The 41,444-nt window shown below is 55.8% G+C and carries 39 protein-coding genes and 2 tRNA genes; 30 read left to right on the top strand and 11 right to left on the bottom strand.

Annotation, left to right across the window (positions count from 1 at the left end; all coding sequences use genetic code 11):
* From ABNS66_RS11690 to katG, 3 genes are all read left to right on the top strand, one after another.
* The coding region (locus tag ABNS66_RS11690) for a UvrB/UvrC motif-containing protein (protein ID WP_348655330.1) at positions 1 to 403 on the top strand (403 nt) is incomplete at its 5' end.
* Positions 404 to 462: 59 nt separating this feature from the next.
* Positions 463 to 539, top strand: a tRNA-Val gene (locus tag ABNS66_RS11685).
* A gap of 310 nt (positions 540 to 849) precedes the next feature.
* Positions 850 to 3,030, top strand: a complete 2,181-nt coding sequence (katG, locus tag ABNS66_RS11680) for a catalase/peroxidase HPI (RefSeq protein WP_286836900.1) — start codon at positions 850 to 852, stop codon at positions 3,028 to 3,030.
* 357 nt (positions 3,031 to 3,387) lie between these two features.
* Here the strand turns inward: katG and mobA are convergent, their stop codons facing one another.
* Positions 3,388 to 3,969: a molybdenum cofactor guanylyltransferase MobA gene (gene mobA, locus ABNS66_RS11675; RefSeq protein WP_286836902.1), complete on the bottom strand. Its 582-nt coding sequence runs from the start codon at positions 3,967 to 3,969 to the stop codon at positions 3,388 to 3,390.
* A 107-nt stretch (positions 3,970 to 4,076) separates the two neighbouring features.
* On the opposite strand from mobA, the gene tsaB reads away from it, so the two are divergent.
* From tsaB to ABNS66_RS11655, 4 genes are all read left to right on the top strand, one after another.
* Positions 4,077 to 4,751 (top strand): tRNA (adenosine(37)-N6)-threonylcarbamoyltransferase complex dimerization subunit type 1 TsaB, encoded by a 675-nt coding sequence (gene tsaB / locus ABNS66_RS11670; protein WP_286694904.1) that lies wholly within the window; start codon positions 4,077 to 4,079, stop codon positions 4,749 to 4,751.
* A 121-nt stretch (positions 4,752 to 4,872) separates the two neighbouring features.
* The gene (locus ABNS66_RS11665; protein WP_027872785.1) at positions 4,873 to 5,673 is read left to right on the top strand and encodes an undecaprenyl-diphosphate phosphatase; all 801 of its coding nucleotides are present in this window, start codon (positions 4,873 to 4,875) and stop codon (positions 5,671 to 5,673) included.
* Positions 5,674 to 5,716: 43 nt separating this feature from the next.
* Complete coding sequence (locus ABNS66_RS11660; protein WP_286694905.1) at positions 5,717 to 6,616, top strand: NAD(P)-dependent oxidoreductase; 900 nt, start codon at positions 5,717 to 5,719, stop codon at positions 6,614 to 6,616.
* 18 nt (positions 6,617 to 6,634) lie between these two features.
* On the top strand, positions 6,635 to 7,915 hold the full coding sequence (locus tag ABNS66_RS11655; RefSeq protein WP_286694906.1) for a M18 family aminopeptidase: 1,281 nt from the start codon (positions 6,635 to 6,637) through the stop codon (positions 7,913 to 7,915).
* 34 nt (positions 7,916 to 7,949) lie between these two features.
* On the opposite strand, the gene ABNS66_RS11650 is transcribed toward ABNS66_RS11655, so the two are convergent.
* A complete protein-coding gene (locus ABNS66_RS11650) occupies positions 7,950 to 8,741 on the bottom strand; it encodes an enoyl-CoA hydratase-related protein (RefSeq protein WP_204995719.1) in 792 nt (263 codons plus the stop codon).
* A 128-nt stretch (positions 8,742 to 8,869) separates the two neighbouring features.
* Here ABNS66_RS11650 and ABNS66_RS11645 point away from each other — a divergent pair, with 128 nt between their 5' ends.
* Together ABNS66_RS11645 and ABNS66_RS11640 are read left to right on the top strand one after the other, a co-directional pair.
* Positions 8,870 to 9,973: a DUF3524 domain-containing protein gene (locus ABNS66_RS11645; protein WP_286694907.1), complete on the top strand. Its 1,104-nt coding sequence runs from the start codon at positions 8,870 to 8,872 to the stop codon at positions 9,971 to 9,973.
* Positions 9,974 to 10,046: 73 nt separating this feature from the next.
* Positions 10,047 to 11,054, top strand: a complete 1,008-nt coding sequence (locus ABNS66_RS11640) for a tryptophan--tRNA ligase (RefSeq protein ID WP_286694908.1) — start codon at positions 10,047 to 10,049, stop codon at positions 11,052 to 11,054.
* Between the two features lie 118 nt (positions 11,055 to 11,172).
* On the opposite strand, the gene ABNS66_RS11635 is transcribed toward ABNS66_RS11640, so the two are convergent.
* From ABNS66_RS11635 to ABNS66_RS11625, 3 genes are read right to left on the bottom strand one after another with little or no spacing between them, the layout of a single operon-like run.
* Positions 11,173 to 12,093, bottom strand: coding sequence for a DMT family transporter (locus ABNS66_RS11635; protein ID WP_286694909.1), 921 nt, complete (start codon positions 12,091 to 12,093; stop codon positions 11,173 to 11,175).
* Between the two features lies 1 nt (position 12,094).
* Complete coding sequence (locus ABNS66_RS11630) at positions 12,095 to 12,691, bottom strand: nitroreductase family protein (RefSeq protein ID WP_286694910.1); 597 nt, start codon at positions 12,689 to 12,691, stop codon at positions 12,095 to 12,097.
* Position 12,692: 1 nt separating this feature from the next.
* Positions 12,693 to 13,679 (bottom strand): cyclase family protein, encoded by a 987-nt coding sequence (locus ABNS66_RS11625; RefSeq protein WP_286694911.1) that lies wholly within the window; start codon positions 13,677 to 13,679, stop codon positions 12,693 to 12,695.
* Positions 13,680 to 13,790: 111 nt separating this feature from the next.
* Here ABNS66_RS11625 and ABNS66_RS11620 point away from each other — a divergent pair, with 111 nt between their 5' ends.
* Positions 13,791 to 14,711 carry a LysR family transcriptional regulator gene (locus ABNS66_RS11620; protein ID WP_286694912.1) on the top strand — a complete coding sequence of 307 codons (921 nt, stop codon included), beginning with the start codon at positions 13,791 to 13,793 and terminating at the stop codon, positions 14,709 to 14,711.
* Here the strand turns inward: ABNS66_RS11620 and ABNS66_RS11615 are convergent.
* The 3 genes from ABNS66_RS11615 to ABNS66_RS11605 form a co-directional block, all read right to left on the bottom strand.
* Positions 14,708 to 14,977, bottom strand: a complete 270-nt coding sequence (locus tag ABNS66_RS11615; protein ID WP_286694913.1) for a hypothetical protein — start codon at positions 14,975 to 14,977, stop codon at positions 14,708 to 14,710. The genes ABNS66_RS11620 and ABNS66_RS11615 overlap by 4 nt on opposite strands.
* A 173-nt stretch (positions 14,978 to 15,150) precedes the next feature.
* A complete protein-coding gene (locus ABNS66_RS11610) occupies positions 15,151 to 17,208 on the bottom strand; it encodes a TonB-dependent receptor (RefSeq protein WP_286837660.1) in 2,058 nt (685 codons plus the stop codon).
* A gap of 47 nt (positions 17,209 to 17,255) precedes the next feature.
* Positions 17,256 to 17,843, bottom strand: coding sequence for a PaaI family thioesterase (locus ABNS66_RS11605; RefSeq protein WP_204995710.1), 588 nt, complete (start codon positions 17,841 to 17,843; stop codon positions 17,256 to 17,258).
* A 295-nt stretch (positions 17,844 to 18,138) separates the two neighbouring features.
* Here ABNS66_RS11605 and ABNS66_RS11600 point away from each other — a divergent pair, with 295 nt between their 5' ends.
* A complete protein-coding gene (locus ABNS66_RS11600; RefSeq protein WP_286694915.1) occupies positions 18,139 to 20,523 on the top strand; it encodes a CHAT domain-containing protein in 2,385 nt (794 codons plus the stop codon).
* Complete coding sequence (locus tag ABNS66_RS11595) at positions 20,516 to 21,946, top strand: DUF4384 domain-containing protein (RefSeq protein WP_286694916.1); 1,431 nt, start codon at positions 20,516 to 20,518, stop codon at positions 21,944 to 21,946. The genes ABNS66_RS11600 and ABNS66_RS11595 overlap by 8 nt, the downstream gene beginning before the upstream one ends.
* 34 nt (positions 21,947 to 21,980) lie before the next feature.
* Here the strand turns inward: ABNS66_RS11595 and ABNS66_RS11590 are convergent.
* A tRNA-Leu gene (locus ABNS66_RS11590) sits at positions 21,981 to 22,067 on the bottom strand.
* Between the two features lie 146 nt (positions 22,068 to 22,213).
* Between ABNS66_RS11590 and queA the strand changes: the two genes are divergently transcribed.
* The 5 genes from queA to ABNS66_RS11565 are packed head-to-tail and all read left to right on the top strand — an operon-like array spanning position 22,214 to position 25,507.
* On the top strand, positions 22,214 to 23,275 hold the full coding sequence (gene queA / locus ABNS66_RS11585; RefSeq protein WP_286694917.1) for a tRNA preQ1(34) S-adenosylmethionine ribosyltransferase-isomerase QueA: 1,062 nt from the start codon (positions 22,214 to 22,216) through the stop codon (positions 23,273 to 23,275).
* Between the two features lie 46 nt (positions 23,276 to 23,321).
* The gene (gene tgt / locus ABNS66_RS11580) at positions 23,322 to 24,431 is read left to right on the top strand and encodes a tRNA guanosine(34) transglycosylase Tgt (protein WP_286695037.1); all 1,110 of its coding nucleotides are present in this window, start codon (positions 23,322 to 23,324) and stop codon (positions 24,429 to 24,431) included.
* Positions 24,424 to 24,738 carry an NGG1p interacting factor NIF3 gene (locus ABNS66_RS11575; protein ID WP_286694918.1) on the top strand — a complete coding sequence of 105 codons (315 nt, stop codon included), beginning with the start codon at positions 24,424 to 24,426 and terminating at the stop codon, positions 24,736 to 24,738. Before tgt ends, ABNS66_RS11575 begins: the two co-directional genes overlap by 8 nt.
* A gap of 18 nt (positions 24,739 to 24,756) precedes the next feature.
* Positions 24,757 to 25,326, top strand: coding sequence for a gamma carbonic anhydrase family protein (locus ABNS66_RS11570; RefSeq protein ID WP_286694919.1), 570 nt, complete (start codon positions 24,757 to 24,759; stop codon positions 25,324 to 25,326).
* On the top strand, positions 25,316 to 25,507 hold the full coding sequence (locus ABNS66_RS11565) for a DUF1289 domain-containing protein (protein WP_286694920.1): 192 nt from the start codon (positions 25,316 to 25,318) through the stop codon (positions 25,505 to 25,507). The genes ABNS66_RS11570 and ABNS66_RS11565 overlap by 11 nt, the downstream gene beginning before the upstream one ends.
* Before the next feature lie 9 nt (positions 25,508 to 25,516).
* On the opposite strand, the gene ABNS66_RS11560 is transcribed toward ABNS66_RS11565, so the two are convergent.
* Together ABNS66_RS11560 and ccsA are read right to left on the bottom strand one after the other, a co-directional pair.
* A complete protein-coding gene (locus tag ABNS66_RS11560) occupies positions 25,517 to 26,791 on the bottom strand; it encodes an HlyC/CorC family transporter (RefSeq protein ID WP_286694921.1) in 1,275 nt (424 codons plus the stop codon).
* Between the two features lie 81 nt (positions 26,792 to 26,872).
* Positions 26,873 to 27,670, bottom strand: coding sequence for a cytochrome c biogenesis protein CcsA (ccsA, locus tag ABNS66_RS11555; RefSeq protein WP_286694922.1), 798 nt, complete (start codon positions 27,668 to 27,670; stop codon positions 26,873 to 26,875).
* Between the two features lie 182 nt (positions 27,671 to 27,852).
* On the opposite strand from ccsA, the gene ffh reads away from it, so the two are divergent.
* The 13 genes from ffh to ABNS66_RS11490 all read left to right on the top strand — a co-directional run.
* Positions 27,853 to 29,229 (top strand): signal recognition particle protein, encoded by a 1,377-nt coding sequence (ffh, locus tag ABNS66_RS11550; RefSeq protein WP_286694923.1) that lies wholly within the window; start codon positions 27,853 to 27,855, stop codon positions 29,227 to 29,229.
* A gap of 235 nt (positions 29,230 to 29,464) precedes the next feature.
* Positions 29,465 to 29,713 carry a 30S ribosomal protein S16 gene (rpsP, locus tag ABNS66_RS11545; RefSeq protein ID WP_027872766.1) on the top strand — a complete coding sequence of 83 codons (249 nt, stop codon included), beginning with the start codon at positions 29,465 to 29,467 and terminating at the stop codon, positions 29,711 to 29,713.
* Positions 29,714 to 29,718: 5 nt separating this feature from the next.
* Positions 29,719 to 30,243 (top strand): ribosome maturation factor RimM, encoded by a 525-nt coding sequence (rimM, locus tag ABNS66_RS11540; RefSeq protein ID WP_286694924.1) that lies wholly within the window; start codon positions 29,719 to 29,721, stop codon positions 30,241 to 30,243.
* Positions 30,244 to 30,276: 33 nt separating this feature from the next.
* Positions 30,277 to 31,017 (top strand): tRNA (guanosine(37)-N1)-methyltransferase TrmD, encoded by a 741-nt coding sequence (gene trmD, locus ABNS66_RS11535; protein WP_204995700.1) that lies wholly within the window; start codon positions 30,277 to 30,279, stop codon positions 31,015 to 31,017.
* A 47-nt stretch (positions 31,018 to 31,064) separates the two neighbouring features.
* Positions 31,065 to 31,427 (top strand): 50S ribosomal protein L19, encoded by a 363-nt coding sequence (rplS, locus tag ABNS66_RS11530; protein WP_027872763.1) that lies wholly within the window; start codon positions 31,065 to 31,067, stop codon positions 31,425 to 31,427.
* 110 nt (positions 31,428 to 31,537) lie between these two features.
* Entirely contained in the window at positions 31,538 to 32,446 is a 909-nt protein-coding gene (gene xerD / locus ABNS66_RS11525) for a site-specific tyrosine recombinase XerD (RefSeq protein ID WP_286837656.1), read from the top strand.
* A 78-nt stretch (positions 32,447 to 32,524) separates the two neighbouring features.
* Positions 32,525 to 33,298, top strand: coding sequence for a DsbC family protein (locus ABNS66_RS11520; protein WP_286837655.1), 774 nt, complete (start codon positions 32,525 to 32,527; stop codon positions 33,296 to 33,298).
* A 151-nt stretch (positions 33,299 to 33,449) separates the two neighbouring features.
* A complete protein-coding gene (locus ABNS66_RS11515) occupies positions 33,450 to 34,757 on the top strand; it encodes a homoserine dehydrogenase (protein WP_286837653.1) in 1,308 nt (435 codons plus the stop codon).
* 60 nt (positions 34,758 to 34,817) lie between these two features.
* Positions 34,818 to 36,215, top strand: coding sequence for a threonine synthase (thrC, locus tag ABNS66_RS11510; protein WP_204995696.1), 1,398 nt, complete (start codon positions 34,818 to 34,820; stop codon positions 36,213 to 36,215).
* A 2-nt stretch (positions 36,216 to 36,217) separates the two neighbouring features.
* Complete coding sequence (gene recJ / locus ABNS66_RS11505; RefSeq protein ID WP_286837650.1) at positions 36,218 to 37,957, top strand: single-stranded-DNA-specific exonuclease RecJ; 1,740 nt, start codon at positions 36,218 to 36,220, stop codon at positions 37,955 to 37,957.
* Positions 37,958 to 38,029: 72 nt separating this feature from the next.
* A protein-coding gene (prfB, locus tag ABNS66_RS11500) for a peptide chain release factor 2 (protein ID WP_286694928.1) occupies positions 38,030 to 39,128 on the top strand; the annotation gives its coding sequence in 2 pieces (ribosomal slippage) (positions 38,030 to 38,104 and positions 38,106 to 39,128; 1,098 coding nt in all).
* 63 nt (positions 39,129 to 39,191) lie between these two features.
* Entirely contained in the window at positions 39,192 to 40,706 is a 1,515-nt protein-coding gene (gene lysS / locus ABNS66_RS11495) for a lysine--tRNA ligase (protein ID WP_286837649.1), read from the top strand.
* A 148-nt stretch (positions 40,707 to 40,854) separates the two neighbouring features.
* A partial coding sequence (locus ABNS66_RS11490; RefSeq protein WP_348655329.1) for a Crp/Fnr family transcriptional regulator occupies positions 40,855 to 41,444 on the top strand: 590 nt, incomplete at its 3' end.

Below are 41,444 nucleotides of genomic sequence, written 5' to 3'. Positions count from 1 at the left end.
CTTTCCCTACACGTCGCTCTTCCGATCTTACGGCGATAATATTACCGGATCCATGCGCCGCGCTATTGACGAGACCGAGCGCCGTCGCGAGAAGCAGCTTGCCCACAACGAGGCGCACGGCATTGTGCCCAAGGGCGTGCACAAATCCGTTGAGGATATTTTGGAAGCGGCGGCGGCGCCGGGGTCAAAAGCCAATCGTCGTGGACGTGACCAGCGCAAAGCAGCTGAGCCCGCCGGTGATTATCTGCTCGATGCAGAGAGCCTGGCGCCGAATGAACTAGCGAAAATGCTTAAAACGATGGAACAGCAGATGCAGGAACACGCTAAAAACCTCGAGTTTGAAGCGGCGGCCAAACTGCGCGACAAGCTTCACGAGATAAAGGAGCGTATGTTTATTAGCTAATCGGCGGCTGGGCTTGTCTTCCCCGAATTGCCTGCTTATAATGCGCGGCTCTCAACAATACGACCGTAGCTCAGTTGGTTAGAGCACCACCTTGACATGGTGGGGGTCGGTGGTTCGAATCCACTCGGTCGTACCAAATTTAAAGGCTCGCCTATGGCGGGCCTTTTTCATTTCTGGCTTTTCTTCGGGGCTAACTGGGCGCTCACTCTGAGTGGTCATTGCCAAAATCTATCATTTTAATATTAATAATCGATTTCATCTTTTTTCTGTCTGCAGGCTTACTAGTCGTGCCTGGACCGAAAAGCGCGTTGTCGCGTTTTGCGGAATAGGGAAAGAATGCTGCTGAACGCTGATTGACGACCTTGGTCAGAAAGCTGTGCTAGGTTCAAGGGCAGGTGGTGTTGCTAAAAAAATGAATACGCTGACTTAAATAATGGAGATCGACGATGACTGGTTCTTCTACCTCGGGCGGTAAATGCCCGGTAATGCACGGCGCGAATACACGCCAGGAAACGCAGGTTGCATCCTGGTGGCCCAATTCGCTGGATCTGGACTTGCTTCACCAGCACGACCGCAAGAGCAATCCAATGGCTGAGGATTTCAACTATGCAGAGGCGTTTAAGCAGCTGGATCTGGAGGCGGTTAAGAGTGACCTCAAGGCATTGATGACGGACTCGCAAGATTGGTGGCCTGCCGACTGGGGGCACTACGGTGGTCTGATGATTCGCATGGCCTGGCACGCTGCTGGCACCTACCGCATTGCCGATGGACGCGGCGGTGCGGCTACCGGTAACCAGCGCTTCGCCCCCCTAAATAGCTGGCCTGATAATGCCAATCTGGATAAAGCCCGGCGCCTGTTGTGGCCGATCAAGAAGAAGTACGGCAACAAGCTGTCTTGGGCAGACCTGATGATTTTGGCCGGTAATATGGCTTATGAGTCGATGGGGCTGAAGACCTATGGTTTCGCCGGCGGGCGCGAAGATATTTGGCACCCGGAAAAGGATATTAATTGGGGGTCTGAGAGCGAATGGCTTGGCAAGGGCCAAGACCGTATGAATAGTGATGAGCGCGGCGCGCTCGACAATCCCCTTGCGGCAGTGCAAATGGGCCTGATTTACGTGAACCCGGAGGGCGTTGATGGCAAGCCCGACCCGCTAAAAACCGCTGAAGACGTTCGCCTTACCTTTGCGCGCATGGCAATGAACGACGAGGAGACTGTAGCACTCACTGCTGGCGGTCACACGGTGGGTAAATGTCACGGCAATGGCGACGCGGAAGCCCTCGGCCCCGAGCCGGAAGGTGCCGATGTTGCTGAGCAAGGCCTGGGCTGGCGTAACCCCAATGGAAGCGGGGTAGGCCGTGACGCTGTGACCAGTGGTCTTGAGGGTGCCTGGACAACCAACCCCACCCAGTGGGACAGCGGCTATTTCTACCTGCTGTTTACCTACGACTGGGAGCTGAAAAAGAGCCCGGCTGGCGCCTGGCAGTGGGAACCGATAGACATCAAGGAAGAAGACAAGCCAGTCGATGCCAACGACCCGTCGCAGCGCCATAATCCGATTATGACTGATGCCGATATGGCGATGATTAAAGACCCCGCCTATCGCGTTATTGCCGAGCGGTTCTACAAAGACCCGGCGTACTTTTCCGAGGTGTTCGCCCGCGCTTGGTTTAAGTTAACGCACCGCGACCTTGGGCCAAAAAGCCGTTATCTGGGCGCTGACGTGCCTGCCGAGGACTTAATTTGGCAAGACCCAATTCCCGCGTCAGAAACCCGCTTGTCTGAAGGTGACGTGGAAGCCTTGAAGCGCGCGGTACTTGCCAGTGGCTTGACAGTATCTGAGTTGGTCTCCACTGCTTGGGACAGTGCGCGCACTTTCCGAAACTCGGATTGTCGCGGCGGGGCGAATGGTGGCCGTATTCGCTTGGCACCGCAGCGTGACTGGGTGGGCAACGAGCCCGAGCGTCTTAACAAAGTGTTAACAACCCTCGAGAAGGTGCGCGAAGCGCAGGGCGTGTCGGTAAGCATGGCAGACCTCATTGTACTGGCCGGTAGCGCGGCTGTTGAACAAGCCGCACAAAACGCCGGGGTGGCAGTCACTGTGCCGTTTTCACCCGGGCGCGGTGATGCCACCGCAGAGATGACAGACATTGAGTCTTTCGCGGTATTGGAGCCGCTGCACGACGCTTTCCGAAATTGGCTGAAAGCTGACTTCACGGTGTCCGCCGAAGAGTTGATGTTGGACCGCAGTCAGTTGCTGGGGCTCAGCGCGCCAGAAATGACAGTCTTGATCGGCGGGATGCGTGTATTGGGCGCAAACGCCGGTGGGAGCCAGCATGGCGTGTTTACCGACCGCGTGGGTAGTTTGACTAACGACTTCTTTGTCACGCTAACCGATATGCGTTACGCCTGGAAGCCGGTCAGCGACAACCTGTTCGAGCTGCGTGACCGCGTTAGTGGCGAGGTGAAGTGGACGGCGACACGCGTTGATCTGGTGTTTGGTTCGAATTCGATTCTGCGCTCCTATGCCGAGGTTTATGCCCAGGACGACGCCAAGGAAAAATTTGTCCGCGACTTTGTCGCTGCGTGGGTGAAGGTGATGAATGCGGATCGATTTGATCTGTAATAACCGCTGCTAGTCCCATGCTTTGGCCTGAAGACGCGCCCTGGCGCGTCTTTTTTGTTGCCCACACTATTGCGGCTTCTGTGGCCGAGGGCCTGTTAACACTAATTGAGATGCACCTGCTGGAGGTCATTTTTGCCTCCAGCTAGGCGGAGGAAGCGAAGTTTGGTGGGCCCAAACAAGCGACCTGCAACAACGCTGGGGGCAAAAATGGCGCCAGCCCTCTGGGTTGTAGCTAAAAATCCACCCCCCGTCGTCATTCGTCGCTCATTTGGGTTAACCAAACTTCTCTTCTCATTCCTGGTTTGGCGAATTTTTAGCCGCAACAGGCGTAACTCAATTAGTGTTAACAGGCCCTAGCTAGCTATTACTGCGTCCGGCATCGCTTGGCCGGTTCATATTCTTAAAGCGCTCGGCTTGATCGGAGAAATCCACTCTTTCAGCATGACATTGTTCGAACCAGCCTTTAACGCTGCGCTGGCCGCGTTGTAAGTAGTCATACAGGCTTGCGCGGAGGTTCGCAGGAATAAGTGCGTACAACACCTGGTCCTGCTCTCCGTCAAAGGCAAAACGAATCGCGTTGCTGCTTTGCTCGCTCAGTCGCTGATACAGGTCGGTGGGCGGGCAGGGGTTGTCGCAGGGCACCACCAAAACCTGCGTGTGGGATGCGCCCTCAAGCCCGGCCAGGATTCCTGCCAAGGGACCGGGGAAGTCGGGAAGCGTGTCGGGCAGGGGGCGTCCATAGTCCCGGTAGCGGTCGCTATTGCGGTTGCAGCTTACCAACACTTCATGGGCATTCTCGGCAAGCGCATCGACAATGTGGGCGATGAGCGGTCGGCCTTGCCAGTCCAGCAGGCCCTTGTCTTTGCCCTGCATTCGGCGCCCCTGTCCGCCAGCCAGAATTAACAGGCTATAGGGTTGGGCGGCATTGGTTTCAGGCATTGGGGAAAACCCTGTTTTATCCATGAGTTCGGCGTGTTCGCTGACTATGTTAGAGCTGTGCTGTGCTATCATGCCAGCGTTTTTTAGCGCTGTCGGATACTCTCCCTATGACAACCCTGCTTGCCATCGATGCTTCAACATCGGCGTGTTCTGTTGCGCTGATGCATGAAGGGCAGGTGTACGAAGATTTTCGTATGCTGCCTCGCGCCCACACGCGATTTTTACTGCCCATGGTGGATGAGATGTTAGCTGCGCATTCACTGCCGCTCGCGCAGATGGATGCACTGGTTTTTACGGCGGGCCCGGGTTCTTTTACGGGCTTGCGGGTGGCCATTGCCACGGTGCAGGGTTTGGCCTTTGCGGCGGAATTGCCAGTAGTGCCGATTTCAACCCTGGCGGCGATGGCGCAGTTCTACGCTGAGCGAGAGGGCGTGGCCGAAGGCACAATGATATTACCGGCGCTGGATGCGCGCATGGACGAGGTGTATTTCGGTCGCTATCAGTACCGCGATGGCGTGGTTGCACCGCTAAACGCCGATCAGTTGCTGCCACCTGAGCAAGTCGACAATACGGCTGCGGGCGCAGCGGGTATCGGCGATGGCTGGACCTATGCAGAGCGCTTTGGCGATGCCCCGCCAGCCACTGTTGACCAAACGATCCTACCGAGTGCCGCCGCCGCGCTGCAGCTGGCAAAGCCAGATGTGTTGGCAGGGAAGGTGTTGCCTGCCGAGCAGGCCCAGCCGGTTTATTTACGCGAAAGCGTGGCATGGAAGAAGCAATAATCAGTACCTTATAAACAATAGAAAATCAGTCACAGTGTGGGCCGGCCCGAGGCCCTGCTCACACTACAATTGCACTGGCATAAACAGCCTCAAGCAAATTCGATAGATAGGAAAGCGTGTAATGGATGCACTGCAAGCGGTGATATTAGCGGCAATTCAAGGCTTAACGGAGTTTTTGCCGATCTCCAGTTCCGGGCATTTAGTCCTGCCGCAAACCTTGCTGGGCTGGGAAGATCAGGGCCTTGCTTTTGATGTTGCCGTGCATGTGGGGTCGCTGTTGGCGGTGCTGGCGTACTTTCGTAAAGACGTTAGCACACTGCTTACCGCCTGGACGCAAAGTGTGGTGGCACGGCAACACAGCGCCGACAGCCGGCTTGCATGGATGGTGATTGTGGCAACACTGCCCGCCGTGGTTGCCGGGCTGATCTTTAACGATATTATCGAGCAACACCTGCGCGGCGGGGTGGTGCTGGCAACAACGACGTTAGTGTTTGGCGTGATTCTCGGTTTGGTTGATCGCTACTCGAGCCACAGCCGCAGTATTGCTGATATCGGCCTGCGCATTGCGTTGTTAGTTGGCTTCGCACAAGCGCTGGCGTTGGTGCCGGGCACGTCGCGATCGGGGATCACCATGACCGCGGCACTGTTATTAGGCTTGGGACGCAGCGATGCCGCGCGCTTCTCCTTCTTGTTGTCCATGCCCATTATTGCGGCGGCGGGTAGTTATAAATTACTGGAATTACTGCAGCATGGCAGTGATGTCGCCTGGCAGCTGCTGGCAATTGGCCTGGCCGTTTCGGCGGTAACAGCCTACGCCTGTATCAGCGTATTTATGAAGTGGGTGGAGCGAGTCGGCATGATGCCCTTTGCCATATACCGAGTGGTACTGGCGATAATTATCTACGCTGTCGTGCTAGCCTGATCGAGCAGCATAGCAACGCGGTGAAACAAGACGGGTGACGGTGATGAAGGCAGCATTTTTAGGTTTGGGGGTGATGGGCTTCCCGATGGCGGGGCATGCCGCGAAGGCCGGGGTAGATCTGCGCGTATACAACCGCAGTGTGGAAAAAGCCCAACGCTGGCAAGCGACTTATTCCGACTGCGTTGCCGCGAGCGTCGCGGACGCGGTGGCAGATCGGAACGTTGTCGCAGTCTGTCTGGGCGCCGACGCTGATGTGCGCGAGGTGCTGTGTGGCGAACAAGGCGTGTTTGCCCATATGCCGCGTGGCGGTGTTGTGGTCGACCATTCCACCACCTCTGCCGAGCTGGCAAGAGAGATGGCGCAGGCCGCTGCACATGCCGGCCTGCAGTTTGTTGATGCACCCGTATCGGGTGGCCAAGCGGGAGCGGAGTCCGGCAAGCTCACAATAATGGCGGGCGGTGAGCCGGCAGCTTTCGCCAAGGCTGAGCCGTTATTACAGTGCTATGCGGCGCGGTACCGTCTTCTTGGCGCGGTTGGCAGTGGTCAGTTGGCGAAAATGGTCAACCAGATCTGCATTGCCGGCCTGCTACAGGGGTTGGCGGAAGGAATGAACTTTGGTCAGCGCGCGGGCTTGGATATGTCGGCGGTTGTGGATGTGATCAGCGCCGGTGCCGCCCAGTCCTGGCAGATGGATAATCGAGCGGAGACCATGCTGACCGGGGAATTTGACTTTGGCTTTGCCGTGGACTGGATGCGCAAGGACCTGTCGTATGTACTCGACGAGGCGCGTCGGCAAGGCAGCAGCCTACCTGTGACGGCCTTGGTCGATCAATTTTACGCACAGGTGCAAAGCCTGGGCGGCGGTAGGAAAGACACATCAAGTTTGCTGTTAGCACTGCAGGCATCGCAGCAACATGCACGTTCTTCCAGCGACAAGGGTTAGCGAGTGATCGGATTGAATATGGATAAACAAACGTTTAACCAGCAGTTGATGGCATTTTTAGATGCCAGCCCGACGCCGTTTCACGCGGCGAGCAATATGGCTGCAGCGCTGGATGCTGCGGGTTTTATCGCGCTGGATGAGCGTGATGATTGGTCGCTTGAAGCGGGCAAGGGCTACTATACCCTGCGCAACGGCGCTTCAATTGTGGCGTTTCGAGTGGGTCTGGGTGATGTTGCCCAGCAGGGCTGGAAGATGGTCGGTGCCCACACTGACAGCCCCTGCTTGAAGGTGAAGCCCAACCCGGTACTGCACAAGAAGGGGTATTTTCAGCTCGGTGTGGATGTGTACGGCGGCGCGCTGCTCAACCCCTGGTTTGATCGCGACCTAGGCCTAGCAGGCCGCATTAGCTACCGCAGCCAGGATGGCGAGTTACGTAATCGCCTGATTAACACCGAGCGAGCGATTGGTTGTATTCCCAGCTTGGCGATTCATTTGGACCGAGAGGCCAACAGTAACCGTAGTATTAATGCCCAGACCGATCTGCCGGTATTGATCAGTCAGCCTGAGAAAGCCCCCGACTTCAACGCTCTGCTCAAACAGTTGCTGATTGAGCAGGGCGGTAGTGATGTCGACACGGTTTTAGACTACGAACTGAGCTTTTACGACGTGCAGGGCGCTGCCCTAATCGGGCTTGAGCAAGAGTTTATTGCCAGTGCGCGTTTGGACAATCTGCTGTCTTGTTTTATCGGCTTGCAAGCCTTGCTGTCGGCACCCTCCGATCAACACAGTGTGCTTGTCAGCAACGACCATGAAGAAGTTGGCAGTATGTCGAGCAGTGGTGCTCAGGGGCCCATGTTGGAGTCGGTGTTGCGCCGTATTGCCGGAGATGAAAGCCGCTGGCAGCGGGCCATTGCTCATTCTTTAATGATCTCGGCAGACAATGCGCACGGTGTTCACCCCAATTTCAGTGACCGCCACGACGCGAATCATGGGCCGCTGCTGAACCGCGGCGCCGTAATAAAAATTAACGTCAATCAGCGCTACGCCACCAACAGTGAAACCAGCGCGGCCTTCCGACATCTATGCCAGCAGTGTCAGCAGCCGGTGCAGAGTTTTGTGGTGCGCAGCGACATGGCTTGTGGGAGCACGATCGGGCCGATTACATCCTCTGCACTGGGTGTGGCAACGCTGGATATCGGTGTGCCGACCTTTGCTATGCACTCAATACGTGAGCTTGCCGGCGCCGATGATGCGGTTGGATTAAGTCAGGTACTGGCAGCGTTCTACGCGCGGCAATAGTGCTGCGCGCAGAACGCCCCATGGCGCAAATGTGTTACTCGCCCTTGAAGCTTGGCTTGCGGCGCTCTACAAATGCGGCCAAGCCCTCTTGACCATCCGCGCTGCCCACACAGTGTGAAATTCCGCGGCTCTCCTGTTCGAGCTGGCATTCCAGTCCGTTTTCGTAGCTGCTCAGCAGCAGTGCGCGTGCGCGCGCATAGGCTTCGGTAGGGCCCGCTGCGAGTTGCGCGGCAATCTTGTCAGTTTCCGTAGCGAGGTCCTCGTCGGCAACCACCTTGGTGAGCAGTCCCCAGTCCAGTGCCTCGGCAGCACTGAGAACGCGGTTGGTGTAAATCAATTCCTGCGCGCGGCGCAGGCCGACCAAGCGCGGCAGCCAAGTGGTCGAGCCGCCATCTGGGCTGACCGCGATGCCGGTGTAGGCCATAGTGAACTTCGCCTTTTCGGAAGCCAGCACAATATCGCCAGACATCGCCAAGCTAAAACCGGCGCCGGCGGCAGTGCCATTTACCGCGATAATCAGCGGCGCGCGCATACGGGCAAAACGCGAGTTGGCGGCGTGCAGGTTGGCGGTAATTTCTTTAATCAGTTGCGGTGCCTCATCGCCCGCTTGATGAAAGCTTTGTACATCGCCGCCGGCACAAAACATTTTGCCATCAGCAGTGAGCACGACCGCGCGCACATCGGAATTGCTGTCACATAAAATGGCCGCTTGCGCCAGCTCCTGAGCCATTTGTAGATTTAGGCTGTGTGCCGCGTCGGGGCGGTTTAGCGAAATGCGAGCGATGCCGTTTTCAAGTTCGAAGCGCAGGGTGTCAAATTGGCTCATGTCAGTGCTTGCCTATTGTTGTGAATGAACGTGGCGCGGGGCCAGATAGTGGGGAAAGAAGGGTAGTGCAGCACTGTAGTCGGGTCAACGAGTATACTTTCGACGATTTTGTAATGTGAGGGGAAACTGTGCGGATCTTGCTATTGTCGGCCTACCACGCGAATAGCCACAAAGCCTGGGCTGACGGCCTGGTGACGGCGATGCCAGCACATCAGTGGACGGTGCTGACGCTGCCGCCACGCCATTTTAGTTGGCGATTACGCGGTAATAGCCTGAGTTGGGCAATGCTGCAAAGTGAACTGCTAAATGCTGACTACGATCTGCTGGTCGCCACATCGATGACCGATTTATCTGCTCTGCGAGGCTTATGCCCGTCGCTTTGCCGCTTACCGACGCTGGTGTATTTCCACGAGAACCAGTTCGCCTACCCTGTGAGCGCGCAGCAGCGACAGGGCGTTGAACCTCAGATGCTAAATTTGTACACCGCCCTGGCGGCAGACAAGGTGCTGTTCAATAGCGACTATAACCGCCAAACGTTTATCGAGGGCGCCGATAGGCTGTTGGCTAAGTTGCCGGACTTCAGCCCGCGCAGTGAGGTGATGACCCGGCTTAGCGACAGCGAGGTGCTGCCAGTGGGTATTGCGCCGCCAGCACCAGCCGCGCCGCGCTTGCCGAGCGAGCGCTTGTCGGTGTTGTGGAATCACCGCTGGGAATACGATAAAGGCCCGGAGCAATTGCTCTTGGTATTGCAGGCTTGCGAGCGCGCCGCCTTGCCTATCGATATACACATTATTGGCCAACAGTTTCGCAAACGCCCCAAGGCTTTCAGTGACATTGAACGCTTGCTTACCCGCAGCCAGTCCCTGGCCTGCGAGCATTTTGGCTACGTGGAAAGCCGTGATCAGTACGAAAAACTTCTGGCCGCCAGTGATGTGGTGCTGTCGACGGCGCTGCACGATTTTCAGGGTTTGGCGGTGATGGAGGCTGTCGCGGCGGGTTGCCGACCATTGTTGCCAGCGCGCTTGTGTTACCCGCAGTGGTTTGATGCGCCGTATTTATACGACAGCGCCCTGGATGCGCCCGCTGCCGAAGCGGAGTCGGCCGGTCAGGCACTGGCTGCATTGCTGGCCGAGAAGCACAGTGGGGCGCTACAGACGCCCGATATTTCCGACTTATATTGGCCGTATATCGCCGCGGAGTATCAGCGTCATTTCGATGCGCTTTGCCGCTAAGCGGCGGTGACAGCGCATCTAGCAGTCAGTATCATAGGCGGCTTTTCGTTTTCCGTGAATACAGGACAGCATCATGGCCAAGCCCCGGGTTCTCACCGGTATTACCACCACTGGCACGCCGCATTTGGGCAACTATGTTGGGGCAATTCGCCCTGCAATTGCAGAGAGTCAGTCCACCGAGCAAGACAGTTTTTTCTTTCTGGCCGACTATCACGCGTTGATCAAATGCCAGGATCCGGCGGCGGTACATCAGTCTGCCCGTGAGATTGCGGCTACGTGGCTGGCGTTGGGCCTGGATACGGATCGCACTACCTTCTATCGCCAGTCTGATGTGCCGGAAATCACGGAGTTAATGTGGGTGCTCAACTGTGTGGCGAGCAAGGGGTTGATGAACCGCGCCCACGCCTATAAGGCGGCGGTGCAGGACAATCAGGAAAAAGGCGAGGACGCCGATTTCGGTGTCACCATGGGGCTGTTCTGTTACCCGGTGTTAATGGCGGCAGATATCCTGATGTTTAACGCGCAGCGTGTGCCGGTGGGGCGTGATCAAACCCAGCACTTGGAAATGGCGCGCGATATCGCTCAGCGTTTTAACCATATTTACGGTGAAACATTTGCCCTGCCAGAGGCCGTTGTCGATGAAGACGTGGCGGTGCTCAGTGGCTTGGATGGCAGAAAAATGAGTAAGAGCTACGGCAATACCATTCCGCTGTTTTTGCCTGAGAAAAAACTCAAAAAACACATCAATAAAATCAAAACCAATCTGCTGGAGCCGGGTGAGCCCAAAGACCCAGATGACTCAACGGTTTTTCAAATTTGGCAGGCCTTTGCCAATGCCGAGCAAACGGCGTACATGCGCCGCGAGTTTGAAAACGGTATTGCCTGGGGCGAGGCCAAAAAGCAGTTATTTGAATTGATCAACGATCAAATTTCTGCGGCGCGCGAGCGTTACGATGCCATGCTCAACGACGGCAGTTACCTCGATGCTGAGCTGGCCAAAGGCGCAGAGAAAGCCCGCGCCGAGGCGGCAATGATGCTCGATAAAGTGCGCGGTGCGGTGGGTTTGTCACGCTTCGGCTAATGATGCGTGGCGTTTAGCCGCTGCGCTGCTGATGACAATGCCCAGCGCGATTGCAGCGGCACCTGCCCACGCCGAGGCGGCAATGATGCTCGATAAAGTGCGCGGTGCGGTGGGTTTGTCACGCTTCGGCTAATGATGCGTGGCGTTTAGCCGCTGCGCTGCTGATGACAATGCCCAGCGCGATTGCAGCGGCACCTGCCCACGCCCCTGGCGGGTATTGCTCGCCAAGTAACGAGGCGGATATCAGCATGCTGACTGAGGCCGCCACGTAGCCCAGCTGGCTGAGCAGTACGGGGCCGCCGCGTTGCTGCAATCGGAATATCAGCGGCGCAGTTGCTGCAGCAATCAGTAACTGCGCGCTGCTTAGTGCCGGTGCCAAACCAAACTGAAAAAGGCTTTGTGGTCCACTGGTAGTGATAAGTAGAAGCAAGTAGCTGAGGCTGGCAAAACCGTGGCTCCACAGAGCGAGCTCGTCTGCCGCGGCGCCGGGTGGCCAGTCCCAGCTGCGGTAGATATTTCCCGCGGCAAGAAGCATCGGAATACACAATGCCAGCAGCATATATCCCAGCTCGGGCGCATCGACGGCGCTGCCGCGCGAGATGCTGACCACCGCGGCGCCCAACAAACCTAACACCACGCCCAATACGCCGAGACCGCTAGTGGTTTGCTGGCGCAATAGCGCGGCAAAAACGAGTGTGAACAGCGGTGACAGGGCAAACATCAATCCTGTATAGCCCGCCCCACTGTGCGGCACACTGATTACCAGCAATAGGTTCGGTGCAGCAAAACTGAGTGGCCCGGCGATAAGGCAGTAGCGCAGGTGCTGGCCGCGTGGGCGCTGTAAACGGCCCTGTAACCAGAGCGCAGGAAGCAGGGCTATGACGGCGCCAAGGGACGTGAGCATGGCCCAAAAAAGCGGGCTCAAGCCGTTAGCCGATGCCATCTTTGCCATCGGAAAGCTGAGGCCAATCAAGGATCCGGACATCAGGAGTAGCCGCGAGGCGTCCAATTTTTGCGGCGACTGTTGGGCCCCTTCCATTTCAGGACACCTCCGTAGCGCGGCGTCCGGCGTAGGCGATTGCTGACAGGGGTAAGCGCGGGCGCCGTGTCTCCTGGTTGCGCAGCGTCGCGGGTAAGTCGTTAGCTTGACCTAAATAGCCTACTGCTACCGCGACCTGCAGCTGCCAGTGATTGGGGAGCAACTGTGCAGAAACGGCCCGCTCGCGGTGGATACCTGCCATGGCATGCGTTTGCAGGCCAAGGTGCTCCGCTTGCAGTGCCAGCTGCATCCATGCCGCGCCACAGTCAAATTGGTGGTAGGGCAGAGCGCGAGTTTTCCCGCCACTTTGATGCTCAGGTGTTGATGCGATCAGGATCAGTGCGGAGGCCTGTTGCGCCCAGCTGCGATTGAATTCGTCGAGCACCGAAACAAAGCTTTGCCAGTATTCGTCGTTGCGCAGGCTGTAGACGAACCGCCAGGGCTGGCTGTTATAGGCCGACGGGGCCATGGCAGCCGCTGAAATCATCGACAGTATTTGCTTATGGTCCACGCCGCGGTCTGAAAACGCGCGCGGAGACCAGCGCCGTTCAATGGCGGGCAGCATATCCGCTGGGGTGTTGAGAGAGGGGGTGGACATATCAGTGCTCCTTGCTCTGGGGCAGTAGAGGGATCGCGATGGGGCGAAGAGGGGCCGCATCGGCGCCGCGCAGTCGCAGCCCGGCCGCGATGAATGCGAACTCGTACACCCGGTCCTTTGCCAACTCCTCAAGGTAGGCGAGTTCGATAATGGGAACCCCGCGTTGTGCAAGCAGGTAGGTGTGCACGGGGACATAGTCGCTGTCGAGCTCAGAGGGAAAGGCTTCCAGACTGAGGTTATCGGCGCCGACCACCATTACGCCGGCGTCTTCGGCGAGATACTTGGCCGCTTCCAGGCCGAGTCCGGGCGGAGAGTCCATGTAGGCCGCGGCGCGCTCGTAACGTTGCATGCGGCCGGTTCTTAGTAGCACAACGTCGCCTGGCTGCAGTTGCAGGCGTTGGCGAGCAAGGCTAGCGAGGATGTCGCCTTTCGTAATGCGGTAGCCGTCTGGCAGCACAGCCTGTTGGTGCAGAGCGGCGATATCCAGCATTACGCCGCGGGCGATGATGGGTGGGAATTTTTCAACGCCGCCACGTTGCCAGCCGCGATCGCCAAGGTATTTCGCCGCGGGGAAACCGTTCCATATTTTGCCATTGAGGCCAAAGTGACTCAGTGCGTCGATATGTGTGCCGGTGTGGCTGTACATGGAAATAGCCGAGCCGCTGTAGCTGACGTGGCGGTTTTTCTGCTTTCCTTGCTCAAGCGGGTCGTCAATGACGGTGCCGCCTGGGGTGTGGGTCATCCACAGTCGGTAGTGCGGGTCGCCGGCGGCCTGCCAGCTGGGCATGCCGATGTAATAGTCCACCGATAGGTCGTAGATGCGCTGGCTGGTCAGGCGCATAAAAATAGCGGCGCGCTGCTCGGCATTCATGGTGTTGAGCTGGCCTATTTCATCTGTTGCGCCCCATGGGCTTATGCCCACATCTCGTTCTGCGTGGGCGTGGCTTAGCAACCCGGCGAACAGCAGCAGTAGGGTGAGGCGTTTCATGCTTTGGTCTCCTGACGTAAAAACAGGTGGCCAGCCTAGCGCGCTCAATTGTTTTTATAATCCGCCTTATTGGAATAATATTGTTTCCAAATTAAATATAATTGGTGGCCTATGCTGGATGACATCCATGTTTTTGCTCAGGTGGTCGATGCTGGCAGTTTTACCGAAGCGGCAACACGGCTGAATATATCCAAGTCGCTGGTCAGCAAGCAGGTGAGTCGCCTAGAAGCGCGCTTGCAGCTTCGTTTACTCAATCGCAGTACGCGCAGTTTGAGCCTAACGGACGCCGGGCGCCGCTTTTATTCACGGTGCCGAGGTGGTTTGCAGGAGATTGATGCCGCCATAGAAGACCTCGCGCTTATGCGCGACGAGCCGGCGGGTTTGCTGCGCATAAACCTGCCAATGTCATTTGGGGTGATGCATGTTTCGCCCTTGCTGCCGGCGTTACAGCAGCGCTTTCCTGAGCTCGATCTGGAGGTCAATTTAGATGATCGAAAGGTCGAACTCATTGAACCGGCCTTTGATGTGTCTATCCGTATTAGCGATCTTGCAGACTCCAGCATGGTGGCACGGCGCTTGGGGCCCTGTCGGCACCTGTTGGTGGCTTCTCCAGAGTATGTAAAAGCGAACCCGCTGAGTGACGTGGCTGGATTAGCAGAGCATCGAATTCTAAGTTATCGCCATCAACAGTCGTCAACCGAGTGGCACTTTACCCACCCTGAGCACGGTCACCAGAGTGTGCGTTTGCGCCCGGTAGCAGAGCTGAATAACAGCCTTGCTATCAAACAGATGGCGGTGCAGGGGGGGGGCATTGCGCGAATGCCGAGCTTTGCCGTTGCCCAGGATATTTGCGAAGGCCGTTTGCAAGCAGTATTGGCGGGCTATCAATGCCCGGAGCTGTCAATCTTTGCCGTGTATCCGGTGCGGCGCTACCTGCCTCCGAAGGTACGTGTTTTTATCGATTTTATGTTGGAGCACATTGGTGAAAACCCGGCCTGGGACAGCGCCTTGACGCTCTCAAATCAACACTAAAAACGTGCAGACAGCGAGATGCCCAGGGGGCCGAGGGTGAGTGTTGTGCCATTGCGATGGCGCAGCGAGAGCTCGAAGCGCTCCGAGTCGGACCGAAGCTGCAACTTTGGCAGCCGCTGCGCGGGCACAATCGCTGAGCGTACGGTCTCCGGGGTCACGATAACCTGATCGAGCGACTGGCCGGCAAAATCGCGTTCAGTCTGAGCGCTGGCTGCACTACTGAGCAGTAATATTAACAGGGCTGTAAATATGGCGGTGTATGTCATCGCTGCTCTCCGAATTCGCGGTGTCGCTGGTTACTGACTATTGCGAAATTGCCGAACAGAGAAAATACGGGAAGCGCGGGAAGGTGACCTGGGTCTCGCTGTGTTTGGGTAAGCCGCAGCGTAGCTATGGAGTTATACCTAGGCAGGGTAAGACCCTGCCCAGGCTATTGGGGCTAGAAATTGACGCCAAGCTCAACAAAGACGCTGCGGGGCTCGCCGATAAAGTAACGGTAGTTGCCAAACGCATAGTCGGCGCGCTCTGCGTAGTCGACATCCTCAATGTTATTTACCCGTACCACGCTGTAGACGTGCTCACCGTAGTGCTGCACCCAGCGAGCATGAAGCAGTGTATGCCCGGGGTAGCGGAAGCGGTTGTCGGCTTCGAGGAAGTACTCACTCTGGTGCACGGCTTCAAGGCTGAGCACCGTGCTTGGGGTGGCCTGCCAGATGAGTTGTGTGCTGGCGAGCTGACGTGGGGCAGTGTCGAGTTCGTTGCCGGCTTTGGTCAGTGCATCGTTGTCGTACTGGTGCTTGCCGTAGCTGCCTTGCAGGCGCCAAAGCAGCTGCTCGGTGAGCGCCCAGTTCACTTCAAGTTCCAGGCCTCGGCTTTCTGTGCGCCCGCCGTTTATATTCTGGCGGTTGCTGTCTTGAATAATGACGTCGTCTTTTTGCAGCCAGTACACCGCACTTCGATAGCTGAAATTCTGCCACTCGCCGCGCAGTCCGATCTCTGCACTATTCAGCAGCTCCTCCTCCAGTTTGGATGTGAGCTGCTGATTTTGCAGGCGATAGAGTTCACTGGCCTGAGGCGCCCGAAAGCCGTGGGCGAGGTTGGCGGTAAAGCTGTGATGGGCGTTTAACTGGTGGACCACTCCGCCGTGGAAAGACCAATTTCTAAAACGTTCGCTTTGGTCGTCTGGCCGCGCGTAGCGACAGGCACCGTTGCCCGTTGCACAGGGGGTGCCATCGTCGGCGGTGTTGCCGCTAATCATGCGGTTGTCGTAGTCGTAAAACTGAATATCGTAACGCCCGCCGAAGTTCAGGCGAGTTGTATCGCTGACCTCATAGTCACCGCCAACAAACCAAGCGAAATAGCGGGCATCGACTTCGTAGTCGTAGTGTTTTCCCTGGGGGAAAGGGCCAAAGCCGGCGCTGTCCTGCTGCTGCTCCAGGTAGGCTTGGCTCAGTTCCATGTCAAAGCCGTTGTGCAGGGTAAGTTTGTCGCTGCTTTGCTGGTAGAACGCCGTTTGCACACCGACGCTGCGCTCGCCATTTTCTTCAAGCGGGGTGCCGGGAAGAAAATGCTGTAGAAAGCTCATATCGGTGTAGCGCAGATACGGCGTGACTACAAAGTGGCTGTCCTGGGTGCCATCGCGTTCAAAACGGCTGTAAAAGCGCACATTTTTGCTATTGCGGTATGCGTCGGGGTTGGGGTTTTCACGCTTGCGGCTGTCGTCTTTGTAGGCGTCTTTGCCGAGCACGTATCCCGCGGTTTCTTGTTGCAAGTTTGCCGCGGATAGCAGCGACTGCACCGACCAGACTGCGCCGCTGTAGTTGTGGCGTAGCGACAGCTTTTGCTGGTCATAGCCAGAATCATCTTTGTAACCGCCATCGCTGCTGCCGTGTGCGCTAATGCGATAGCCGTGCTTGCCCACGGTGTTGCTATGGCTAAACTTGAGACGGCCGTAGTCATTGGGACCGCCTTCCGCGGCGATCTGCGTTTCTGGTGTATCGCTGGGCGCCCGGCTGACAACGTTGATAACGCCATTGAGGGCGTTGCTGCCGTGCACGGCAGTACCGGGGCCGCGAATCACCTCAATGCGGGCCGCTTGTTCGCTGTTTACATCAAAAAGTTGGTTGACGTTGCAGAAGCCAGGGCCGCGCAGCGGGATACCGTCTTCAGCGAAGTAGAACGCGCCACAACTTCCCGCGCCTGTGAGCACCCCGGAGCGAATCGCGGTGAGGTGTTCCTGACCGTTGCCGCGGCTTATCCACACCCCCGGCGCACGGCTCAGTAGCTCGCTAATGTGGGTATGACCGATTCGGTCGAGGCTGTCTTGGTCTATCACGCTGATAGCGACGCTTAAATCCTGCGGGTCGCGCTCGGTTCGGCTAGCCGTAACGGACACTTGCTCCATCGTTGTGCTGGTGCTTGGTGCCTGATCCGCCCAGAGTAGAGGGCTCATGCCTGCCAGCAGCAGGCTTAGTGGGCGCAGTCTTACAAGATTCATTCGGTTCGATCCCGTTAGTGTCAGGGTGGCTAGTAGCAGGGTGAATATTACACGATTCGGATAAACAAGCCTTCAGATGAGGCAAGTACGTCGTCGCCATCACGGCACTCACCGTGGGCGATAATTTTGCGCTCACCGATATCTTCCAGCCACGTGTCGAAGCGCAGCGTTTTGTATAGCGGGACAGGGCGCCGGTAATTGACCTTCAGCGATGCGGTATAGCCCGGGGTGCCATTGCGCAGGCAGGCAAAGGCCAGCAATTGGTCGAAAACCAGGCTCGTCACGCCGCCGTGCACGCTATTTGGCGGGCCCTCGTGACGTTTGCCAAAGCAGATATCACTGACTACGCGGTCATTCTCTACCACAACTTCCATATCGGGAGAGTACGCATTGTAGCGGCCGGTGGCGGGGCCGTAGGGCAGGGCCTCGCGCAGCTCATCACCAAACTCCATATTGAAATAGGGCATGATCTTCTCGCCCTGGTGAGCACTGAGCTGATCGTTCAGCGCTTCCACCTGGCTGGCAAGTTCAGCGAGCCGCTCCGCATCGGCGTTAACGTCAATGCTGAGTTCTAGACTTTCCTGTAGCGCCCGACTTAGGCGAAGCAATTGCGATGAGGCAGTATTGGCCGACATGTGTCCGTCGTTCCTTATTGTAATGACTAAATAAAACAAGAGCCGCAGTGTAATAGCCACCGTTATGCTTGCAAAGTCCTTGCGAGGCGTATCTAGTGAGCGGTTGTTTTTATCGGTTGCTATATCGGGGCTTGTTAGTAGGTGGAGGCGTACTTAATGGTGCGACCAAGGGGAAGCGATGGCTCGCTGCATCATGTCGCGTCGATGAGAGCCGTTTTTTTAACAAACGCGCAATAACGCCGCTAGGGTAAACTGCTGATGGTAGTTCGTTGGGCGCAGACAATAAGGCATCTTTATGCATAACTTTGCACGGAATTTATTCAAACCCTTGCTCTTGTTGCCGGTAATTGCTATAGGCGGCTGTGCGGGCTTTGATTTGTCCGGTCAGTGGGGGCGCGAAAATGCGATCGCCGGAAATTATCAGCATGATTATGCTGAATTGCATATGAATGGTGTACGAAATTTATGCATGAATTTAGTGAAGGTCCATAACTTCAAAGGCTTTGATCATTGTATTGCTCAGATGGAAATGCATCATGTTGCTGATGGTCGCTTGATGTCTAGGAATCCTATGGGATATGACCAGAGTTCTCGTGATTATACGACTGCGCTTATTAGTGGCCTTAAAGCCGAAGCGGCTTTGAGTCGTGCCCAGATTGCGATGGTGCCGGTGTACTTAGAACCTGCCGTCAATGCTGTGCGTGGTCAGCCCGGTGCTTTTATCCTCAATGAAGTTAAGTATATCGACCACGGGCGTGCCCAACTAGCCCCGCTCGTACTCGGTGTTGCGGCCGTCTATGAGGGGCTGTATGGCTCCACTGGTGCCGCGCGGGAGTATTTGCAAGAGCTATCAGCGGTTGACGTGAGCGGCATGTTAGTTAGCTATATGGAGCCTGAAAAACGTGCTTGGTTGGCCAGAGGGTATATTGCGATTGGGGATTATATCTCGGCGCTTAATACGCTAACCAATGAGGAGGCCAAGACCGATAAACTGCTCTACGAGGCAATGATGAAGCTCAATCCAGCCTACTATTTAGTGGGCGCGTTGACGGGTGCATCAACCGATAAGTGGGATCGGTACTTCAGCTTGGAAAGCGAAGCGATGATGTGCCACACCCTGTACAAGTTGAAGGCAAAAAGTGCTGAGTCCTGCTATCAGCAATTATTGCAGCATGAATTTATTGATGTATTTGGCGGTCTGAAATTTGCCGCACTGCAAGAATACGGTCGGCTACAGTTATCCGCAGGCAACGACGACATTGCCATCAGCGTACTGAGCGAAGCGGTTGAGCTGCTTGAAGCGCAGCGCTCGAGTCTATCGCTGGATACCTCCAAACTGGGTTTCGTCAATGACAAGCTCTCGGTGTATCGCGATTTGGTCGCGCTGTATGTAACGCGAGACCGAGCTGATCGCGCAATAGAATATGCGGAGCGTGCAAAGGCACGGGCGCTCATTGATTTGTTGGCCTCCCGTGACGCACAACCTGAGCTGCAAGGTAGCGATCAACTGCAAGAACTTCTCGCCTCTATTAACGATGCGGAGACCTCTCTCACGGCGATTAATCTGAATGATGATAGTCAGCGTTCAGTCACCCGAGGATTGCTGCGTAAATACCAGAACAGCCTTCAAGAAATGGCGCCGGAATTTACCTCATTGCGGACTGTGACCTCGCCGCGTATTGCCCAACTGCAATCCTCCTTGCAGGAGGGCGAAGGCCTGTTGGAATACTTTGGCGAGGGTGACGATCTCTGGGTGTTTATCCTTAGCCGTCAAGGTGTGTCTGCGGCCAAGCTGCCGGTCACTAACCTCGACACCCAAGTAGCGGCGCTGCGCAGTGATTTGCAAAACCCCAACTCCACCCAGTTTGAGCGCAGCAGCCACCAGTTGTACGTCAGCCTAGTGCAGCCCGTAGAAGATGCTATACAAGGTTTTAAACGCCTTACAGTTGTCCCTCATGGAACACTGCATTACCTGCCTTTTGCAGCCTTGTACGACGGTGAGCGTTATTTGCTCGAGCACTTTGAAGTTCGCGTCTTGCCAAGTGCCTCGGTTCTCCAATTTTTGAATAAAGACTCGCAAAGCGAAAACCGTCGTATGTTGGTGCTGGGTAACCCTGATCTAGACGATGCCTCGATGGACCTGCCAGGAGCCGAGGTTGAGGCTATTAATCTCGGTCAGATGCGCCCCGATACCAATGTTTTGCTGCGTAAAAACGCCAGCGAGACCCTGCTGAAGGCTAATGCTGGAAATTATCGATACTTACACATCGCGTCCCACGGTATTTTTAACGCCGAAGACCCGATGGCTTCGGCTTTACTGCTTTCGGCGAGTGATCGGGACGATGGGTTGTTATCGGTCGCAGAGTTATTTGATTTGCGGCTAAATGCGGATCTGGTCACGCTCTCGGCCTGCGAGACTGCGCTCGGAGAAGTTACTGGCGGCGACGATGTGATCGGTTTTACCCGCGGTTTTCTGTACGCGGGGGCGGAGTCGATCGTCTCCAGTTTGTGGAAGGTAAGCGATGCGGCGACCAATCAGCTGATGCAGGCCTTTTATCAAAGTTTGCCGGAGCAGGGGAAGAGCGCAGCGTTGCGGCAGGCGCAGTTGGCATTGAAGGGTGGAGAGTATAGGCACCCATACTACTGGGCAGCCTTCCAGCTAACGGGGCAATATGACTGATTTTAAGGTGATAGCAATGATGATGGCTGACCGGCGTAAACAGATTTCTTTTATATCAGTATGGATCACGCTGTTCTGCGTTCATGGCAGCTATGCACAAGAGATGGTTGGGGTCGGTTATAGCGACTCCCGGGAGAGGGCGGTGCAGCTTGCATATGTTGATTTGGCTCAGCAGCTCTTTGTGCGAGTGGAGTCCACAACCGAAGTTCGGCAAAGCTATGAGGGTAGTAGTTTTTCCCAACGCTCGATTTCAGAGACGGATATTCCCCTTTTGCAGGTTCCCGTTAGCTGCGAGGCCACGAGTAAGGAGTACGAGTGTCACGCAGTATTTGACTCTGAGGCCGCACGGCCACGCTACCAAAGCGCCCTGGCGCAATCTGAAATTGGGCTACGTGATGACTTCGTCCGCTATCAATCAGCAAGCGCCGATGCGAAGTACCCCGCTGGAAAAGCTTTGGCCACAGCCTTGAATAATTATCAAAAGCTTCGCCGCGTCGCTGGATTTCTGGGCTTGGGCTCCGAGTTCAACCACCGTGATATCGCCTCGGTTGTGGAAAAATGGCAGTCGTCAGCGCGCTTTAATGTCTCGTCGTTGCGCGCTGCCGCTGCGCTGATTGTTGACGACGTTGCAGAAGCGAATGTGAGCGTCGCGCCGCCGTTTACGCCGGATTCGCAAGAGTTGACCCCATTTGGGCGCGCATTTCTCAAGGAGCTTGAGACGCAGCTAGGCGCCAGACTAAAAAAGCAGGCACCGCGCTATAAACTGCTTGGCAGTTATATGGTGACCGATAAGGGTATGGACCTTAGTTACGAACTAGTCGATCTGCAGGGCAATAGCACTGTGCAAGTAAAGCAAATTCATCTGCTTCCAGCGGCGTATTCCACCTATGAGACCGAGCCCAGTTCAATAGATTTCGACCAGCTATTGCGCAAAGGTTTAGCTGTCTCTGGCGATTTTTCGGTTGCGGTGGCCACAAATAAAGGTATGCGGAATTTGGCTTTTGAGGCAGGGGACTCGCTGGAGCTTTTAGTGAAGCTAAATCGTCCCGGTTATTTTTATGTGGTCGGTTATAGTGCCGAAAGTGGCAGAGACATACAGTATTTATTGCCGGTTTCTTATGGCAATGGTCGCGAGCAATTTGTTCAATATGTATCTGCCGAGCAAGTGAACAGGTGGGTGTCGTTGGGCGAGTTCGAAGTTTCGCCGCCGTTTGGCACAGAGCGACTTCAAGTGTTCGCTTCTGAGGACACGCCAGTGGACAATCTGCCTCTATATTTTTACGACGCGACTAGTGGCTACTTCTTGATAGGAGAGCAGAAAACAAATCAAGTACGTAGTGATCGGACTAGAGGGTTAAAGAAGATTCGCAAAGCAGCGAAAGCAAAGGCCGAATCTTTCTTAGTTTTTTCTACTTATGAATAAGCTGGCTACGTTTATCAGCTAACTTAGGAAGGGATGGTACCAGAGGCCGGACTCGAACCGGCACGCCCGTGAAGGCAAGGGATTTTGAATCCCTCATGTCTACCAATTTCATCACTCTGGCATTGAGGAGGCGGGATTATAGCAGCCTTGTTTAATCGGTCAATCCATCGGCTAAAAAAATTGCGGTTTTCGCGCTAAATGTCGATGAATGGAGTCCGAAAGCGATTTCCGTTAATCTTGCGGCCTTTATTTTTAGTGATCGAGAGTATGCAGCGCCGCGACTTTTATTTTGATCTGCCTGATGAACTGATTGCGCGTTATCCTGCCCAGCAGCGCGACGGGAGTCGCCTGTTGGTGTTACAGGGTGACGGCAGGCTCGAGCACCGGCAGTTTCCTGATTTACTCGACTATCTGCGCGAGGGGGATTTGCTGGTATTTAACGACACCAGAGTGATTCCCGCGCGGCTATTTGGCGCAAAGGAATCAGGTGGGCGCATTGAGATATTGATCGAGCGCTTGATCGATGAACACCATGCCCTGGCCCATATACGGGCGAGCAAATCGCCGAAGGCGGGCAGCCGCTTGTTCCTGGCTGAGGATGCGGAGGCGCCAGTTGGCAGTGATGCGGTTGAGGTGCTTGGCCGCCAAGGTGCCTTGTTTGAGTTGTGCTTTGATGCGCCGTTGTTAGAGCAACTCAATACCTATGGCCACATGCCGTTGCCGCCTTATATCGACCGTGCGGACGACGCAGAGGATCAGCAGCGCTACCAGACGGTGTACGCTAAACGCGATGGTGCGGTAGCCGCGCCGACGGCGGGTCTGCATTTTACCGAGGACTTTCTCGCGGCATGTAAGGCAAAGGGCGTTGAACAAGCCTTTGTGACGCTGCATGTCGGGGCGGGAACCTTTCAGCCGGTGCGCGCAGATGACATTCGCGATCACGAAATGCACGCCGAGTATATTGAAGTGTCGGCCGCCGTCGCCGAGCAGGTCAGGGCAACTCGCGCCCGCGGCGGGCGTGTGGTCGCCGTGGGCACCACCAGCGTGCGCAGCTTAGAGAGCGCTTCCCAGGGTGGTGAAATTGCGGCATTTTCCGGTGATAGCCGAATTTTTATCTACCCTGGCTATCAGTTTAAGAGCGTGGATGCCTTGTTTACCAACTTCCACCTTCCGGAGTCCACGCTCATTATGCTGGTCAGCGCCTTAGCTGGTCAGGCGCCGGTGATGGCGGCCTATCGCGAAGCGGTGGCCGAGCGTTATCGCTTTTTCAGTTATGGTGATGCCATGCTGGTTTTCCCCACTTTGCAGCAGGAGTCCCTAAATGACTGATGCCTCTTCTCCCTCTGATGCTGGCAGCGGTCGCGATGACTGCCGAATGCAGTTTAGTCGCAGTGCGCAAGATGGCCTGGCGCGACGCGGCGAATTAAGCTTTCCGCGCGGCAAGGTGCAAACGCCTGCCTTTATGCCGGTAGGTACCTACGGCACGGTAAAAGGAATGCTGCCGCGGGATATCCATGAAATCGGTGCGGAAATCATATTAGGCAATACCTTTCACTTGATGCTGCGCCCCGGTACAGAGGTGGTAAAAGCCCACGGTGATTTGCATGACTTTATTGGTTGGGAAGGGCCGATACTGACTGACTCGGGTGGCTTTCAGGTATGGAGCTTGGGCAAGCTGCGCAAAATTAGTGAAGAGGGCGTGTCTTTCCAGTCGCCAGTCGATGGCAGCAAGGTGTACATGGATCCGGAGCGCTCAATGGAAGTGCAGCGCGAGTTGGGCTCCGATATCGTCATGATCTTCGATGAGTGCACGCCGTACCCTGCAACAGAAGCGGAAGCGCGCAGCTCTATGGAGCTGTCATTGCGCTGGGCAGGGCGCAGTAAAAGCGCCCACGAGGGCAATGATGCCGCCTTATTTGGGATCATCCAGGGTGGCATGTACCCCGAGTTGCGCCGCGAATCCCTGGCGGGTCTTCAGGACATTGGCTTTGATGGCTATGCCATCGGCGGGCTGTCGGTTGGCGAGCCCAAAGAGGAAATGCTCAAAGTCTTGGATAGTCTTGCGGATCATCTACCAGAGCAGCAGCCCCGCTACCTGATGGGCGTTGGCAAGCCCTCCGACATTCTTGAAGCCGTGATGCGCGGTGTCGACATGTTTGACTGTGTGATGCCAACCCGCAATGCCCGCAATGGCCACCTGTTCACTTCAACGGGAGTCATTAAGATTCGCAACGCGGTTCATCGCCACAGCGACCAGCCGCTCGATGCGAATTGTGACTGCTATACCTGCCAAAATTTTTCCCGAGCCTACCTTCATCATTTGGATAAATGCCGGGAAATATTGGGCGCCCAGCTCAACACCATTCATAACCTGCGGTACTATCAAAACCATATGGCGGCAATTCGCCAGGCAATAGAGCAAGGCCGCTTGGCCGAGTTTGCCGAGGAATTCTACGCAAGTCAGGATGGTAGGGCGGATGTATAAGCTGGTGTTTTTTGTCCCCGTCTCGCATTTGGAGGGGGTGAAAGACGCGGTTTTCGCTGCCGGTGCGGGGCGCCAGGGCGAGTATGAACACTGCTGTTGGCAGACGCTGGGCTATGGTCAATTCAAGCCTGGTAGCGCTGCCCAGCCGTATATCGGCGAGTCGGGGAAATTAGAGGTTGTACCCGAATATCGCGTAGAAATGGTGTGCGAGGCCTCGGCGCTTAAGAATGTGGTTCACGCCTTGCGACGTGCTCACCCATACGAAGAGCCGGCCTTTGATGTCACCGAAACAGTGGATGGCCTGTAGTGGGCCGAGAGAGTAGCTATGTTGTATGAACTGGGTGACCGTCGAGTCAAAATGCTCGGTAATGGTCACTTTGTGGCGGACAATGCATCGCTGATTGGCGATGTTGTGCTGAGCCATAATGTAAGCATTTGGTTCAATGTGGTGATCCGCGGAGACACCGAACAGATTCGCATTGGTGCTGGCAGCAATATTCAAGATGGCAGTATTCTGCACACCGACCACGGTTTTCCGATGAGTATTGGCAAGGATGTGACGGTTGGCCACAAGGTCATGTTGCACGGCTGCACGATTGGCGATGGCAGTTTAATCGGCATGAATGCAGTGGTTCTCAACGGCGCCAAAGTCGGAAAAAACTGCCTGATTGGTGCCAATGCGCTGGTGACAGAGGGTATGGAAATACCCGACGGTTCGCTCGTGATGGGAATGCCGGCGAAGGTTAAGCGCGCACTGAGCGACGTGGAGCAGGCAACCCTGGCGCTCTCGGCTCAGCATTATGTGGAGAATGGTCAGCGTTTTCTCAGCGAGTTGCGGCCCCAGAGCTTGGCGTCGGCAAAGTGTGACGGCGAGGAATTTAACGATGAGTTCTGAACCATCAGAAGCCCCAGTCAAGTCGCCCTGTGTCTCGGTGTGCGCACTGGATGAGCAAGATGTCTGTCTGGGCTGTTACCGAACGGTGGACGAAATTCGCGAGTGGTCGTCGGTAAATGATGCGCAGCGCCGAGAGATTATCCGTATGGCCAATGCGCGCTGTAAGGAACGCTACGGCTAATTGTCGGCGCTATGCGCGCCGACGGTTGCGACCTTTCGGGTAGGCTCTTACCAGCTGAATCAGGTTGCCCTTCATTTCCATAATTTCAAAGCAGTAGCCCTCAACCGTAACCCCTACCATTGCCTCTGGGAAGCTCTCCAGCGTTTCCAATAGCAGGCCGTTCAGTGTTTTAGGGCCGTCGGTGGGCAGCTCCCACTTGAGGGTTTTATTAATGTCCCGCACGGTGGTGGTGCCGTCGATCACAAATGTGCCATCGCTTTGGTGGGTGATGTCGTCGGTGTCAGTGCTGAGGTTGGACGTGAACTCGCCGACAATCTCTTCAAGCAAATCCTCTAGCGTGACAATGCCCTGCATCACGCCGTACTCGTCGACAACAATGCCCATGCGCCGCTTTTGTTTTTGAAAGTTAAATAGCTGGGTGTGCAGGGGCGTGCCTTCCGGAATGAAGTAGGGCGCGCGGAGGGCGCGTAGCAGGCGGTCGCGCTGTACTTTGCCGTGCTCATCAACGCTGTTAATGATGTCCCGCTGATGGAGAATGCCGACAACATTATCAATGTCGTTTTGATACACCGGAATGCGGGTAAACTCGGCGTCGCGCAGCTTTTCGATGATAGCCGTCGTGTCGGCTTCAATATCAATGCCGTAGACCTCATTGCGCGGGATCATAATGTCGTCCACGGTGATGAGTTCTAGGTCCAAAATATTCAGGAGCATGCCGCGGTGGTGTTTCGGGATCAGGTGGCCGGCATCGCCGACGATGGTCCGCAGCTCCTCCATACCGATGTGTTCGCTGCCGTCATTCTTCTCAACGCCCGTCATGCGCAGCACCATATGGGTGATATGGCTAACTAACCAGATTACCGGGAACAGCAGGCTGCGCAGCGGTAGCAAGATATGGCTGACGGTATAGGCCACCATTTCAGATTTATACGCGGCAATAGTCTTGGGGATGATCTCGGCAAAAATCAGGAAGACCAGGGTCAGCAAAATAGACGCGGGAACAACGGCGTTGTCGCCATAGAGACGAATCGCGAGCACGGTGGCGAGCGCAGCGGCAAGATTGTTGATGAGGTTGTTGCCGATCAATATTGTACTGATCAGGCTGTCGGGGTTTTCCAACAAGCGTGCAGCGCGCCGGGCACCGCGGTGGCCAGTTTTCACTTTGTGGCGCAGGCGGTAGCGGTTCAGGGACATCATTCCAGTTTCAGAACCGGAGAAGAAACCAGAAAAGAAGATCAGCGCGGCCAATATTCCAAATAAAAGACCCAGCGGTGCCTCGTTCAAAAAGCCCTAAACTCCCGAGAAAAAAATCAGTGCCAATCTTGAAGAAAAACCGCCTGCAGCACAAGCCGCCAGGCTCATAAGTTAGGGGCTGGTAATCAAGCTCAGGGCGATTTTGGTGCCAAGATAACCCAGTAGCAGGAAGGCGAAGGCCCACAGTGTCCAGCGAATCGCTGTGCGGCCACGCCAGCCGAGGGCGAGCCGCCCACCAATAAGCACGCCGAGCAGCAGCCATGCCATGATGGAAAACAGCGTTTTATGGGCAAGGTTCTGACCTAACAGGTCATCGACGAATACCACGCCGGTGCCAATGGCCGCCGTTAGCAGCAGGAAGCTCGCGGCAACCAGCTCAAACAACATGCTCTCCATGGTTTGCAGTGGCGGCATAAAGCTGGGCAAGCCGCGAAGCTGGTGCTGGCGCAGCATGCGGTCCTGGCTGGCCAGCACCAGCGCCTGAACGGCGGCGATGGTGAGCATGCTGTACGCCAATATTGATAAAATAATGTGGCTGTACATGCCTGCAGAGTGCTTTTCGCCAACTTGCTGACCCGGGAGAAGTAACTCCAGAGTAATGGCGAGAATGGCCAGGGGGAACAGCGCCAGCAGTAGGTTGTGTATTGGTCGGCGAAGACTGGCCCCGAGAGTGATCGCGCAAATCAGGCCGGTGAGGAGCGAAAACAGCTGCGACAGCCCCAGGTCTGCGCCCATGGGGGTGGCAATGGCGCTTACCGCTGCCACAAAATGGGCTGTAATAGCTATCGCGCCGAAGCACAGTGCGCCGCGGCTGAGTTGTTGGCCGTTGCCAAGGCGAAGGCGCCTCGCCTGCGCGCCAGTGGCAAAGAAGTATAGAAGGACTGCTATCAGGCTGCTTGCAATGTTCATGTACTCGGCTTTGCCGGATTCCCTGTCTGCGTTTTGGGTCTGGGCAGTGACTCGGTTATACTTCCGCGTCTTTCTGTCGGCCCGCTGCGTTCTATGCGTGGGCTGATTGTAAGCGTGTTCACTGCAGCCTGTCGATACGGCTTACAGTACAAGCGCATTTCCGACTTCAGAGAGTTGATGGCATGTTTGAAAATCTCACCGAACGTTTATCGCAAACCCTGCGCCATGTTACCGGTCAGGCTCGCCTTAGCGACGACAATATAAAAGATGCGATGCGCGATGTGCGCATGGCATTGCTTGAGGCTGATGTCGCGCTGCCTGTGGTGAAGGACTTTGTCGAGGCGGTGCGACAACGCGCGGTGGGTCAGGAGGTAAGCAAGAGCCTGAGCCCGGGGCAAATGTTCGTGAAAATCGTCCAGCAAGAGCTGGAACACATCATGGGCGATAAAAACGAAGGCTTGGATTTTTCCACTCAGCCGCCGGCAGTCATCCTAATGGCGGGCCTGCAGGGTGCGGGTAAAACCACCTCGGTTGGTAAGTTGGCAAAATACTTAAAGGAAAAAGAGAAGAAGAAAGTATTGGTCGTGAGTGCCGATATCTATCGGCCGGCGGCCATCAAGCAGCTGGAGACCCTGGCCGGAGATGTTGGTGTCGATTTCTTTCCGAGCACCACCGAGCAAAAAGCCGTGGATATCGGCAAGGCAGCGCTCGCCGAGGCAAAGCTGCGCTTCTACGATGTGGTGATCGTCGATACGGCGGGTCGTTTGCACGTCGACACCGACATGATGACAGAGATTCAAGAGTTGCACGCGGCGATTACGCCCACAGAGACGCTGTTCGTGGTTGACGCCATGACCGGTCAGGATGCGGCCAATACCGCCAAGGCCTTCGGCGAAGCGCTGCCGCTTACCGGGGTTATTCTCACCAAGGCCGACGCGGATAGCCGCGGTGGTGCGGCGCTTTCGGTGCGACATATTACCGGCAAGCCCATCAAATTCTTGGGGGTGGGTGAGAAAACCGACGCTCTGGACCCCTTCCACCCGGATCGTGTGGCATCACGAATTCTGGGAATGGGGGATATTCTCTCCCTGATCGACGAGGCGGAAGCCAAGCTCGATAAGCAGAAAGCCGAAAAATTGGCGAAGAAGATCAAAAAAGGGAAGAAGTTCGATCTTGAGGATCTTCGCGACCAGCTGCAGCAAATGCAAAACATGGGCGGCCTTACCGGCATGCTGGATAAGTTGCCTGGGATGGGCAATATGGCGCAGATGGCGCAAAGCCAGATCGATACCAAAATGTTTACGCGCATGGAAGCCATCATCAATTCGATGACGCCAGCCGAGCGCCGCAATCCGGATCTTCTCAATGGGTCGCGCAAGAAGCGCATCGTGGCGGGTTCCGGCACCCAGATCCAGGATCTGAACCGCCTGCTTAAACAGCACAAGCAAATGGCCAAGATGATGAAAAAAATGGGTCAAAAGGGCGGCATGACCAATATGATGCGCGGTATGGGCGGGATGATGCCCCCCGGTGGCGGTGGCCGCTTCCCCGGAATGTAGTCCGGAGCTGCCGAGAACTGCACTATAATCAAGCGCTTGCCCGCATTTTACGGTGACGGCCTGGCAGGGTGGTGGGGTGATCATCACCGCAGAGGGAAAAAAGTGTATCAGCTGTTTCAAATGCATACACTTTCCCTTATAATTCCGCGCCTTTACGGCTCCGGGTCGTTAACAGGATCAAAAATTCGCAGTAGCGGTCAACGCCGCTGCCCAAAAGCTAGGAACTGATACAAGAATGGTCACTATTCGTTTGGCACGTGGCGGCTCTAAAAAGCGCCCCTTCTACCACCTGACAGTCACTGACAGCCGCACTTCACGTGACGGTCGTTTCATTGAGCGCGTTGGGTTCTTTAACCCTGTTGCCCGTGGTAACGAAGAGCGTCTGCGTGTAGACACCGCTCGCGTTGAGCACTGGGTTGCTCAAGGCGCTCAGCTGTCTGACCGCGTTGCTAAGCTGATCAAAGAAGCACCTGCAGCCGAGTAAGCTGGGTGTCTACCTCGTCTTCACCAGTCGTCATAGCGAAAATCTCGACGGTATACGGGGTAAAAGGGTGGGTAAAGATACATTCCTTTACCGACCCGCTTGAGAATTTTCTGGATTTCTCTGACTACCAGCTGCGCAAAAAGGGCCGGTGGCAGGAGATCGAACTCGACGAATGTCGGCGTCATGGTAAGGGCATCGTAGCCCATATTAAGGGTGTCGACGACCGCGAGTTGGCTCGGGAGTATTGCGGGCTTGAGCTGGGGATTTTGGCAGAGCAGTTGCCAAGCCTGGCTGAAAATGAGTTTTACTGGCACCAATTAGTGGGTTTGAAGGTTATCGCTTCGGAGCAACTGTTGGGTGCGGTGGATCATATGATCGAAACCGGCGCCAATGATGTAATGGTGGTGCGACGGTGTGAGGGAAGCCTCGACGATCGAGAACGGTTGATCCCTTACTTGCCGGGTGATTTTGTGCAGGATATAGACCTGCAAAGCGGCACGATTACTGTCGATTGGGACCCGGAGTTCTAACGCGCAGTGAACGTGGCGCGTGATGGGGGCAGAATGGATATCGCAGTGGTAACCCTGTTCCCAGAAATGTTCGGCGCGATCAGCGATTATGGTGTCACCGGACGAGCAGTACAAAAAGGGGTGTTAAACCTTAGCTGCATCAACCCGCGGTCGTTTACTGAAGATCGCCATCAAACGGTTGATGATCGCCCCTACGGTGGCGGCCCAGGTATGGTGATGATGCCGGAACCGTTAAGCAAGGCGTTGCAGGCAGCGCGCGAAACGGTAGCCAAACCGGCGAAGACGGTGTATCTGTCGCCGCAGGGTAGAAAGTTAGATCAAAGCGGCTTGCAGGAGCTGGCGCAAGAAAATGCGTTGATTCTATTAGCCGGGCGTTATGAAGGCGTTGATGAACGCTTGATTGAACGTGAGATCGACGAAGAGTGGTCTATTGGTGACTATGTCATCAGCGGCGGCGAGCTGGCTGCGATGGTGATGATAGACGGCTTGAGTCGTTTGCTGCCGGGCGTGTTGGGCCATCAGCAGTCGGCGGAACAGGACTCCTTCGCAGAGGGATTGTTAGATTGCCCACATTACACCCGACCCGAGGTGTATGGGGAAGATGTGGTTCCAGAGGTCTTGCTTAGCGGCAATCACGGAGCCATACGACGCTGGCGCTTAAAGCAGGCGCTGGGTCGAACGTTTGTACGGCGCCCGGACTTGCTCGAATCGAGAGAGCTGAGCGACGAGGAAAACACACTGCTGGCGGAGTATCTTCGCGAGCGTAACGACTAATTGACAGCTAGCTGTGAAGCTACCAACTTTTATTTCAGGAGCATGCCATGAGCACCAACAAAATTATCGCCGAGCTGGAAGCGGAGCAGACCGCCAAAGAGCTGCCGGAATTCAGCCCCGGTGACACCGTTGTCGTTCAGGTAAAGGTTAAAGAAGGTAACCGCGAGCGTCTGCAGGCCTTTGAAGGTGTTGTTATCGCCAAGAAAAACCGCGCGTTAAACTCTTCTTTCACCGTTCGCAAGATTTCTCACGGTGTTGGCGTTGAGCGTACTTTCCAAACTTACAGCACGCTGATCGACAGCATTCAGGTTAAGCGTCGCGGTGATGTTCGCCAAGCTAAACTGTACTACTTGCGTGAGCGCAGCGGTCGTTCAGCTCGTATCAAAGAGAAGCTGGCAACCAAGTCGTAATACGGTTTTCGCATCTCCGAAAAGGCAGCCACTGGCTGCCTTTTTTGTGTCTGGCTGGTGGCGCCGTCCATTGGCGAGATAGAATCTGGCTGACGACCGAGGAGGAGTTCATGGCGCAGCAAGCCAGTGATCAGGATCAGCCAACCATAGACCGCTACATTGACGCGCTGTGGCTAGAGAAAGGGCTTAGCGATAACAGCTTGCAGTCTTACCGCCGCGACCTATACCAATGGTCCTATTGGCTCGCTCAGCGGGGCAGTGGCGTGCTGCTATGTGGTCGCGCCGATGCGCTGGATTATTTGGCCGAGCAGCGCGGCAAGGGCAAATCTGCCCGTAGTACTGCACGTTTGCTTTCTTGCCTGCGGGGGTTTTACCGTTATCAGCTGCGGGAGGGGCGCCTTCAGGAAGACCCGCTTGCTAATATTGAAGCGCCCAAGTTAGGGAGGCCGCTACCTAAATCCTTGAGTGAGGCTGATGTTGAGGCCTTGCTTGCGCAGCCCGACGACGAAATTGCGATCGAACAGCGTGACCGGGCAATGCTGGAGCTACTGTATGCTGCCGGCCTGCGAGTCAGCGAGCTGGTGAGCTTGCGGTTTTCGCAGTTGGGGCTGGAGCAGGGCGTGGTGCGAGTCACCGGCAAGGGCAACAAGGAGCGCCTGGTGCCAATGGGGGAAGAGGCTCTGTACTGCTTACAAGCGTATTTGCGTGGCGGACGGCCACAGTTGTTGGCGGATGGCGAGTCGGACGTGGTGTTCCCCAGTCGCCGGGGTCAGGTGATGACCCGACAAACGTTTTGGCACCGCGTGAAGCTCTACGCGCAGCGCGCCGGCATTCGCGCAAGTATTTCACCGCATACGCTGCGTCACGCGTTTGCCACACATCTGGTGAATCATGGTGCTGACCTGCGGGTTGTTCAGCTGCTGCTTGGTCACAGTGACTTGAGCACCACGCAGATATACACCCATGTTGCCAGAGAGCGAATGCAGGCTTTGCATCGCGCGCATCACCCGCGCGGTTGAACTTGGCGCTTTCTCTGGGTTCTCAATGGTATATGATGACCGCCTTCACACCTTCCGTACGGAGATTTTTCGTTGACTATGTATAGCCCCCGAGTATTGATTTCGCGCGCTCTATTCGCGTCAGTAATAGCTGCTTCAACTTTTTTTGGGGTGGCCTATGCCGAGCCTGCCAAGACCGCGACCTTTATTGATAAGGCGGCTGAGCAAGCGATTCGCAGTGCGTTTAAGAGTTCTCGCCCTGATTTACAGGTCAGCGGCGTAGAAAGTAGCGAGATGCCCGGGGTGTATCGCGTTGAAATGACCAATGGGCCGACGGTGTATGCGAGCGCCGACGGCAAATACATTGTTGCGGGTAAAATGTATGAGCTGACGGCGAATGGCATTGAGGATGTCGCCGAGCGCCGCTTGCAGCCCCAGCGCAAAGCCTTGCTCTCCCAAGTGCCGCGCGAAGATATGATTATATTTAGCCCGGAAGGGGAAACAAAAGGCGCGCTGTATGTATTTACCGATGTGGATTGTGGCTTCTGCCAAAAGCTGCATAAAGAGGTGCCTGCCCTGAATGCCAGTGGTATCGAAGTGCGCTATCTTGCCTATCCCCGTCAGGGTGTCGGCACGCCAACATTCAACAAAATGGTATCCGCCTGGTGCGCCGACGACCGCGTCGCGGCGATGGATGCCCTCAAGGCCCGCCGCCCCATTGCGAATAAGCAGTGCCAAACGCCGATCATTGGCCAGTATGAATTGGGTCAGCAGCTTGGCGTGACTGGGACGCCGGCGATCGTCACCGAGGACGGCGCCCTGATTCCCGGCTACCGCCCGGCTGATCAGCTGATTCCCCAAGCGCTGCGCTGAGAAATCGTCAATAAGTAGGAATAGAGGGGCTCTGGTCGTATCTCTGGCGCTTCAGCATGGCGCTAGGCCCCCATCCTGACATAAAATGGGAAGTTCGTAGCGCCGCGCTTATGTGCGGCGCGCTAATAATTGAGTTTTAAAAGGAGTGGCGGTGAGTCCGGTCAGAGTAGGTATATGTGGTCTGGGTACCGTTGGCAGCGGTACTTACGCAGTATTAACGCGCAACGCAGCGGAGATTGCTGCCCGTGTCGGTGCCGATATTGTGGTAACTGAAATTGGTGCGCGTCGCGACAACCCCAATTGTGATACGGGTGATGTGGTCATTAACCGCGACATTTTTGCCGTTGCAGAAAACCCCAATGTCGATATTTTGGTTGAGTTGATTGGCGGGACCACTGTTGCCAAGGAATTGGTATTGAAAGCCATTGCCAATGGCAAACACGTGGTGACCGCCAACAAGGCCTTGATTGCCGAGCACGGGAACGAAATTTTTGAAGCGGCTGCCCAACAGGGCGTTACGGTTGCCTTTGAAGCCGCAGTTGCCGGCGGTATTCCCATTATCAAAGCACTGCGCGAAGGCTTGGCAGGGAATAAAGTGCAGTGGCTCGCGGGCATTATCAACGGCACTGGAAACTTTATTCTCACTGAAATGCGCGACAAAGGGCGCGACTTCAACGACGTACTGGCCGAGGCTCAGGCCCTGGGCTACGCCGAGGCAGACCCGACCTTCGACGTTGAGGGCATAGATGCCGCACACAAGTTGGTGATTTTGGCGTCTCTGGCCTTTGGTATCCCGCTGCAATTTGACAAGGTATATACCGAGGGAATTAGCCGGATCGCCCAGGAAGATGTGGTCTACGCCGAAGAGCTGGGTTATCGCATCAAGCATTTGGGTATTGCCCGCGATACCGAAAAAGGCATTGAACTGCGCGTTCATCCCACACTGATTCCAGAAAAGCGCCTGATCGCGAACGTAAACGGTGTAATGAACGCCGTACTGGTGCAATCGGATGCCGTTGGTCCAACCTTGTATTACGGTGCGGGTGCCGGTAGCGAACCCACGGCATCAGCGGTTGTCGCCGATGTTGTGGATGTCGCGCGTACACTCAGCGCCGAACCACACCACCGGGTGCCTTTCCTGTCATTCCAGCGCACGTCATTGAGCGATCATCCTGTGCTGCCGATAGACGATGTGGAGACCGCCTACTACTTGCGCATGTCGGCCCTCGATAAGCCCGGCGTACTGTCCAAAGTGGCGCAGATTCTGAGCGACGACGGCATTAGCATTGAAGCGCTGATTCAAAAGCAGCCAGCCGAGGACGCGAATTTAGTTCCGGTGATTATCCTTACCAACCGCACCGTAGAGAGCAAGTTGTTTGCCGCAGTCAGCCGTATTGAAGGACTGGAAGGTATTGTTGGTGAAGTAACGCGTATTCGCGTTGAGTCACTGGCAGGCTAAGTATCGCCGCTACACTGCGCCTTCGGGCGCAGTCCCCACATTCCATGAAGAGTTAGTAACGTGAAATACATCAGCACCCGTGGCCAGGCGCCCGCCCTCAATTTTGAAGACGTACTGCTTACCGGCTTGGCGCCGGATGGCGGTCTTTACGTGCCGGAGTCCCTGCCGACCTATAGCCGCGAGCAAATTGCGGCGTGGTCGTCGTTAAGCTACACCGAGCTGGCCTTTGAAATTGTTCAGCCCTTTGTTGCGGGCAGCATTCCCGATGCCGATCTCAAAGCGATTATCGACGATAGCTATTCGGACTTCAGGCACCCGGCCGTAGCGCCACTGGTGCAGCTGGGTCAAAACGAATGGGTGTTGGAACTGTTCCAGGGGCCGACCCTGGCTTTTAAAGACTTTGCATTGCAGATGTTGGGACGCCTGCTGGATTATGTGCTGGAGAAGCGCCAGCAAAAAGTCGTTGTAATGGGCGCCACGTCAGGTGATACCGGTTCGGCGGCGATTCAGGGTGTAAAACGCTGTGAAAACGTCGACATTTTCATTCTGCATCCCTACCAACGCGTGTCGGAGGTGCAGCGCCGCCAGATGACAACGGTGCAGGGCGACAATATTCACAACATCGCTCTGAAAGGGCACTTTGATCACTGCCAGGCCATGGTGAAAGCGAGTTTTGCGGATCAGAGCTTTTTGCCTGAGGGGCGCCAGCTGGTAGCGGTGAACTCCATTAACTGGGCGCGCATCATGGCGCAGATCGTCTACTACTTCTACGCCGCTTTTGCATTGGGCGCGCCAGATCGCAAAATCAGTTTCTCTGTGCCGACGGGTAATTTTGGCGACATCTATGCCGGCTACCTCGCCAAGCAGATGGGACTGCCCATCGACCAATTGGTGGTGGCAACGAATCAAAACGACATTCTGCACCGGGTGATCAGCGGCAATCAGTTTGAAAAGCACGATTTGCAGCACACATTGTCACCCAGTATGGATATTGTCGTATCCAGCAACTTCGAACGGATGCTGTTCGACTGCTTTGACCGCGACGGTGCGGCCATTGCCGACCTGATGCAACGAATGAATACCGAGACGGTATCTCTTCCCGCCGCCGCGTTTGAGCGCGTGCGCGAACTGTTCGCCAGTGCCAGTGCCAGCGATGAAGAAACCGTGGCCACCATCGCCAGCGTCTACGACGACAGCGAGTACCTGCTCGACCCGCATTCGGCAATTGGTGTTAAAGCCGCGCGCGATTGCTGGCGCGACCGCAGCGTACCAATGGTGACGCTCGCTACTGCGCACCCAGCGAAATTCCCTGAAGCGGTAATGAAAGCCGGTTATCCCAGTGCGCCAGCGCTGCCGCATCATATGGCGGACCTTTTCGACCTTGATGAGCGTTACGAAGTGATCGACAACGACATGTCGAGCGTTCACAGCTTTATGGCAAAGAATATTCGCGCCTGAACGTGAGTCGCTTCCCGCGTATCGTTGAAAGAGTCGCCGTCGCAGATGCGACGGTGGCGCTGCCATCATTACCGCCCCTTTTGTCTCGGCTGTATGCCGCGCGCGGCGTCGTGTCCGACGAGCAGGCAAAGCTCGGTTTGGATGCCTTGCCCGCACCCACTATGAAGGGCATGGACGCGGCTGTCTCAGCGCTGGTTGAGGCAATCAGAGAGGGTAAGCGCTTGTTAGTGGTTGGCGACTTCGACTGCGACGGCGCCACCAGTACAAGCTTGGCGTTGCTCGGCTTGCGAATGTTGGGCGCCGCCGACGTCGATTTTTTGGTCCCCAATCGCTTTGAATACGGCTATGGCCTGAGCCCGGAGATTGTTGCTGTCGCAGCCGAGCGCCGCCCGGATATCATCATCACCGTCGACAATGGCATCTCCAGTATCGACGGTGTTGCCGTGGCGGCGCAGGCCGGTATTCCCGTTATCGTGACCGACCACCACCTGCCCGGCGACCAGCTGCCAGACGCACTCGCGATTGTGAACCCCAATCAACCCGGCTGTGACTTCCCAGATAAATCATTGGCTGGCGTCGGTGTGATGTTTTACGTGCTGCTTGCATTGCGGGCGGCGCTGCGAGAGCGCGGTATCTTTCGCGATGGCAAGGGGCCCAATCTTGCTGAGCTGCTCGACCTCGTGGCGCTGGGCACGGTCGCTGATGTGGTGCCGTTGAGTCAGGCAAACCGGGTGTTAGTGGAGCAGGGCTTGCGGCGAATTCGCGCCGGGCGCTGCCGTCCGGGAATTAGTGCTTTGCTCCGAGTTGCGGGGCGGGAGCCTGCGCGCTTGGTCGCCAGTGACCTCGGTTTTACCGTTGGGCCGCGTTTGAATGCGGCGGGCCGGCTGGATGATATGACGGTGGGCATTCGCTGCCTGCTGGCCGACGATGCGACGCAAGCCCTGAACTTGGCGGCCGAGCTGGATGATCTCAATCGAGAGCGTCGCAGCATAGAACAGAGCATGAAAGACGACGCCATGCGCGCATTGGCGCATTTGCAGCTAGACGCCAGTAAGGTTCCGGCGGGATTGTGTTTGTATGATCCAACGTGGCACCAGGGCGTTGTGGGGATATTGGCCTCGCGGATCAAAGAGCAGTTTCACCGTCCGGTAATCGCCTTTGCCGAGGCTGATAACGGTGAAATCAAAGGCTCGGCCCGTTCTATTCCCGGTCTGCATATGCGCGATACTTTGGACAGAGTCGCAAAACGTCACCCGCAGATGTTAAGTAAGTTTGGTGGCCACGCCATGGCGGCGGGGTTGAGCCTGGCGGAAAAAGACCTTGACGCCTTTCGAGATGCCTTTGTTGACGCCGTTCGTGAGCAGCTTAGTGACGATCAGCTCGAGGCGGTGGTTCACAGTGACGGCGAGCTGGGCCCGACAGAACTTAAACTCGAAAATGCAGAGCTGCTGCGTAGTGCCGGGCCGTGGGGTCAGGGCTTTCCCGAGCCATTGTTTCACGGTGTATTTACCCTGGTTCAGCAGCGCCTTGTCGGCGAGCGGCATTTAAAAATGACGCTCGCACCTCGCCATGACAAGCAGGCGATCATTGACGCCATTGCGTTTAATGTCGACCTCAACCTGTGGCCAGACCCGGCGGTAACGGAGGTGGAGGTGGTGTACAAGCTAGATAGCAATCTCTGGCGTGATCGCCTGTCACTGCAATTACTGGTTGAGCATCTGCGCCCCTGCGCTGGCGCATAATGCCGGCCAGCTTTCCGCCGCGCGACGCATCGGGTAAAATGCCCGCCTTTTCACGTGGTCCGGATACTATCCATGCTAGAAATTAATCCCCTGCGCAATGCCCTTAAGGATATGACTGAGCGTACCAATACGCTTAGGGGGTATCTTTGACTACGCTAACAAGAAAGAGCGCCTAACTGAGGTCGAGCTGGAGCTCGGTGATTCCGCGGTGTGGGACGACCCTGCCCGCGCCCAGGAGCTTGGCCGCGAGCGCGCCAACCTGGAAGGTGTGGTGGGCGCCATCGATGAGTTAGATGCCGGTATTGGCGACGCTTCTGAACTGCTCGATATGGCAGCGGAAGAGAACGATGAAGACACCATTGAGGCCGTGCAGGGCGATATAGAACGCCTCGAAGGGGTGCTAGCCAAATTGGAATTCCGCCGTATGTTCTCCGGTGAAATGGACCCCAATAACTGTTATTTGGATATTCAGTCGGGTTCCGGCGGCACCGAAGCCCAAGACTGGGCCAATATGGTGCTGCGCATGTATTTGCGCTGGTGCGAAGACAAAGGCTTCAAGGCAGAACTGGTTGAAGTCTCTGACGGCGAAGTGGCGGGGATCAAAAGTGCAACCATCCATATTCAGGGCGAATATGCCTTCGGTTGGCTGCGCACCGAGACCGGCGTTCACCGCCTGGTTCGCAAGTCGCCCTTTGATTCGGGCAACCGCCGCCACACATCGTTTTGTTCGGTGTTTGTGTCGCCGGAGATCGACGACAATATCGAAATTGATATCGATCCTTCGGATGTGCGCACGGATACCTACCGCGCCAGTGGTGCAGGTGGTCAGCACGTTAACAAGACCGACTCTGCGGTTCGCCTAACGCACGAGCCTACTAATACCGTTGTGCAGTGTCAGAGCGAGCGCTCCCAGCATCAAAACCGCGACAACGCTTGGAAAATGTTGAAGGCCAAGCTCTATGAAATGGAGCTGCAAAAACGCAATAGCGAGGCCCAGGCACTGGAAGACAGCAAGTCAGATATTGGCTGGGGCAGCCAGATACGCTCCTACGTGCTCGACGACCAGCGTATTAAAGACCTGCGCACCAATGTACAAACCAGCAATTGCAACAATGTGCTCGATGGCGACCTTGACCTGTTTATCGAAGCGAGCCTGAAATCTGGCTTATAAGGCCGGCACCCTAGCCAATGAGATGACGCGGCCCGATTGCGGGCCCGACCAAAGGAAACACAGATGTCTGAACAGCAGAACGACACGCAAGCCCAGGAAGCCGGGCAGGAAGAAAATCGCCTGATTGCTGAGCGCCGCGCCAAGTTGGCGGCGATTCGCGAAAAGCGCAATGCCTTTCCTAACGACTTCCGACGCGATGCCTACGCCCAGCAACTGCAAGAAGAGCTGGGTGAGCACGACAAGGCGGCGCTTGAAGCGCTGGACAGACATGCCGCGATTGCCGGTCGCATCATGGCCAAGCGTGGCCCGTTTATGGTGCTGCAAGATATGTCTGGCCGAATCCAGACCTACATCGATAAGAAAAAACTGCCTGAAGCGCTCACTGAAGAGATTAAAAGCTGGGATATCGGCGACATTATTTTTGCCAAGGGGCCGGTGCACAAATCTGGTAAGGGCGATCTGTATGTGTATATGGAAGAGGGCGGATTGCTAACCAAGTCGTTGCGTCCACTGCCCGACAAATTCCACGGCCTTCAAGACCAGGAAATGCGCTATCGGCAGCGCTATGTCGACCTGATTATGAACGAGCAGTCGCGTCGCACCTTCGCGATTCGCTCTAAGATGATCAGCTCCATCCGTAATTTTTTGCAGCAGAAAGACTTTGTCGAAGTTGAAACCCCGATGATGCAGGTGATTCCCGGTGGTGCCACTGCGCGGCCGTTTGTGACGCATCACAATGCGCTCGACCTAGATATGTACCTGCGCATTGCGCCCGAGCTTTATCTCAAGCGCTTGGTGGTTGGCGGATTCGAGCGGGTGTTTGAAATCAACCGTAACTTCCGCAATGAGGGCTTGTCGACGCGCCACAACCCCGAATTCACCATGATCGAGTTTTATCAGGCCTATGCTGACTACAAAGACTTGATGGACCTGACTGAGGCAATGTTGCGTCACGTTGCGCAGGAAGTTTTGGGCACCACGTGTTTGCACTACCAGGGCAGTGACTACGACTTTGGCAAGCCGTTCACCCGACTGTCGGTCTTTGATGCCGTGCTGCAATACAACCCGTCCATCAGCGCTGAGCAGTTAGCCGATATGGAGCAGGCCAAAGCCATTGCCAAAGGCCTTGGTATCGAGGTTAAGGACTCCTGGGGGCTGGGCAAGATCCAAATTGAGATCTTTGAAGAAACGGTTGAACACAAGCTGGATCAACCCACGTTTATTACCGAATACCCCACCGAGGTATCGCCGCTGGCCCGTCGCAGCGACGACAACCCCTTTGTGACTGACCGGTTCGAGTTTTTTGTGGGTGGTCGCGAGCTCGCCAATGGCTTCTCCGAGTTGAATGACGCAGAAGATCAAGCTGAGCGATTCATGGCGCAAGTGGCCGAAAAAGACGCCGGCGACGATGAAGCAATGCACTACGATGCTGATTATATCGCCGCCTTGGAATACGGCCTGCCACCGACCGCTGGTGAGGGGATAGGTATCGACCGACTGGTGATGCTGTTTACCGATTCGCCATCAATTCGCGACGTTTTATTGTTCCCCCACATGCGTCCGGAATCACAAGGCTAAGCCTTAGGGTGCCGGCTTGCCGGCACCAACTCCTTCCCATTGGTTGCACTTTGCGACCTGATTCTCAGCGATAACTTCAAGCTAGACAGCAACTTGCGCAGCTATGCTATAGTGTTGCCAATAAAAATTTTGGGCCTGGAGTGTGGCAATGAGTATCGAAAACGTAGATCTGTTTGACGGTTTGTCGCCAGATGAACTCAAGCTTTTGCGCGATACCAGTATTCTTCGTGAGTTTGCAAAAAACACCGTACTGATTCACGAAGGTGACGTGGCGGACTCTCTGTATGTCGTCGAAACCGGCCGTGTAAAAGTCTACTGCAGCGACAAAAGTGGTAAAGACTTTGTGCTGAATATACTTGAGTCGGGCGACTATTTTGGTGAGCTGGCCCTGCTGGACGATGATCGCCGGTCGGCGTCGGTACGTGCCATGGATGCAACGCAGGTGCGCATTATCTACAAGGAAGATTTCAAAGCCATTATGGATATGCATCCGAACATTACCCGTATCTTGAATAAGAACCTGACGCGCCGTATTCGCAAGTTGACCAATGATGTGAAAAGTCTGGCTTTGCAGGACGTCTATGGTCGCGTAGTGAAGGTGCTTACCGGATTGGCCGAGCCCCACGGTGAAGAAGGACAAATGAAAATCAACGAAAAACTCACTCAGCAAGAGATCGCCGACAGAGTGGGCTCGTCACGGGAAATGGTGGCGCGTATTCTCAAAGACCTGACCATCGG

Origin of the sequence: uncultured Spongiibacter sp. (assembly GCF_964011655.1) — a bacterium.
Classification (GTDB): domain Bacteria; phylum Pseudomonadota; class Gammaproteobacteria; order Pseudomonadales; family Spongiibacteraceae; genus Spongiibacter; species Spongiibacter marinus.
The sequence above is the reverse complement of the archived record's forward strand: the minus strand, read 5'-3'. Positions and strand labels throughout refer to the sequence as shown.

Bases quoted from the DNA above. Each gene is read 5' to 3' on its own strand.
- rplS (WP_027872763.1), top strand. From the start codon at position 31,065: ATGAGCACCAACAAAATTATCGCCGAGCTGGAAGCGGAGCAGACCGCC.
- ABNS66_RS11595 (WP_286694916.1), top strand. From the start codon at position 20,516: ATGACTGATTTTAAGGTGATAGCAATGATGATGGCTGACCGGCGTAAA.
- mobA (WP_286836902.1), bottom strand. From the start codon at position 3,969: ATGCCTGAAACCAATGCCGCCCAACCCTATAGCCTGTTAATTCTGGCT.
- rpsP (WP_027872766.1), top strand. From the start codon at position 29,465: ATGGTCACTATTCGTTTGGCACGTGGCGGCTCTAAAAAGCGCCCCTTC.
- ABNS66_RS11635 (WP_286694909.1), bottom strand. From the start codon at position 12,093: ATGGAAGGGGCCCAACAGTCGCCGCAAAAATTGGACGCCTCGCGGCTA.
- ABNS66_RS11620 (WP_286694912.1), top strand. From the start codon at position 13,791: ATGCTGGATGACATCCATGTTTTTGCTCAGGTGGTCGATGCTGGCAGT.
- ffh (WP_286694923.1), top strand. From the start codon at position 27,853: ATGTTTGAAAATCTCACCGAACGTTTATCGCAAACCCTGCGCCATGTT.
- ABNS66_RS11625 (WP_286694911.1), bottom strand. From the start codon at position 13,679: ATGAAACGCCTCACCCTACTGCTGCTGTTCGCCGGGTTGCTAAGCCAC.
- ABNS66_RS11570 (WP_286694919.1), top strand. From the start codon at position 24,757: ATGTTGTATGAACTGGGTGACCGTCGAGTCAAAATGCTCGGTAATGGT.
- ccsA (WP_286694922.1), bottom strand. From the start codon at position 27,670: ATGAACATTGCAAGCAGCCTGATAGCAGTCCTTCTATACTTCTTTGCC.
- ABNS66_RS11610 (WP_286837660.1), bottom strand. From the start codon at position 17,208: ATGAATCTTGTAAGACTGCGCCCACTAAGCCTGCTGCTGGCAGGCATG.
- ABNS66_RS11640 (WP_286694908.1), top strand. From the start codon at position 10,047: ATGGCCAAGCCCCGGGTTCTCACCGGTATTACCACCACTGGCACGCCG.
- trmD (WP_204995700.1), top strand. From the start codon at position 30,277: ATGGATATCGCAGTGGTAACCCTGTTCCCAGAAATGTTCGGCGCGATC.
- katG (WP_286836900.1), top strand. From the start codon at position 850: ATGACTGGTTCTTCTACCTCGGGCGGTAAATGCCCGGTAATGCACGGC.
- ABNS66_RS11660 (WP_286694905.1), top strand. From the start codon at position 5,717: ATGAAGGCAGCATTTTTAGGTTTGGGGGTGATGGGCTTCCCGATGGCG.
- ABNS66_RS11665 (WP_027872785.1), top strand. From the start codon at position 4,873: ATGGATGCACTGCAAGCGGTGATATTAGCGGCAATTCAAGGCTTAACG.
- ABNS66_RS11630 (WP_286694910.1), bottom strand. From the start codon at position 12,691: ATGTCCACCCCCTCTCTCAACACCCCAGCGGATATGCTGCCCGCCATT.
- ABNS66_RS11655 (WP_286694906.1), top strand. From the start codon at position 6,635: ATGGATAAACAAACGTTTAACCAGCAGTTGATGGCATTTTTAGATGCC.
- ABNS66_RS11565 (WP_286694920.1), top strand. From the start codon at position 25,316: ATGAGTTCTGAACCATCAGAAGCCCCAGTCAAGTCGCCCTGTGTCTCG.
- ABNS66_RS11650 (WP_204995719.1), bottom strand. From the start codon at position 8,741: ATGAGCCAATTTGACACCCTGCGCTTCGAACTTGAAAACGGCATCGCT.
- ABNS66_RS11615 (WP_286694913.1), bottom strand. From the start codon at position 14,977: ATGACATACACCGCCATATTTACAGCCCTGTTAATATTACTGCTCAGT.
- tgt (WP_286695037.1), top strand. From the start codon at position 23,322: ATGCAGTTTAGTCGCAGTGCGCAAGATGGCCTGGCGCGACGCGGCGAA.
- lysS (WP_286837649.1), top strand. From the start codon at position 39,192: ATGTCTGAACAGCAGAACGACACGCAAGCCCAGGAAGCCGGGCAGGAA.
- ABNS66_RS11520 (WP_286837655.1), top strand. From the start codon at position 32,525: ATGTATAGCCCCCGAGTATTGATTTCGCGCGCTCTATTCGCGTCAGTA.
- tsaB (WP_286694904.1), top strand. From the start codon at position 4,077: ATGACAACCCTGCTTGCCATCGATGCTTCAACATCGGCGTGTTCTGTT.
- ABNS66_RS11600 (WP_286694915.1), top strand. From the start codon at position 18,139: ATGCATAACTTTGCACGGAATTTATTCAAACCCTTGCTCTTGTTGCCG.
- xerD (WP_286837656.1), top strand. From the start codon at position 31,538: ATGGCGCAGCAAGCCAGTGATCAGGATCAGCCAACCATAGACCGCTAC.
- ABNS66_RS11575 (WP_286694918.1), top strand. From the start codon at position 24,424: ATGTATAAGCTGGTGTTTTTTGTCCCCGTCTCGCATTTGGAGGGGGTG.
- ABNS66_RS11605 (WP_204995710.1), bottom strand. From the start codon at position 17,843: ATGTCGGCCAATACTGCCTCATCGCAATTGCTTCGCCTAAGTCGGGCG.
- queA (WP_286694917.1), top strand. From the start codon at position 22,214: ATGCAGCGCCGCGACTTTTATTTTGATCTGCCTGATGAACTGATTGCG.